This window comes from Thioclava dalianensis, assembly GCF_000715505.1.
Classification (GTDB): Bacteria; Pseudomonadota; Alphaproteobacteria; order Rhodobacterales; family Rhodobacteraceae; genus Thioclava; species Thioclava dalianensis.
Window position 1 is genome coordinate 170,246 of the sequence record NZ_JHEH01000005.1, and the last position, 55,781, is coordinate 226,026.

Sequence of the window (55,781 nt, forward strand, 5' to 3'; positions counted from 1 at the left end):
ATGGATGGCTCGTCCTGAAAATTGCGCCATCGCGTATGCAGGGCTCGTGGTCGGCGTGGGCTTTCTTGGCCAGGATATGAGCCACTAGGAGCGGAGGCAGGCCCTTGACCTGCAGCGGCCTCTGGACCTGGTCTGTCATCGGCTATGGGCCCAACGCTTAGGGCGCACAGGTTCTGTCAAAGTACCTCTCATCTTTTGGTTGACCCCCTCAGCAGGATGCCCTGCGTCCTCCGGCCGCCCCGCAGGCTGCCTTGGAGCCAGCATAGCGGATTGGGGACGATTGTCGTCGACACTGGAGGCGAATTTTTCAACGACGAAGTTCAGGCCGCTATTCTCGCGGCGGGTGGGTCGTTCGTCTATGGGCGTGCTGCTGTGCCGATGGACAAGCCGTTCCGTGAGCGCTTCTTCGGCGGGTTGCGAACGGCATTAGCCGACGAGTTGCCTGGAAAGGCAGGATTTTCGCCGAAATGCCTTTTCGCTTATGATCGGGAAGGCATGGCGGCTTTCGATCGTGACCAGTTCCGTTTGCTTCTGCTCCGTGACCTCGTGGACTACGATCCGTTATGTGAGCACGCAGGCCTTCTAGGGCGGCGTCCTATCGACGCTTAGCGCGATGCCACGCAATACGGCGTGGTGCGCCCCCCCAACCACGTGATCGACGAAACGCGACCGGCCTCGAACTCAAACCAATGCTGAGCAAAGAAGGCCTTCGGATTTTCGGGCTTCTCGTGGATATATTCCCCACCCTGCCTACAGGTGAGACGCGGGTAAGCCCTTCGCATCTTTCGGATCAGTACGAGCGAAATACCGGATGCACGATCGGGCAGAACGTCTTTCTTAGGGAAGACTACCAAGCTTGCAATGTCGGGGCACTGATGGCCTCCGATTAAGGGCTCAGGCCCCGCATTTTCTGAACCAAATTTAGAATGAATCGTTTTGCCTCTATTTAGGTGAGGGCTTTCACGGGGGGACGATCACGCGCGATGCGACCCCCCACCGCTCTGTCACGGGTCTGTCATGTTTGCGCCCTAAAGCTGCGAACAACAGGTGGGCACCGAATGAACCTTGGGGTGACGAGATTTGAGAACGTCGCGGTTGCGACAGCCGAGCCGGCGATTGCCGTGCGCGGCCTGCATCTGTCTTACGGCACGGCGAAAATCCTGCACGGGATCGATTTGGAACTGCGGCGCGGGCGCGCCTTGGCGTTGCTGGGGCCATCGGGCAGCGGCAAGACGACGCTGTTGCGCACCATCGCCGGGCTTGAAGCACCCGATCGCGGCGAAATTGCGCTCAACGGACAGATTGTTGCCAACCCGCAGCGCGCGATCAAGCTGGCTCCGGAAAAGCGCGGGCTGGGCATGGTGTTTCAGGATTACGCGCTCTGGCCACATATGAGCGTTGCGCGCAATGTCGGTTTTCCGCTCGAGATGGCAGGGATGGGGCGCGCAGCTCGCGAGCAGGCCGTGATGAGAGCGCTTGATCGCGTCGGTCTGGGCGCGATGGCGCAGCGCCGCCCCTCGGCGCTTTCGGGCGGGCAGCAACAGCGCGTGGGAATCGCACGCGCGGTTGCTTCGGGCGCGCAAACGATCTTATTTGACGAACCGCTGTCCAATCTTGATCGCGAGCTGCGTGAAAGCATGGTCGATGAGATCGCGCAGCTGGTGGCCGAGCTGGGCCTGTCGGCTTTATATGTCACGCATGACCAGTCCGAGGCATTCTCGCTCGCCCATGAGGTCGCGGTGCTGCGCGCGGGTCAAATCGCGCAGATTGCAACGCCCGAAGATCTGGTTGCCGCCCCCGCCAAGCCTTGGATCGCCGAGTTTCTGCGCCTTGGGGCGATCTTGCCGGTGACACGAGGACAGGCGCCGCTGCCCGGGATAGTCGCCCCGGCGGGCGCGACCCATGTGCTGCTGGCACGCCGCGCCCTGTCGATTTGCCAGCCCGAAGAAGGCCAATTGCGCGCGCGCGTGCTGCGCTGCCTGTTTCGTGGCGATGAGTTTCAACTCACCCTCACATTGCACGGCGGGGCCGAGATTCAGATCCCCAGCCCGCAGCGCGCCAGCCCCGGAAATGAATTGGGCCTGCATGTCGCGCAAGACGCGCTGCGATGGTTCCACGAGCCCACGACCTGAGCCCTTATTCCGCTGAACCCACTGAAATGTTTGGCCAACATGGAGATCGACAAATGAAACAGACCCTGCGCACCGGCTTGCTTGCCCTTTCCCTTGGCATTAGCGGCGCTGCAGCCCATGCCGACATCACTGTCTATACCGCAGGGCCCGCCGGGCTGGCCAAGGCGCTTGCAGCTGATTTCACCAAGGAAAGCGGCATCAAGGTAAACCTGTTTCAGGCGACGACCGGCAAGGTCATGGCGCGTCTGAAAGCCGAGCAAGCCAACCCGCAGGCCGATATCGTGATCTCGGCCTCTTGGGCGACCGCAACGAGCTTTGCCGATCAGGGCTTGCTGCTCCCCTACACTTCGCCCAATGCGGCCACCGTGCCCGACTTCCTGAAATCCGAGTCCTATGTGGCCGAGGGCGTCGCGGCGCTGGCCATCGCGTGGAACCCGAAATCCGGCACGAACAAACCGACGGATTGGGCGGATCTGGCCAAGCCCGAGTATAAGTCGCTCGTGACCATGCCCGACCCGGCGCAATCGGGCTCGGCGTTTGAGCTGGTCGCGGGGCTGGACGCTGCGGGGCATGACGATCTGTTCCCCGCGCTGGCGGCGAATGGGATGCTTGTGGCGGGGGCCAACAAAGCCGCGCTGACACCCGTGCTGCAAGGCGCCAAGGCGGCGGTGTTCGGTGCTGTCGATTACATCGCGATGGGTGCCAAAGCGAAAGGTGAGTCTATCGATGTGGCCTTCCCGACGTCTGGCACCGTTGTAGCCCCGCGCCCGATGATGATCCTGAAATCGACCAAACATGCCGATGACGCCAAGAAATTCATAGACTTCGTGCTGTCGGACAAGGGCCAGAAAGAAGTCGCCAAGGTCTATCTGATGCCCGCGCGCACCGATGTTGAGGCCCTGCGTCCTACCATCACCGAGCTGAAGCTTCTGCCGCAATCGGGCGATGCCTATGCCAAGCGTGGCGAGATCCTCGACAATTTCTCGAAGTCTTTCGGACACTAAGCGCATGGCGGGTGAAAGGACAGGCTCGCCGCTGCTCAGCGGAATGACCGCGGTGGCTCTCGTAGTCGTCGTGGCCCTACCTTTCACCTTCATCATGTTGCAGGCGATCTTTCCCGAGATCGGGGCGGGGTCTTTTGCCCGCCCTTTCTCGCATCTTGGCGCAGTCCTAAAATCCGAAGATTTCGGCATCGAAACGCGCAACACATTATTTCTAGGCACAGGGGTCGTGCTGGCCTCCAGCGTCATCGCGGTGCCCTTGGCGGGGCTACGCGCGCTCTATCGTCTGCCCGGAGCGTTGCTGTGGGATGTCGTGTTCCTCGTGCCCTTCATGATCCCGCCTTACATCGCGACGCTGGGCTGGATCCTGACGCTGCAACCCGCCGGCTATCTGCAACAATTGACCGGCGTCAATCTGGCGGAATTTCTGTTCTCGTTTCCCGGAATCGTCTTCGTGATGGCGATGCATTCTTTTCCGGTGGTCTATTTCGCAGCCTCGCGCAGTTTCGCCACAATCGGGGCCCGGTTTGCCGATGTGAGCCGGGTGTTTGGTGCCGGTCCGGGGCGCGCATTCTGGCGTATCACCCTGCCGCTTGCCACGCCCGCGCTGGCGGCAAGCCTGCTGCTGGTTTTTGCGATGTCGATCGAGGAATACGGCACGCCCGCCGTTCTTGGCGCGCGATTTGGCTTTGACGTGCTGGTGACGGGCATTGACGGCTCGCTTTCGGATTGGCCGATCGATCTGCCCAAGGCCGCGTTGCTGTCACTGGCGCTGATTGTGCTGTCGCTCCTGGCCTTTGCGCTGCAACGCCGGATTGCCACCGCACGCGATTTCGACGTCGTGGGGGGCAAAAGCCCGCGCGCGCCCGCTCGGAGCCTTGGCGTCTGGCAAGCGCCGGTTCTGGCGCTGTTTGGCCTTGTCGCCTTTGTCTCGACGGGACTGCCGCTGCTGGCGATCCTTGCCACCGCGCTGAGCCGCACGATCTCGGGCGGGTTGGCGCTCGACAATATCGGCCTGCTGCATTTCGAGGCGATCCTGAGCGACACGACCGGCGCGATGCAGGCCATGGCGAACAGCTTTTCTCTCGGGTTAATCGCGGCGCTGGTGGCGGGCGTGTTCGGCATCGCCGTCGCCTATGTCACGACCCGCGGACCGGGCCGGGGCCAGCGCGTGATCGACGCGCTGGCAATGCTGCCCAATGCCGCCCCCGGCGTGGTGGTGGCACTGGGGCTGATCTTGCTGTGGAACCAGCCCAGCCTGCCCATCACGCCTTACAACACGATGTGGATTCTGGTGTTGGCCTATGTCTGCATTCTGCTGCCCCAGCCGGTGCGCTACACGGTGGCGGCGTTTCAGCAGATCAACCCCAGCCTTGAAGCCGCTGCCCGCATCAGCGGCGCAAGTCCGATGCGCACCGCCCTGCGGATCTGGGTGCCGCTGATTGCGCCCTCGGTTCTGGCCGCGATGTTGCTGGTGTTTACGGTGGCTGCGCGCGAATTGGTGGCTTCCCTGCTGGTGGCCCCGGTGGGCACCGATACGATTGGCACCTATATTTGGCGGCAATTTGATCAGGGGTCGGTCGGGGATGGCATGGCGATGGCATTTCTGGCCATCATCGCAACGACTCTTATCCCGCTTGGGCTACTGGGCAGTCTCAGGCGCTTTGAGCGAAAAGCCTAGACGAGGGCGCTGGCTCCTCGACACGTCCCATCGCTTGGCCGACTGTCAGCGCCATCTTTGGGTCGAGGCGACCATCATCAGCATGCCCGCCTCCTTCGCCGCGAAGACAGTTCCGTGACGCACCCGCGCAATGCGAGATCTCATTTCTGCCAAGGCTGCTCCCGCAAGATTTCGGAAGAAATGCATTTTGCAATCACACTTAACAGAAGTGTCGCACGAACCCGTTAGAGAACCGTGGAAAAGGGTAACGCACCCTTTCGAATGCAAACCGACCTATCTGGAGATTGCTGATGTCCCGTTTCCTTTTGGCCACCTTCATCGCCGTGGCTCTGCCGTCGCTTGCGGGTGCCGAGACCCTGACGCTCTATACCTCGCAGCCCAATGCAGATGCGCAGCAAACCGTTGATGCCTTCACCGCGGCAAACCCCGGCATTGATGTCGAATGGGTGCGCGACGGCACGACGAAGCTGATGGCGCGCGTCGCCGCCGAGAGGGAGGCAGGCCAACCACAGGCAGATGTCTTGCTGATCGCTGATACGGTAACGCTGGAGGGCATGACGCAGGAAGGTCAGCTTGCGGCCTATGCGTCGCCCGAAGAAAGCGCTTATGACCCGGCGCTTTACAGTAAGGACGGCTATTATCATTCGACCAAGCTGATCACGACCGGGATCGTCTACAATACGGGCGCGCCAAGCGTGCCGACCTCTTGGGCGGATCTGGCCAAGCCGGAGATGAAGGGCCTCGTTGCCATGCCCTCACCGCTATATTCAGGAGCTGCGCTGATACATCTGGCAACCCTGACCAACACCAAGGGTCTGGGCTGGGAGTATTACGAGGCTCTGGCGGCGAACAAGACGCGCGCAGAGGGCGGCAATGGCGGCACGTTTAAGGCCGTAGCCTCGGGCGAAAAGCCCTACGGTGTTCTCGTCGATTTCATGGCGTTGCGCGCGAAAGCCCAAGGCTCGCCGGTCGAGTTCGTCTTTCCGAAAGAAGGGGTTTCCTACGTGACCGAGCCAGTGGCCATTATGGCTGGCACCAAGCACATGGACGCCGCTCAGAAATTCGTCGACTTCCTGCTGAGCGAAGATGGCCAGAAACTGGTTGCCAGAATGGGCTACATCCCCGCGCGCAACGGTGTGGCAAGCCCTGAGGGCTTCCCCGCCCGCAAGGACATCAAGCTGATGGATTTCGACCCCGCCAAGGCGCTTGCCGATAGCGATGCCAACAAGGCGCGGTTTGCTAAGATCTTCGACGTCCAATGAGCAAAGCCATAACGAAAAGTGGTGGCAGCCGGTCCTTAGACCGGCTGTTGCCTTTGTTGCTGCTGCCCGTCGCACTGATCGCGCTCGGGCCTGTTCTGCGTCTGCTGCTGGAGGGGATCGGGTTTGGCAGCGGACTAACCACGGATCACCTGACAGACGTGCTTGCACGCCCTTCCACTGCCACCGCGCTGCGCCATTCGCTGATCACTGCAGGCGGCGGCACGCTGCTTTCGGTGCTGATCGGGTCCGGATTCGCCTTTCTCGTGGCGCTGAGCGATATCCGTGGCAAGGCGGCACTGGTGTTCTGCCTAATGATCCCGATGATGATCCCCCCACAGATCACCGCACTGGCATGGATGCAGATGGCGGGGCCCTCCTCGACGATCCTGAAGATGCTGGGACTAGCGCCACCCTTGGGTAGCCCGCAGCCGCTGCATTCCGCAGGCGGCATCATCTTGCTGTTGGGGATTCAGCATGCCTCGCTGGTGTTTCTCACGCTGCGCGCGGGGCTGCGCATGATCCCGGCCGAGCTGGTCGAGGCGGCGCGGATGTCGGGCGCCGGGCCGGGGCGGGTTTGGGCGCAGACCGTTTTGCCGCTGTCGATGCCGTCGCTGATTGCAGGCGGTGCGATGGCCTTTGTCACCGCCTTGGGAAACTTCGGCATTCCCGCGATGCTGGGGATTCCGGCGGGCTACGCGACGCTGCCAACCCTGATCTATCAGCGCCTTGTCGGGATGGGGCCTTCGGTGCTGTCCGAAGTCGCCGTGCTTTCGCTTTTGATCGGTGCGGTGGCGATCTGTGGTGTTTTGCTAAGCCGCCTTGTGCTGAAGCGTCAGGGCTTCGGGCTGGTGGGCCTGTCGGGCGCGCCGCTTGCGTTGTCGCTTGGACGGGCGCGATTGCCGGTCGAAATCGCGATGTGGGTGTTTATTTTTGCGATCCTCGCGCTGCCGCTGCTTGCACTTTTGGCGACCTCGCTGATCCCAGCCTATGGCGTGCCTCTGACCGTCCATACCGCTACGTTCAACGCATGGATCGAGGTGTTGTTCGTGCAGCCCGTCACACGGCGTGCCTATGCCAATTCCCTGTTTCTCGCGATTACGGCGGCGGCAGTGCTGCTGGCGATCTGCCTGCCCCTCGCATGGCTGATGGAGCGCCGCGCCAATCGGGTCAGCAAACTTCTCGATGCGCTGATCGACCTGCCCTATGCCCTTCCCGGCGTCGTGCTGTCGATTGCCTGCATCCTGACCTTCATTAACCTGCCCTTCACCGATCTGACGCTTTACGGCACGATCTGGATCATCCTGATGGCCTATCTCGCGCGGTTCTTCGTCGTGATGTTGCGCCCTATCCAAGCCAGTATCGCCCAGCTTGATCCCGCGATGGAGGAGGCTGCGGCCAGTGTCGGCGCGCGTTTAGGGCGGAGGTTACGCGATATCGTCCTGCCGCTTGCCGCACCTTCGGCTGCGGCTGGCGCAATCCTTGTGTTCCTGACAGCGGTGAACGAACTGACCGTCTCGGCGCTTCTGTGGTCGTCAGGGACCGAAACACTGGGCGTGGTTATCTACAATCTCGAAGACAGCGGCGAAACGGTCATGGCCTCGGCCCTGGCGATGTCGATTGTCTGTCTAATCATTGCGCTTATGGGGCTTGTGCAAGCCGGGGCACGCCGTTTTCCGAAAGGAGTCATCCCATGGCAGAGTTAACATTCTCCGACCTGTCCAAGACGTTTGGCGGCGCGCCTGCGCTGGATGCAATCAACGCACAGATCGCCTCGGGCGAGTTCGTGGCGCTGCTTGGCCCCTCGGGATGTGGCAAGACGACCCTGCTGCGGCTGACCGCCGGGTTTGAACATCCCAGCGCGGGCAAGATCCGGATCGGGGGCGAAACAGTCGCAGGTGGCGGGCGCTTCGTGTCGCCCGAGGATCGCGAGATCGGGATCGTATTCCAATCCTACGCGCTTTGGCCGCATAAATCGGTGTTCGACAATGTCGCCTACCCGCTTGAGGTCCGGCGCATACCCCGTGCCGCACGTCAGGCTCGTGTGGCCGAGGCGCTGTCCCTCACCGGGCTTGGCGCGTTTGCCAACCGGATGCCGTCGCAATTGTCTGGCGGGCAGCGGCAACGGGTCGCGTTGGCACGCTGTCTTGTGTTCGAACCGCGCGCGGTTTTGCTCGATGAGCCGCTCGCCAATCTCGATCTGTCACTGCGCGCCTCGATGCAGGACGTATTCAGACTGTTTCACCGCCGCACTGGCGCGACCATGCTCTACGTGACCCATGATCAGAGCGAAGCACTGGCGCTGGCCGACCGGGTGGCGGTGATGAATGCCGGGAAAATCCGCCAATTCGCCGCGCCCGAGATTTTGTATCGCGAGCCCGCAGATTGTTTCGTGGCGGGATTTGTCGGCGATGGCGCGGTGGTCTCTGCCCGCATAACCGGACGCGCCGATCACGCGGGCCTTGTGCTGAACGTGCTGGGTCAGGATGTCGTGTCGCGCAGCGCAGCGCCCGAACCGAGCCATGTCAGCATCCGCCCCGAGTCGATCACATTGGCCGACGACGCCCCGCTGCGCGCCCGCGTGACGAGCTGCACCTATTTGGGCGGCCGCTTTCGGCTGGAGCTTGATGCAGCGAGCGAAACGCTGGTGGCGTTTTCTCGCCAGCGTGCTGCAATTGGTGAAACCGTTGGCGTCAGGCTGCACGATCTCTGGGCATTTCGTGATCCCGAGGGTGAAGTCGTTTTGCAAAAGGCGCTCGCCGATGCGTGATCTGATCTCGACTACCACCGCTTAGGTCGAAGTCCTCTCGGGGCTTGGCGAAAAAGGTCCCGCCTACATCCGGCTCTGGACCGGGCGGCATATTCTGTTCCCCGTGCCGCCATCAGGGCGGGCGGGCGAGTTGGCGCTGCATATCATGCGCCACGGCGAGGTTGCTTTCGATGACACCTCCCGCGAAGCGATCGCGGATGGGCTGCAACGCAGGAGCCTGTCACCGCAATCCGGAGCGCTCGCGCCGCTTTCGACACGCGCCTTTGACCAATCAACCCGTTTTTTGCTTTGCGATACGCCCAATGCGGATGGCGGCATGGGCATTGATCGGGGTCTTGCCGATCAGTGCATTTCGGCTCTGCGCAACGAGGGATTGCTTTTGGTCGAGAACAAGCGCGTCGACAAAGTGCGGCGCGCCGACCCAAGCCAGAAATCTGCACATTACGCAGCCGCCGTCGAGAAGCGCGCGGTCTTGCTATCAACACGATAGAGCGCCCGTTGATCGCTGGTGCTGCGGGCCACATCCCTGACAGCCTCGATGATCCGGTCGGCCTTGGCATCGCTCATCAGCGCCGAGAACCCAAGACGCGTCCACCCCGGTTTCTCGATCTCGTTGCCGTCCAGAATATCTGCACGCAGGGCCTCGGATCGCGTCTGATCGATCCCAAGGAGGCGGTGCGCATAGGGACCCGCGCAAGCACATCCGCCCCGCGCCTGAACGCCATGCAGATCCGAGAGCATGCGCGTCACCAATTGCTGGTGAATACGCGCGCCGTGCGGGTCGGTCACGGTGAAGGAATAGATCGGGATCCGGTGCGCACTCGGATGGCCGAGGATCTGCAAGCCGGGCAGCTCTGCCCAAGCCGCCTCTGCCCGCTGGCGCAGCTCTTGCAGGCGACGCGTCATATAGTCCTGACCGATGGCATCCTTGACAATGAAGCACAGCGCCGCCCGCAGATCCCCGACCACATTCGGGGTGCCGGCCTCTTCGCGGGCGATCACATCCTCGGAATAATCATGGGTCCAAGGAGATACGAACCGCACCGTCCCGCCACCGGGCGCAGTCGGCTTGGCGCATGCAACGGCCCCGCGCCGCAGGATCAGAATGCCCGACGCCCCCGGCCCGCCGATGAACTTATGTGGCGAGAGGACGACAGCATCGATCTCGGCCGCCGCATCGCCTGCCACGTCAATCGGAAGATAGGGCGCGCCGCCCGCATAGTCCCAGACGCTGATGGCGCCATGCGACTTGAGCAGGGCCGTGACCTTTTTGACGTCTGTGACGATGCCCGTCACATTCGACATGGCGGAAAAGGCCGCGACGATGCGGCGCCCTTTCTGCGCGCTCAGCAGCGCCTCGAGGATATCGAGATCCGGGCCACCGGCCTGAGCTTCGGGAATTTCGATGACCTCCGCGCCGCTCTCGCGCCATGGCAGAATATTGGAGTGGTGCTCATAGGGGCCGATCAAAACCAGAGGTTTCTGCGCCCCCTGCCCGCCTGCATCGACGCCCAGAAGACCGACAAGACGATTGAGACCCGCCGTCGCCCCCGATCCAGTGAAAATCACATCATATTGGTCATTGCCGCCACAGCTTTTGAGAGTGATCCGGCGGGCTTGCCGCCGCAGACGGGTCATCATCTGCCCGCAATAGGACGCCTCCGTGTGGCTGTTGGCATAGAGCGGCAAGATCTCCTCGAGCATGAAGTCCTCGATCTGGCGCAGCGCCCGGCCCGAAGCCACATAATCTGCGTAGATCAGCGGGTTGGACCCATGCGGGCCGGGCACCTGAACCCCCTCGCCGATCACCCCCTTGCGCAGGGTCTCGATCAGATCGCCCCGGCCCAGAGAAGCCTTGAAACGATCAAATTGGGTCATCTGCGCTATATCCATCGTCATATCCAGCCCTCACCTCGTGTTGGCTAGATTGATATCATTGCCGACACGTGGAATACTTCACCAAACTATGAGCAAACTCGGCAGTTATTCTATCAAATGACCACACGCACCCTTGATTCCATCGACAAATCCATCTTGCGCTGCCTTCAGCGCGACGCGTCGCTGTCGCAGCGCGACTTGGCCGAAAAGGTTGGGCTGTCGCAGAACTCTTGCTGGCGCAGATTGACCCGCCTGCGCGAAGAAGGGGTGATCAAAGGCCAGACCATCCGCGTTGACATGCAGGCGCTTGGCCTTGATCTGACGGTCTTTGCAATGGTCCGGACCCGGCAACACTCTGCCGACTGGCTGGAGCGTTTCCGCAAATCGGTGTTGGCGATCGACAATGTGGTCGATTTCTTCCGGATCGCCGGGGATTACGACTACATGATCAAGATCGTCGCTCGGGACATGAATGATTTTGACCGGGTCTACCAACAGCTCATCAGCAAGACCGAACTTGAAACCGTCACCTCCTATATCGCGATGGAGGCCATCGCGGATGGCAGAGATGTGCCAGCTTAACGTTTAGCGCGCCAACTGTCGCGGTCGCTCCCGCCCCTTTCATCACCGAGCGCCACTTGGGCGCAACGCGGATGTCAGACAGCGCGAGGGCACGCCCCCCATCTCACATGACAAAACAACCCCATGCCGCACAGGGTGACAGGCCGGGTGCAACCAAAATGCCGCAGAAGTTCTGAATTTTTGCCACAAAGAAAACACCGATTGCAGGCCTAACTGGCGGCATTATTAGGGATCCAAAAAATTCGGCTGAGCAGCCTTCAAAAATTTCATCCAGATCTTGGCCCACGACGTATCTCGTGAACCGAGACACTACATAGCAGCGTCGCGACGCTGCACGACCGCGCGCAGAAAAGGGCTTTCGCAGGCATGCCGACGACCTTCAATTGGATTTATCTGGACAAATCCAACAGCTTCATCGACCCCTATGAAGGCAACTCCAACATGGAGAATTACAATGCCTTCCGCGGGACCACCTTCGGGTCAAGCACGGATCCCCTGTATCAGCATGTCGTCTCGGCAACGACCGTGGATAATGGCGGCACAACCGGCGCTCTGGATACCAACAACAACGCTTCAAATGACCAGATCATCACCCGAACGACGCCCGGCTCGGCCACCCAGACGCTGACCTATGACGGCCTTGTGGTTTATGACGCCACGCTCACATACGCCGATGGCACCACCGCGACGGTCAGCGCGGTTTTGGTGCAGACGACCGATGGCAGCTTATTTCTTGCGCCAGAGATTTCGAACAATGACGACACGAAGGCCTATGAAGCAAAGCCGATCCGTTCGATCACGATGAACTCGGCCCAGAGCTACTCAAATACCAACCTCGCGGCGGATCGCTACCAGACGGGCTTCGATGATGGCTATGTCGATGGCACCGCAGGCAATGATATGATCGACGCGAACTATGTCGAGCCGATTGCGGGCGGCAGCGACAAGATCGACAATAACGATGCGGGCCTGCCCGGCTCGAGCGGCAATGACGATTACGTCCGCGCGGGTGCGGGCAATGACACGGTGCTCGCGGGGCTTGGCAATGACACGGTCGAGGGCGGCACCGGAAACGACTCGATTGATGGCGGCGCGGGAAACGACTCGCTGCTCGGTCAGGATGGCAACGACACACTGCTGGGCGGCGCAGGCAATGACACGCTCGTCGGGGGCGCGGGCAACGACTCGCTCTCAGGCGGCGCTGGCAATGATTCCCTGTCAGGCGGTGACGGGGCCGACACGCTCTCGGGCGGTGACGGCAGTGACACGCTTTCGGGCGGTGATGGCAATGACACGCTCGACGGCGGCGCTGGCAATGACATCCTTGAAGGCGGAACCGGAGCCGATGTCCTCAATGCTGGCGCCGGGATGGACTACGCCTCCTATGTCAACAGCGCCTCGGGGGTGAACGTCAACCTCGCAAGCGGTGTCGGCACGGGCGGTGATGCCGAGGGCGACAGGCTCACGGGCGTCGACGGGCTGTTCGGCTCGAATTTCAACGACACGCTGGTCGGCTATGACGGCTTTTCCGACGACCCCGACAACGGCTACACGAACGTCTTTTACGGCAATGGCGGCGATGACTATATCGACGGTGCGGGCGGCGATGACAGCCTCTATGGCGGGATCGGAAACGACACGGTGCTTGGCGGATCGGGCAACGACGTCGTCGATGGCGGGTCGGGCAATGACAGCCTGTCGGGCGGATCGGGCAATGACACGCTTACCGGCGGGAGCGGCAATGACACGCTCGATGGCGGGTCGGGCGCCGATCTGCTTCAGGGCGGCGACGATGCGGATGTCTTCGTCGATCTGACCGATGGCGACACGGTCGATGGCGGCGAGGGCGGGAATGACTATGACACGCTCGATCTGCGCAATTGGGGCAAGGCGCTCACCAATATCACCTTCGACGACCCCAACAATCGCGAGAACGGGACGGTCCAGTTTCTCGACACTGACGGCAATGTCGTGGGCTCGATGGGCTTCACAAATATCGAGAAGGTCATCCCCTGCTTCACCCCCGGCACCCGGATCGCGACCGATCAGGGCGAATGTCTGGTTGAGGATCTGCAGCCGGGCGACCGCGTGCTCACCCGCGACAACGGCTTTCAGGACATCCGCTGGATCGGCTCGCGCAGCCTCAACTGGGCGCAGTTGCAAGCCAACCCCGCCTATCGTCCGGTCATCATCCCCGCCGGAGCCTTCGGCCCCGATCAGCCAGAGCGCGAGATGCGCGTCTCGCCCCAGCATCGCATCTTGCTGACAGGCCATTTCACCGAGCTGCTCTGCGGCGAGACCGAAGCGCTGGCGGCGGCATCCCACTTTGACGGAATCGACGGCATCGCAATCGACCGCGGCGCGCATAAGGTGACCTATATCCACCTGATGTTCGACGCCCATCAGATCGTTTTGTCAGATGGCCTGTGGACCGAGAGCTTCCAACCCGGTGCGGCGACCCTCAAGGAACTCGAATCCGAGCAGCGGCGCGAATTGCTGGGCCTGTTCCCCGAACTGGCCCAAGGCACGGCGAGCTACCCCGCCGCCCGGCCCAGCCTCAAACGACACGAGTCGCGCCTCGCCATCGCGGCCTGAGGACACGGCCCCACGGCAGTCACGATCAAGCCCGCTCAAGGCCGCGCCCTCCAGCGCGGCTTCTGCACGGCCCAAAGGGGCGCGGCGCAAGCCCATGCTTGCCTCGCCCCTCTCTCTTTCGATAGGACAAAAGGCACAAGATCGATCCGCACCTCGGGGTATGACGCCTGCCTCTGCCCGGTGGCCCTATTGCATTCGCACGAGGAGACGCCCGACCATGAACCAGCCCAATATTCTCATCCTGATGGTGGATCAGCTCAACGGCACCCTGTTTCCCGATGGCCCGGCGGAGTGGCTGCATTTGCCGCATCTCAAGAAACTGGCCGAGAAATCCGTGCGCTTTGCGAATGCCTATACCGGCTCGCCTCTCTGTGCGCCGGGACGGGCCGCGTTCATGTCGGGCCAGCTTCCCTCGCGCAACGGGGTCTATGACAACGCCGCCGAGTTCCGCTCGGACATTCCGACCTATGCCCACCACCTGCGCCGCGCGGGCTACCAGACCTGCCTGTCGGGCAAGATGCATTTCGTAGGCCCCGATCAGCTTCATGGCTTCGAAGAGCGCCTGACCACCGATATCTACCCGGCCGATTTCGGCTGGACGCCGGATTACCGCAAGCCCGGTGAGCGGATCGACTGGTGGTATCATAATATGGGCTCGGTCACCGGCGCGGGCGTTGCCGAGATCTCGAACCAGATGGAATATGACGACAACGTCGCCCATGAAGCCAAGATGAAGCTCTACGATCTGGCGCGGGGCAATGATGCGCGCCCATGGATGCTCACCGTGTCCTTCACCCATCCGCATGACCCCTATGTCGCGCGCAAGAAATACTGGGATCTCTACGAGGAGTGCGCCCATCTCGAACCCGAATATGGCGCGATCCCCTACGAGGAGCAGGACGCCCATTCGAAGCGCATTTTCGATGCCAATGACTGGCGCGAATATGACATCACGCGCGAGGATGTGCGCCGCTCGCGCCGCGCCTATTTCGCCAATCTCAGCTATCTCGACGACAAGATCGGTGAACTGCTGCAGGTGGTCGAGGATACGCGGCAGGAAACGGTCATCGTGTTTTGCTCGGATCACGGCGACATGCTGGGCGAGCGCGGGCTCTGGTTCAAGATGAGCTTTTACGAGGGCTCGGCGCGGGTGCCGATGATGATCTGCGCGCCGGGGCTGGAACCGGGACGGGTGAGCGACCCGGTCTCGACCATCGATCTCACCCCGACGCTCTGCGATCTGGCGGGGATCTCGCTCGACGAGATCGCGCCGTGGATCGACGGGCAAAGCGTGCTGCCGCAGGCACGTGGCGCGGCTCGCGCGGAGGCTGTGCGGATCGAATATGCAGCCGAGGCTTCTTACGCGCCACTCGTGAGCCTGCGCAAAGGCCGCTACAAGCTCAACCTGTGCAGCCTCGATCCCGACCAGCTGTTCGATCTTGAGGCAGACCCGCATGAGCGCAAAAATCTGGCGGACGATCCTGAGCATGCCGAGCCGCTCGCCGCGCTGAAATCTGAAGCCGCCGAGCGCTGGGATCTGGCGCGCTTTGACGCGGAGGTCCGTGCCAGTCAGGCCCGGCGCTGGGTCGTCTATGACGCGCTACGCCAAGGCGGGCATTACCCGTGGGACTACCAGCCGCTCAAGAACGCGTCCGAGGCCTATATGCGCAACCACATGGATCTCAACGATCTCGAAGAGCGCAAACGCTTTCCGCGCGGCGAATGAGGGCGCGCCAGATCACACAGGACTGATCGCCTTTCCGGAACCACCCGTCGCCCTATCCTGTTGGCCAAGCAACGACACAAAGGAGACGGCAATGAGTGTTCCGATGATCACCCTCAACGATGGCACCAAGATCCCGCAGTTGGGCCTTGGCGTCTGGAAAATGCCCGAGGAGGAAACCCCGGGCCTGATCATGAGCGCGCTCAACAACGGGTATCGTCATATCGACACCGCCGCCGCCTATGGCAACGAAGCGGGCGTCGGACGCGGGATCTTGGAATCGGGCGTGCCGCGCGACGAGATCTTCATCACCACCAAGCTTTGGAATGACCGCCAAGGCTATGACGAGACCCTGCGTGCCTTTGACGAGAGCATGGGCAAGCTGGGCCTCGAAACGCTGGATCTTTACCTGATCCACTGGCCGATGCCCAACCGGGGCCACTATGTCGACACTTGGAAGGCCTTCGTGAAGCTGCAACAGGAGGGCCGCATTCGCGCCATCGGCGTGTCGAACTTCCTGCCCGAGCATCTTGAGCGCCTGATTGACGAAACCGGCATCACCCCGGCGCTGAACCAAGTGGAGCTGCATCCGCGCTTCCAGCAATCAGCGCAGCGCGCCGCGCACGCCAAGCTTGGCATCGCCACCGAATGCTGGTCGCCATTGGGCCAAGGCGAGGCGCTGTCGAACCCGGTTCTGACCGAGATCGCCTCGCGTCACGGCAAATCGGTGGCGCAGGTGATCCTGCGCTGGCAGGTGCAACTGGGCTGCATCACAATCCCCAAAAGTTCCAATCACGACCGGATGCGGGAAAACATCACGATCTTCGATTTCGAGCTTTCCGATGCGGAGATGGCCCGGATCAAGGATCTCGACGCCGCCGACGGGCGGATCGGGTCGGACCCGGCCACCGCCGATTTCTAAGCTTCGGATCTTTTGAAACAGACCCGCGTGGGCGCGCTAATGCCCGCCCACGCCTTTGCGGATACGCCGGACCATCAGCCACACAAGGCCGATCACCACCGGCGTCAGCCCCGCAATCATCAGCTCTTTGCTAAAGCCGAAATGCCGCGCGACCGGATAGGCCAGATAACCCGCAAGACTGACCGCGTAATAGCTGATCGCAACCACCGACAGCCCCTCGACCGTGTGCTGCAGGCGCAATTGCAGATCCGCGCGGCGATCCATGCTTTCCAGCACCTGCTGGTTATGCGCCGAGCGTTCCACATCCACACGCGTGCGCAGCAATTCCCCCGCGCGCGCGGCCCGCGCCGCCATCTGCTGCAGCCGGGTTTCGGCGGATTTCACGGTACGCACCGCCGGATCATAGCGCCGCGCCATGAACTCGCCGAGCATCTGCCGTCCCCCGAACCGCGTCTCACGCAGGCTCTCGACCCGGTCGCGCACGATGGCCTCATAAGCGCCCGTCGCGGAAAAGCGGAACGAGAACTGCACCGCTAGGCTCTCGAGATCGGCTGAGATCGACAAAAGCTGATGCAACGTCTGCTCGGCCGAGCGCGCATCATCGCCCATCCCCTCGACCAGCTCGCTCAGTTTTGGGTCCAGCGCGTTGAGCCGCTCCGAGAGGCTGCGCGCCCGCGACAGCCCAAGCATCGACATCGCCCGATAGGTCTCCAGCTCGCAGATCCGCTGGACCACGCGTCCGACACGGTCCTCCCCGGTGCCCGGTCGCACGAAAAGCGCAAATCGCATCTGGCCGTTCGGATCGATCCGGAAATCACCCGCGATCACCACCGCCTCTTCCAGCACCCAGGTGCAGACAAGGCTTTCATGAACGAACCAGTCGTCCAGCAGCGGCTCGATCAACGCGGGGTCGTCGGGCAAGGTCTCGATGCGGATCTGCACCGCAGCCAGCCGCCCGCCCGGCGCCGCCGTCGTCCAGCTTCTGGGAAAGACCTCCGTCTCGGCAGGATCGAAGGGCCGCGAGGCGCAGCCCGGCGCAAAGGCCAGGTAGGTCGTGAATTCGGTATGGCTTTCCCATTTCAGCGCATGCCGCCCGATCTCGCCCGCGTAATGGGTGATCCCCGGCTCGGGCAGGCCTGCGGCACTGCGGGTCAGCAGATCGACCAGATGCGCGTGATCTTTCGCACGGTCGCGATTGGCCGCATCATGCGGCTCTTTGAAGGCGAGATAGAGCGCACGTCCCGGCACCGGGATCCGCGGGAACGGTCTGGCATGCAGCTCATTGACCAGCGCATAGCGCTGAGGGTGATCGTCAAACGGGTCCATCGCAACAGTCCTGCAGCTATTCCAGGCAGCGTATCGAGCACGCCCCGCCATACCAGCTTGAAAACAAGCCCGTTCAGATATGCAAACGCAGGTCTTGCAATTGTGTCACAAGCGCCGCCCCCGGCCCTGTGCCAAAAGCCGCGCGCTATTGGCCGCTCAGATCCCGATCCGGTCGCGCATCGCGTACCAGCTCATGGCGAGTGCGAGCAGCGGGCTGCGCAGCATGCCGCCACCGGGGAAGCTGGGCACCTTGAGCGTACCCATCAGATCGAAGCGCTCGGCCTGACCGGCCACGGCCTCAGCCATGATCTTGCCCGCGAGCGTCGCCATGGCGACCCCGTGCCCCGAAAAACCGCTCGCCGAGAGCGCGTTTTTGAGGGGCCGCGCGAAATAGGGCATGCGCGAGCGGGTGATCGCGAGCGTGCCGCCCCAAGCATAATCGATCCGCGCATCGGCCAGCCCGGGATAGACCTCGAGCATTGGCTTGCGCACCGTCTTGAGAATATCGGGAAAGCGGTAGCCATAGCTTTCGCCGCCGCCGAACAGCAGCCGGTTATCTTCAGACAGACGCCAGTAATTGACCACGAACTTTGTATCGGCCACGGCGACATTCTCGCGCAAGACCTCGGAGACGCGCTCGCCCAGGGGCTCCGTTGCGACGATGAAATTGTTGATCGGCATCACATGCGAGGCCACGCGCGGGGCAAGCTGCCCCAGATAGCCATTGCCCGCGAAGATCAGGTGATCGGCCTCGACATGGCCGTGGCGCGTCTGGACCCGCAGCGGCGCACCGGGGCGGATGTGATGGACATGCGAGGTCTCGTGGATCGTGACCCCCGCCCGCTCGCAGGCCAGCGCGAGGCCCTGCGCATAGTTGAGCGGATGAAGATGCCCCGCCCCTCGGTCGATGTCCCCGCCCAGATAGGCGTCGGAGGGCAGAATGGCACGCAGCGCGTCGCGATCCAGCGGCGTCACCTGATCATAGCCGTAGTCGCGCGCCAGCCGCTCGGCCATCGCCTTTGAGTGATCCACCTCGGATTGCGTCCGGCAGGCGTGGACAATGCCGGGATGAAAAGTCACCGGGATCTCGTTCGTGGCGATCAGGTCGCGCACAAGCTGCTTGGCTTCCTCTCCGAAATCCCACAACCGCCGGGCCGTGGCGGGGCCGTATTCGGCCTCCAGATCGTCCTGCTCCAACCGCTGCCCCGAGCCCACCTGCCCGCCATTGCGCCCGCTGGCGCCAAAGCCCACGCGATGCGCCTCAAGCAGCGTCACGCCAAAGCCGCGCTGCGCGAGATGCAGCGCCGCCGACAGGCCGGTAAAGCCGCCGCCCACGACACAGACATCGCAGCGCTTCTGCCCGGTCAATTCGGGCCAGCGCCGGTCGCTCAGCGCGGTCGCGGCATAATAGCTCGGCGCGTGCTCGCCCTGTTTGTCATTGGCGAAAAGCAGATCCATAGGTCACACGTTCAGCAAGAGATGCTCGCGCTCCCACGGGCTGATGACTTGCAAGAACTCTTTGTATTCGTTGCGTTTCACCGCCTCATAGACTGCGCAGAACTCTGTGCCCAATGTCTCTTGAATGGCCTCGTTGCCCGCGAAAAGATCCAAGGCATCGCCCAAGTTTACCGGCACATCCTCGGCCGACATATAGGCATCGCCGATACATTCTGGCTTGGGCATCTGGCGCTGCTTGAGCCCGATATAGGCACAGGCCAGCGTCGCTGCGAGCCCCAGATAGGGGTTGCAATCCATCCCCGCCAGACGGTTCTCGATGCGGCGCGCGCCCGGCCCCGAGATCGGCACGCGCAGGCCCGTCGTGCGGTTATCGCGGCCCCATTCAAGATTGATGGGCGCTGCGAAATCAGGAACGTAGCGGCGATAGCTGTTCACATAGGGCGCAAGCAGCGCGATCACCGAGGGCAGATGCGTTTGCAGCCCTGCGATGCAATGCATGAAGGCTTCGGTTTCGCCGCCATCCTTTTGCGAAAAGATGTTATCGCCGGTCTTAATGTCGATCACCGACTGGTGGATATGCATCGCCGAGCCCGGTTCGCCCTCGATCGGCTTGGCCATGAACGTGGCAAAGCAATCATGGCGCAGCGCCGCCTCGCGGATCAGACGCTTGAAGTAGAAGATCTCATCGGCCAGCGTCACCGGATCGCCATGGGCAAGGTTGATCTCGATCTGGCCCGCGCCGCCTTCTTGCAAGATCCCGTCGATCTCAAGGCCCTGCGCCTCGGCAAAGTCATAGATATCGTCGATCACCTTGCCATATTCATCGACCGCCGACATCGAATAGGCCTGCTTGGCTGCCGCCCGGCGCCCCGAGCGCCCCATCGGCGGAATGATCGGCTGGTTCGGATCGACATTGCGCGCGACCAAGAAGAATTCCATCTCCGGCGCCACGACCGGCTTCCAACCCTCAGCCTCATAAAGCGCCACGACGCGTTTGAGCACGTTGCGCGGCGCGATTGGCACCGGATTGCCCTGCTGATCCTCGACATCATGGATGATCTGCAAGGTCCAATCCGCGGTCCAAGGCGCGGCCGTCGCGGTCGAGAAATCGGGCTTGAGGATCATATCCGGCTCGGTGAACGCCCCCGAAGGGTTGTCGGTCCACTCGCCGGTGATCGTTTGCAAAAAGATCGAATTGGGCAGGAAGAACTGGTCCTGAAACTGGAATTTCGAGGCCGGCATCGCCTTGCCCCGGGCAACGCCTGCAATATCGGCGACGATGCACTCCACCTCATCCAGCCTGCGCCCTTCGAGATACTCACGGGCGGCTTTCGGGATCTGCTTGGTCCAATCTTTCATCTGTCAGCTTTCCGGGTGCGCGCGCACCCTGTCTTGCAAGAAAAACTCGGCAATCATGGCGGCGATACGCTGCGCGCCGTTGGGCTTGCCGAGCCGTTGGGCTGCGGCCTGCATAACGGGTTCGGGCACGACACCACGCCCCCGCGCGGCCATCAGACCCTCGACAAATTCGTCGCGAAATTCAGGATGCGCCTGCACCGTGAAGGCGCGATCCGAATAGATCAGCGCCGGATAGGCACAAAACTCATTCTGCGCGAGCGGTCGGGCACCGGGGGGCAGCTCCGTCACCTGATCTTGGTGCCAAGCGTTGAGCGTGATCGCCTCGCCCCCGAAATCATAGACCTGCGGACCGACAGCCCAGCCGCCCTGATATTTCTCGACCTTACCGCCCAGCGCCTGCGCAATGATCTGATGCCCAAAGCAGATGCCGACAAGCGGCACGCCTTCGGCAACAGCCTTGCGGATGAACTCTTCAAGCGGCGCGATGAAGGGGTGATCTTCATAGGCGCCGTGGCGCGATCCGGTGATCAGCCAGCCCTCCGCGTCATGCACATCGGCGGGCAACTCCATATGTTCGACATCGTAGCGGATGAACCGCAACCCGCGCCCTTCGAGCAGGGTTTCGAACATATCCGGGTAATCCCCCGAGGCCTCGCGCAATACGTCGGGCGCTTGGCCGGTTTGAAGGATTCCGATTTTCATAACGTCTCCGCACGCTTGTCTGCGGGGAAACCCGCCACTGCGCGAGAGGCTAATGCGGCCCGCGAGCCGCCGCAAGGGGGACGCCGCGCGCCTGCACGCGAACGTGCTACAGAGCCACGCCGTGCCGCCCCGCGAGATCGGTGAAGAACTGCCACGCGACCCGGCCAGAGCGCGCCCCGCGCGTCGCCTGCCATTCGATCGCCTCGGCGCGCAACTGCTCGGGCGCGACAGAGACCCCATAGGCCTCGCAATAGCCCTTGATCATCGCAAGATAGGCATCCTGACCGCAGGCGTGGAAGCCCAGCCAAAGCCCGAACCGATCCGAGAGCGAGACTTTCTCTTCGACCGCCTCAGAGGGGTTGATCGCCGTCGAGCGCTCATTCTCGATCATGTCGCGCGGCATCAGGTGACGGCGGTTCGAGGTGGCATAGAGGATCACGTTGTCGGGCCGCCCCTCGATCCCGCCATCCAGCACCGCCTTGAGCGATTTGTAATGCTGATCGTCATTCGAAAAGCTCAGATCGTCGCAAAACAGGATGAACCGCATTCCCGGGGCCGCGCGCAGATGCGCCAAAAGCCGGCCGACCGAGGGCAGATCCTCGCGGGCCAGCTCCACCAGCTTGAGCGGCAGGCCCTCAGCAACCGCGGCCGCATGGGCCGCCTTCACCAGCGAGGATTTCCCCATGCCGCGCGCGCCCCAAAGCAGCGCGTTATTCGCAGCCGCTCCGCGCGCGAATTGCAGCGTGTTGGCCAGCAGCGTGTCGCGCGCCCGGTCAATGCCATGCAGCAGCCCCAGATCGACGCGCGACACCCGCGCCACGGGCTCCAAACGGTCGGGCGCGGTGTGCCAGATATAGGCCTCGGCGCTTGTGAAATCGGGCGCAGGCTGGGGGGCGGGTGCGAGGCGCTCAAGCGCCTCGGCGATCCGGGTCAATGTCGTGTCGTTCACAGCCGTCCCTCGTCTTCGCCTTCGCCCTCATCCTCGTCATCGAGGTCGATCCAAGTGCCCTCGGCGCGCATCCGGGCCTCGCGGGTCTTCTCGATCCGTTTCACCAGCTGGATCGAAATCTCATAAAGACCATAGACCACGGTGAACAGGATGACCTGACTGATCACATCGGGCGGAGTCGCAATGGCAGCCACGATCAGGATCGCCACGACCGCATATTTGCGCATCGCCCCCAGCCCCTGCGACGAGACCAGCCCTGCCTTACCCATCAGCGACAGAAGAACCGGAAGCTGGAAGCAGATCCCGAAAGCCATCACGAATTTGATGGTGAGCGAGAGATACTCCTGCACCGAGCCCTGAAACCCGATCGAGGCCATCTCGTTATGGCCCGTATGCGCCCCGATCTCACCTTGCTGGAAGCCAAGGAAGAAATTGAAGGCCAGCGGCAGGATCACGTAATAAGCAAAGGCCGCGCCCAGGAAGAACATGACCGGCGAGGCGATCAGGAACGGCAGAAAGGCCGATTTCTCATTCTTGTAGAGCCCCGGCGCCACGAAGCGCCACATCTGGAACGCGATCACCGGGAAGGACAGTGCAAAGCCCCCGAGGAAGGAGATATTGATCGCGACGAAGAAGCCTTCTTGCAGCTTGATCAGATACAACCCGCAGGCCTCGCCCCGGCTCTCAAGCGCGGTACAGACCGGATGGGTCAGGAAATTGAAGATCGGGTTCCAGACCGCGTAGCACACAACCATCGCGGCGATGAACGCAGCAAGCGAGTAAAGGATGCGCGTGCGCAGTTCAGCGAGATGCTCGATCAGCGGCGCGGCGCTGCCTTCCATCTCCATCTCATCCTGATCGCTCATGCTTGGTCCTTCTTGGGCGCGGCTTTCGCAGCCTTGGCCTTCTTGGCCGCCGGTTTCTTGGCCGTGGCAGATTTCGCGGCTGTCGTCTTAGCGGCTGCCGGTTTCGCTGCTGTTGTTTTACCCGTGGTCGATTTCGACGCGGCTTTGGCAGCGGGTTTCTTGGCGGCAGGCTTCTTCGCCGCCGCAGGTTTACGCGCCGTGCCGGTCTTGGCGGCAGGCTTTGCAGCCGGGGCGGCGGTGTCCTTCGCAACGGATTCCGTCGCGGTCTCGGCCAGCGCGGATGCCGGTTTGGGCGGCGCGGCCTCCGGGTCCGGAACCAGCCCTGCGGTCTTGGACCGGGCGCTCGGCGCCTTGGGGTCCCATTTCTCGAAACTATCCGCGGCCCGCTCCAGCGCATCAAGACCGAGCGCCTTTTTCGAGGTCAACGATTTCAGATCGCGCACCGAGCCCGCGGCTTCATCGAGACCGCTATCCTTCGCCGCATCCTCCATCGCGGAGGAGAACTCGCGCGCCATGGATTTGGCCTTGGCGGTGAACCGGCCAAGCTGATGAAACATCTTGGGCAGGTCTTTTGGCCCCACCACAATCAGCGCCACAACGCCGATCACAAGAAGCTCACTCCATCCGATATCGAACATGCGAATTCAGGCCCTCCGGCCACAGCTATCGAGAAAGCATCCCATCTGCGACGGGACGCACCTGCGGTCTCAGACCTTGTCTTTATCCGCTTTCGGCGTGACGTCACGAACCTGCGCATCGTCGTCATTCGAGGCGTTCTCGATCTCGTCGGTGCCGTCTTTCACGCCTTTCTTGAAGGACGTGATCCCCTTGCCGACTTCGCCCATCAGCGAGGAAATCTTGCCGCGCCCGAACAGCACCAGAACCACGACCGCGATCAGCAACAGGCCAGGAAGGCCGATATTGTTAAGCATTGTCTTCTCCCTCTGGCACGGGCCCGCCGCCCATACCCTACATTCAGGTTCATCATTTAGGCCCATGTTCTGCGCGATCCTAGACAAATTCGGCCCCCGCCACGGCCCAGGGCGCAGGTTACTGACAGTTCATTGTCAGTTGCCCTCGAAGCAGCTAGGGTCAACCGACAACAAACTGTCAGGAGCTCCCCCCGATGACCCGCGACGAGCGGCTGCAACAGATCATCGCAATTCTGCGCGACGGAAAAATGCACCGCGCCCGTGACCTTGCCGCAGAGCTGGGCGTCTCCGAGCGCACGATCTGGCGCGATATGGCCGAGATCTCGGCCTATGGCGTGCCCGTCGAGGGAGAGCGAGGTGTGGGTTATATCCTCCGGCGCGCCGTGGCCTTGCCCGCGCTGGTGCTGACGCGCGAAGAGATGGCCGCGCTCGATCATCTTCTGGTGCTGGCCGAGCAGGTCAGCGATCCGCAAATCGCGGCGGGCGCTGCAAGCCTTGCCGCCAAGATCCGCATCGCCCTGCCCCCCGCCCAAAGCGCCGCGCCACCCGAGACAGCCGACGCGCCCGATCCGGGGCTGGCGGACGACCCGCCAAGAGGCTAGGTTGCGAAAAACCCCGGAGGATCCGTGTCAGGCGCCGAATATATCACCGCTTTCGTGACCCTGTTCGTCATTGTCGACCCGATCGGGCTGACGCCGGTTTTCGTGGCGCTCACGCCGGGCTTCGATGCCCGCGCGCGCCTGCGCATCGCAATCCGCGCGATCGCGATCGGGGCGATCTTGCTGACACTGTTCGGGATCTTTGGCGACAATATCCTCGCCGGGATCGGGATCTCGATGCCCGCCTTCCGCATTGCGGGCGGTATCCTTCTGTTCCTGACCGCGCTCGACATGTTGTTCGAGCGGCGCACGAAGCGGCGCGAAAAGCAAGGCGAGGATTACGAGGACGAGCCCGAGCAAGACCCCTCCGTCTTCCCGCTGGCCACGCCCCTGATCGCAGGCCCCGGCGCAATGGCCACGATGATCCTGCTGGCCGGGCGCGATGGCGGCGATTGGGTCAATGTGCTCGCTGTGCTGCTGGTGATGGCGGCGGTGCTGGGCTGCGTGATGGTGATGTTCCTGCTGGCCTCACCGATCGAGCGCGCGCTGGGGCGCACCGGCACGATGGTGGTCACCCGACTGCTGGGGATGCTGCTGGCCGCTCTCGCGGTGCAGTTCATCCTCGACGGTCTGCGCGGTGCCGGATTGATGGGGCTGTCAGGATAGTCGCACCCTCTGGGAAACCCACTGCGACCTGCCTACATTCAAGATAGGTGCGGGGTGTCAGGGGATCCGATGTTGGACACGATTTTTAGCGAGTATGGCGGGCGGTTGCTCTATCTGGGTCTGCTTTTGGTGGCGGTGGGCGGCTACGTCGTGCTCGAGCTGTTCCGCCGTCCCGGCAAGACCTTGCAGCATGCTGCCGTCTGGGGGCTGATCTTCATGGGGGTTCTGGCAGGCGCAGGCCTGTGGTCCGACATTCAGCGTCAGGTCACGGTGCCCGATCAGGCGGTCATGCGCGATGGGCGCATCGTGGTGGATCAGGCGCCCGACGGGCATTACTACCTGACCGCGCAGGTCAATGGCACGCCTGTGCGCTTCGTGGTCGATACCGGGGCGAGCCGGATCGTGTTGACCCAGCGCGCCGCGCAACGCGCAGGCATCGACACCGAGGGGCTGGCCTATATCGGGCAGGCCTCGACCGCGAACGGGATCGTGGCCACGGCACCCATCCGCATCAAGAGCTTCGATCTCGGCCCGATCCACGACCAGAACCTGCGCGCGGTGGTCAATCGCGGCGAGATGAGCACGTCGCTTCTGGGCATGACCTATCTGACGAAATTCGCTAAGGTCGAGTTTTCGCGCGGCCAGTTGGTGCTGGAGCGGTAGCGGCCAAACCAAAGGCACGCGAGCCCTCGCCTTTCAGCAATTGGGCACGTTGACCGCCAGCCCGCCAAGGCTCGTTTCCTTGTAATGCTCATGCATGTCGCGGCCCGTCTGACGCATCGTCTCGATCGCGGAATCGAGGGGCACGAAATGCGTGCCATCGCCGCGCAGCGCAAGGCTCGCGGCCGAAATCGCCTTGATCGCGCCAAGCCCGTTGCGCTCGATACAGGGCACTTGCACCAGCCCTTTCACCGGATCGCAGGTCATGCCCAGATGATGCTCCAGCGCGATCTCGGCGGCGTTCTCGATCTGGGTCGGCGTGCCGCCCAGCACCGCCGCCATGCCCGCCGCCGCCATGGCCGCAGCCGAACCGACCTCGGCCTGACAGCCGCATTCCGCCCCCGAGATCGAGGCGTTCGTCTTGATCAGCCCGCCCACCGCCGCAGCGGTCAGCAAGAAATCGGGGATCTGCGAACTACTCGCCTGAGGCACGTGGTCCAGCCAGTAGCGGATCACCGCCGGGATCACCCCCGCCGCGCCGTTGGTGGGCGCTGTCACCACCTGCCCCCCGGCTGCGTTTTCCTCATTCACCGCCATCGCATAGGCCGAGATCCAGTCATTGATCTGATGCGGCGGGGTGAGGTTTCGGCCCCAATCGGCGCGCAGGCTCTCATGGATCGCCTTCGCGCGCCGCTTGACGCGCAGCCCGCCGGGCAACTCGCCCTCGGCGGTCAGCCCGCGCTCAATGCAATCGCGCATCGTGGCCCAGATCTTGGCGATCCCGGCCTCCAGCTCTTGCGCATCGCAAAAGCGCAGCTCGTTGCGCCGCTTCATCTGCGCAATGCTCAGCCCCGAGGCCTGCGCCATCGACAGCATCTCATCGGCGGTGCGAAACGGGAACGGCACCGGCGAGGGCGCATCGCGGGCCGCGTCGTCCACGGCTTCCAGCTCGCTCTGCGTGCGCACGAAGCCACCACCGATCGAGTAATAGGTTTCCTGAAACAGCACATCGCCCTGCCCGTCGAGCGCCGAGATCACCATGCCGTTGGCATGGCCCGATAAGGGCGGGCCATAGTCAAAGACCAGATCCGTTTCGGGATCGAACCCCATTGGCGACAGTCCCGGCGGGCAGAGCCGACCGTCGCGCGCATTGGCCGCCAAAGCGGCATCGGCGGTATCGCGGTCATAAGCCTCGGGCGTAAAGCCCGCGAGGCCCAGAATGCTTGCCCGATCCGTCGCATGACCCTTGCCGGTGAAGGCCAGCGAGCCGTGCAGCCGCACCCGCAGCCTTTGGGCCGTAAACGGAGAGCGGCGCAGCGTGTCGAGAAAGCGCGCGCCCGCCACCATCGGCCCCATCGTATGCGAGGACGACGGCCCCACTCCGATCTTGAACATATCGAACACGCTCAGAAACATCACGGCCTGCCTTTCGTCCACATTCGCCTCACCCTGTCACGTCTATGCGCAAAGGCAAATGCCGGGAAGCGGCATCCCGCGCTGCAATCCGACATCGCCCGAAGCAAAATCTCCCCAAGGCGGTCTCTTGTGCCGGTAGGAGCCGCCCTCGCCCGCCCAAGCCGGCCCAAAGGACCCTAGGGCACCGTGGCAGATTTGCCCGAATGCCCGTATTTCAGGGGCTATCACGCCCCCCTCTGGGGCGATTCACACTCGCTTGCGAGGGCTCGATTGCCTATAAGCGGCCTCAGATATGTCCAACGCTGCCTGGAGTCCCCCGATGCCTGCCGACCTCTCGCCCATCGACAAGGCGAAATTCGCCGCCGCCCACCGTGCCGTCGCCCTGATCGAAGACGGCATGCGCGTCGGGCTTGGAACCGGCTCGACCGCCGCATGGATGGTGCGCTGTCTGGGCGAGCGGGTGCGCGAGGAAGGGCTGAAGCTGCAAGGCGTCCCGACCTCGACGCGCACCGCCGATCTGGCCCGGCAGGTTGGCATCGAGGTGGTCTCGCTCGACGAGGCGAAATGGCTTGATATCACGATTGACGGCGCCGATGAATTCGATCCCGAGCTGAACCTGATCAAGGGCGGTGGCGGCGCGCTGCTGCAAGAAAAGATCGTGGCGACCGCAAGCGACCAGATGGTCGTGATCACCGATGCCTCCAAGGAAGTGAACCATCTGGGCGGCTTCCCCCTGCCCGTCGAGGTGATCCCCTTCGGCTGGCAGACCTCGCGCGCGCTGATCGAGGAATTGCTGGAATCGATGGATGTGCTGGGCCGGCAGACGACGCTGCGGCTCAACGGCTCGCAGCCCTATGTCACCGATGAGGGCAATTACATCGTCGATCTGCATCTCAACCGGATCGGCAATGCTCGCCAACTCGCACTGGTGCTCAACCAGATCCCAGGCGTGGTCGAGAATGGCCTCTTCATCGATATCTGCGACAAGGTCATCATCGGCGGCGCCGATGGCAAAGTACAGGTCCGCGATATCAACGAGGGCTCGGTATCCGAAGAACAGGTCACCTTCGCCGAGGATGACAATATCTTCGCCGACCTCGACTAACCCCCCCCCGCGAAACGGGCCGCTTACTTCCGGGGACATCGCACGTGCCCCCGCGACACGGCCCCGCGCCTTGCCCCCGTGGCGATGGGCAGCTAAGCCCTGTTGGCGCGGACCAAAAGAAGGACAGGGTTCATGAACTTCGATTACGATCTTTTTGTCATCGGCGGCGGCTCGGGTGGCGTGCGCGCGGCGCGCATCGCGGCCTCGGAACATGGCGCCAAGGTGGCTCTGGCCGAGGAATACCGCATGGGCGGCACCTGCGTGATCCGCGGCTGCGTCCCCAAAAAGCTGATGGTGTTCGCCTCCACGATGCCCGGAATGGTCGAAGAAGCGCGCGCCTATGGCTGGTCGGCCGATCAAGGCCAGTTCGACTGGACCGCTTTTCGCACCAAGCTCGACGCCGAGCTGGACCGGCTTGAGGCGATCTACCGGCGCGGCCAGACCAATGCGGGCGTGACGCTCTACGATCAGCGCGCAACGGTCAGCGGTGCGCATGAGGTGACGCTGGCGGATGGCTCCACTGTTTCGGCCAAACATATCCTCGTGGCCACCGGCGGACGCCCCTTCGTGCCCGATTTCCCGGGCTGCGAGCATGTCCTGACTTCCAACGACATCTTCAAGCTCGACGCGCTGCCCAAGCGTATCCTGATCGTCGGCGGCGGCTATATCGCCTGTGAATTCGCCTGCATCCTCAATGGATTGGGCGTTAAGGTCACGCAATATAACCGCTCCCCCCTGCTGCGTGAATTCGACACTGAGGCGCGCGATCTGATCGTCGATCAGATGCAGGCGGGCGGCATCGAGATCCACACTCACACCGTGATCACCGAAATCAAGAAGACCGAGGATGGCTTACAGGTCACCTGCGGCGAGGGTCGTGAAGAGGTCTTTGATACGGTGGTCTATGCCACGGGCCGCACGCCCTATACCGAGGGTCTTGGCCTTGAGCAGGCGGGGGTCTCGCTGGGTGAGCGCGGCGAAGTCTTGGTGGACGAATGGTCGCAAACCAACATCCCCTCGATCTATGCCGTGGGCGATGTGACAAACCGCGTCAACCTTACGCCGGTCGCGATCCGCGAGGGGCATGCCTTTGCCGACACCGTCTTTGGGGGCATGGCGCGCCAGATGGATCACGAGCTGATCGCCTCTGCGGTCTTCACCCAGCCGGAATTCGGCACCTGCGGCATCACCGAGGCCCAAGCCGAAGAGCGCGGCCAGACGGAGATCTACGTTTCGAGCTTCAAGCCGATGCGCTCGGCCTTTGCGGGTGCGGATGCGCGCGTGCTGATGAAGCTCATCGTGTGTCGCGACAGCCGTGCGGTCTTGGGCTGTCATATCGTCGCACCCGACGCGGGCGAGATGATCCAGATGGTTGCGATCGCCATGAAGATGGGCGCCACAAAGGAACAGTTTGACGCGACTTGCGCAGTTCATCCGACAATGGCGGAAGAGCTGGTAACCATGCGTAAGCCTGCAAGACAATATTGAATTCACGCGCGGAATGCCCAAGTGTTCCCAGAGATAACGGAAAGGTGAGGACCACATGAGCAACGGAGGCCCTTGGGGCGGAGGAAGCGGCGGCGATGGCGGGGATGACCGCAAAGAGCCGCGCGACAACAATCGCCCTGGTCAGCGGCGTCCCGGCGAAGGCGGCGGCCAAATCCCGGAAATCGAGGATTTCATGCGCAAGGGCTCCGAGCAGCTCAAGGTGCTGATGGGCGGTCGCGGCGGCAAGGGGGGCGGCAATCGTCCCACGGGCGGCGGCGGTGGCCCCTTCCCCACCAAGATGGTTGTTATTCTTGCGGTGATCGTGATCGCCGCGATCTGGGTCTTTTCGTCCTTCTACAAAGTCAATCAGGGCAGCCGCTCGGTCGAGCTGATGTTCGGGCGCTATGTGGCGACCAAAGGTCCGGGCCTGAACTTCGCGCCTTGGCCGGTCGTGACCTATACCAAGGTGCCGATCACCCGCGAACAAACGGTTGATATCGGTTCGGGCAGCGCTGGCACGAATGACAGTGGTCTGATGCTGACCGGCGATCAGAACATCGTCGATCTGGAGTTCCAGGTTGTCTGGAACATCAAGGACCCCGCCAAATATCTGTTCAACCTTGCCGATCCGCAGGGCACGATCCGTGCCGTCTCGGAATCCGCGATGCGCGACATCATCGCGCGCTCGGAATTGGCTCCGGTCCTGAACCGTGACCGCGGCGTGATCGCAGCCGATCTGCAAACGGCTGTGCAGCAGACGCTCGACAGCTACGGCGCGGGCATCAATATCGTCCGGGTCAACTTCAACCGCGCCGATCCGCCCTCCGAGGTGATCGACAGCTTCCGCGAAGTGCAGGCCGCCCAGCAAGAACGGGATCGTCTGGAAAAAGAGGCGGATAAATACGCAAACACCGTGACGGCAGGTGCGCGTGGTGAGGCCGCTCAGGTCAAGGAAGAGGCCGAAGGCTACCGCGCCAAGACGGTGAATGCCGCCGAAGGTGACGCCGCCCGCTTCAACTCGATCCTGACGGAATACGAGAAAGCCCCCGCTGTGACCAAACGCCGGATGTTCTACGAAACGATGGGACGCCTGCTTGCAGGTCTCGACAAGACCATCGTGGACAGCAAGGACGGCAGCAGTGGCGTCATTCCCTATCTGCCGCTCGATCAGCTACGCCCGCAAGGCGATAGCAGCACGACCAGCAGCAAAACCGCAACCAAAACCGGGGGGAGCAACTAATGCGTGGACCTTTTGCAATCGCAGTTCTTGTGATCCTCGTGGCACTCGGGCTGAACTCGTTCTTCGTCGTGGACGAGAAGCACAAGGCGCTGGTGCTGCGTTTCGGTCAGGTGAACCAAGTGCGCACCGAGCCGGGATTGGCTTTCAAGCTCCCGCTGATCGACACGGTCGTGCAATATGACGACCGGATCCTGAGCCTGACGACCCAGCCGCTCGAAGTCACGCCGCTCGACGATCGCCGTCTTGTGGTCGATGCCTTCGCGCGCTGGCGCATCACCGATCTGGTGCGCTTCCGTGAGGCCGTGGGCGCCTCGGGCGAAGAAGGGGCGCGTATGCGTCTTGATCGCCTGCTCACCGCGAAAATCCGCGAAGTTCTGGGCTCCGTGCCCTCGACGGCGGTGCTCTCGAAGGACCGGACGCCGCTGATGAACCAGATCCGCGATCTGGCGCGCAAAGAGGCCGCCTCGCTGGGTGTTGACGTCATCGATGTGCGCCTGACGCGGACCGATCTGCCTGACCAGAACCTCTCGGCAACCTATGCCCGGATGCGGGCCGAGCGGGAGCGCGAAGCGGCAGACGAGCGCGCACGTGGCGCAGAGGCCGCTCAGCGCGTGCGGGCCACCGCAGACCGGACCGTGGTCGAGGTGACCTCGCAGGCTCAGAAAGAGGCCGAGGTGATCCGCGGTGAGGCAGATGCGACGGCCAACAAGATCTATGCCGATGCCTATAGCAAAGATCCGAGCTTCTTCGCGTTCAGCCGCGCGCTGCAGTTCTACACGCAGTCGATGCAGAAACAGACCTCGTCGCTGGTGACCCAGCCCGACAGCCTGTATTTCGACTATGATCGGTTCCTGAAATCGATCGGTGAGCAGCCGATGTCGCCGCGCCAGATCTCCGCTGCGCAAGATGATGCAGCCGAGAAGGCCGCGGTCGATGCGGCCAATGCGGCTCTGCGCAAGGCGCAAAGCACCGAAGCCCCCTCGCCGCCCGCCGATCAACCGGCTGCGACGACGGCACCGGCCACCGGTGGCTCCAGCGCGACCGGCGCGGGATCCGCGAGCCAGTGATGGCAGAGCTACTGACCGGTCTGGGACTGGTCCTTGTGATCGAGGGGCTGGCGCTTGCGCTGGCCCCTTCGCGTATCGAGCAGGCGCTGGAATTCCTGCGCGCTCTGGGCCCGTCGGGGCGGCGCACGCTTGGACTGATAGCGCTTGCCGCGGGCACGGCATTGCTCTGGGCGCTGCGCGCAGCCTAAGGGCCCCTGCAAAGACCATCGACTGCAATTTCCTGCATCGAGAACTTCCCTTCGCGCCCGTGCCTCCCTACATTTCAAGAAGTCGAGAGCAATTCGCGCGCCAGCGAGAGCGCCAGACAACAGGGAGAGGCCAATGAAGATCGTCATCGGGACTGGAAATGCGCTGCGCGGGGGGCTGGGCGCGGCCATGCTGGCCCTGAGCCTCGCTCTCACCCCCATCGCAGGCCCCGCCTATGCGCGCGCCGCCCCCGAAAGCTTCGCCGATCTCGTCGATCAGGTCAGCAATTCGGTCGTTAACATCACCACGTCGACCACGGTGGCCGCCCCCACCAATGGCGTTCCGAACTTTCCGCCGGGCTCGCCTTTTGAGGACTTGTTCCGCGACTTCGGCCTGCCCGGTGAAAACGGCGGGGACGGGCCTGCGCGCCCGCGTCGCTCCAATGCGCTGGGATCGGGCTTCGTGATTTCGGAAGATGGCTATATCGTCACCAACAATCACGTCATTGAGGGCGCCGATGAGATCGAAATCGAGTTCTTCTCGGGCAAGCGCCTCGATGCAAAGCTGATCGGGACCGATCCGAAAACCGATATCGCGCTGCTCAAGGTGACCTCCGACACCCCCCTGCCCTTTGTCAAATTCGGCAATAGCGACAAGGTGCGCGTGGGCGATTGGGTCATGGCGATGGGCAACCCGCTGGGACAGGGTTTCTCGGCCAGTGCTGGGATCATCTCGGCGCGCAACCGCGAACTCTCCGGCAGCTATGACGACTATCTGCAGACCGACGCCGCGATCAACCGGGGCAACTCGGGCGGGCCGCTCTTTGACATGCAGGGCGAGGTCGTGGGCGTGAACACCGCGATCCTGTCGCCCAATGGCGGCTCGATCGGGATCGGCTTTTCGATGGCCTCCAACGTGGTTTCTAAAGTGGTCGACCAGCTCAAGGAATACGGCGAGACCCGGCGCGGCTGGCTTGGCGTCAAGATCCAGGACGTGACCCCGGATATGGCCGAGGCAATGGGCCTGCCCAAACCCGAAGGCGCGCTGATCTCGGAAGTGCCCGATGGCCCGGCCAAAGAGGCGGGCATCAAGGCAGGCGATGTCATCACCTCCTTTGACGGCGGCGAGGTCAACAGCACCCGCGATCTGGTCAAGCGCGTGGCCGATGCCCCTGTGGGCGAGAAAGTCCGCGTCACCGTCCTGCGCGACGGCGCGCCCGTGACCTTGCTGGTCACGCTGGGCCGGCGCGAACTGGCCGAAGGAGAGAAGCCGCCCAAAGCGGTCGAGGCGCCCCAAGAGGTCGAGCGCGACATGCTGGGCCTCACCGTCACCCCGCTCACCGACGCTCTGCGCAGCGAGATGGGTCTGACCAAAGAGACCGAAGGGTTGATCATCAAATCGCTCGACGAAAGCTCGGAGGCCTATGGCAAGGGCCTGCGCGCGGGCGACCTGATCACCGAGGCCGGTCAGACTCCGGTCTCAACCGTCGAAGGCTTCGAGGCACAGATCAAAGCGGCGAAGGATGGCGGGCGCAAATCCATCCTGCTGCTGATCCGCCGCGGCGGAGAGCCACGCTTCGTGGCGCTGCCCGTCGACTAAAGCCACGCGCGAATCATAGCGTGACAAAGGGCGCCCCTGGGGCGCCCTTCTGCATGTCGGACCAAGGGGCAAAGCGCCCGAAACCAGACCATCGGCCAAACCCTTTGCGCCATTGTCACCACCCCCGCCTTGCGCCAATCTGAGCCCGGACTTTCAGGAGGGCCCAAGGTGAGCAACGCGGTTATCCCCGAATTCGCCGTCTCGGACTGGCAGCGCTCCAAGGCGTTCTACTGCGATGTGCTGGGGTTTGAATCTGCCTATGAGCGCGCCGAGGAAGGCTTTTGCTTTCTACGTTTGGGGGAGGCGGAGCTGATGATTGATCAGATCGGGAAAGGCCGCACATTCGCGGATGAACATCTGCCGCAGAGCTATCCCTTCGGCAAAGGGCTGAATGTTCAGATCCGCGTGCCTGCGATTGCCCCACTCATCGAGGCGCTGCGCCAAAGCGGGCACCCTCTTTTTTTGCCCCCCGAAGAAAAATGGTATCGCGCAGGAGATCTGGAAACAGGCCATCGTCAGTTCGTCGTGGCCGATCCCGACGGCTATTTGCTCCGGTTCTTCGAAGACCTCGGCCAGCGCGCGTCGGGGCAATAGCAGAACTTCGTTCGCACCGCTTGAAACGACGGTTTTCTCTGCACGGGCCGCACGAAATGTCATGAAACTTTCACGCGCACCCGAGGCAGGTTTCACCTATTCGTGTGGCCATCATCTCTCGGCATCCTTGTCGCGCTAACCAATGAACGGAGATTTGCGGGTCATGACCACTTTCGCCCTCAATGGCCTTGGCCGGATCGGAAAACTCGCGCTCAAGCCGCTGCTGGAGCAAGGCGCGCGGATCGCGTGGATCAACGACGCCGTGGGGGATCCAGAAATGCACGCCCATCTGCTGGAGTTCGACACCGTGCACGGGCGCTGGAATGCCGAGTTCTCCCATGACGCCGATAGCGTGACGATCGACGGCACGCGGCTGCCGTTCATCGGGACGAAAGACCTCACAGCACTGCCACTTGGCGGGGTGGATGTGGTGATCGACTGCACCGGCAAATTCAAGACCGAGGCCGCCCTTGCCCCCTATTTCGCAGCCGGGGTGAAGAAGGTTGTTGTCTCGGCCCCCGTCAAGGACGGCCCGACCGCCAATATCGTGATGGGCGTGAACCATGACAGCTACGATCCCGCCGCGCATCAGATCGTGACGGCGGCGAGCTGCACGACGAACTGCCTCGCCCCGGTGGTCAAGGTGATCCACGAGGCTCTGGGCATCCATCATGGATCAATCACCACGATCCATGACGTGACCAACACCCAGACCATCGTGGACCGGCCCGCCAAGGATCTGCGCCGCGCGCGCTCCGCGCTCAATTCGCTGATCCCGACCACGACCGGATCGGCCAGCGCGATCACCCTGATCTACCCCGAGCTGGCGGGGCGGCTGAACGGTCACGCGGTGCGGGTGCCGCTGCTCAACGCCTCGCTGACCGATTGCGTCTTCGAGGTAGAGCGCGCAACCACGGCGGAAGAGGTCAACGCCCTGTTCAAGGCGGCAGCGAACGGCCCGCTCAAAGGCATCCTTGGCTATGAGACCCGCCCGCTTGTCTCGAGCGATTACACCAATGACATCCGCTCCTCGATCCTCGATGCACCCTCGACGATGGTGATCAATGGCACGCAGGTCAAACTCTATGCCTGGTACGACAATGAGATGGGCTATGCGCATCGGCTGGTCGATGTGGCGCAGATGGTCGGGGCCGCGTTATGAGCGCGCAGCGCCCGGAGGGGTTTGCCGCCTATATCGCGGTCACGGCGGCCTATTGGGCCTTCATGCTCACCGACGGCGCGCTGCGTATGCTGGTGCTGTTGCATTTCCACACGCTGGGGTTCTCGCCGGTGCAGTTGGCCTATCTCTTCGTGCTCTACGAGGTGGCGGGGATGGCGACCAACCTCTCGGCGGGCTGGATCGCGGCGCGGTTCGGGCTGGTCTCGACGCTTTATGCAGGGCTGGTGCTGCAGGTCGTGGCGCTGCTGGCGCTGTCGGAGCTTGATCCCGGCTGGAGCATTCCCGCCTCGGTCAGCTTCGTGATGCTGGTGCAGGGGCTGAGCGGGGTCGCCAAGGATCTCGCCAAGATGTCGTCGAAATCCGCCGTAAAGCTGCTTGCGCCCAGCACAGGCGGCGGAGTGTTTCGCTGGGTGGCCCTGCTCACAGGCTCCAAGAACGCAGTGAAGGGCTTGGGCTTTCTGCTCGGCGCCGCCCTTCTCGCAGCCTTCGGCTTTGTCCCGGCCCTGATCGTGATGGCAACCGTGCTTGCGATCATCCTCGCCGCGATTGTGGTGGCGATGCCGCAGGGCCTGCCCACGGGGCGCAAGGGCGCGAAGTTCTCCGAAGTCTTCTCGAAATCGGCCAATGTGAACTGGCTGTCAGCGGCGCGCGTCTTCCTGTTTGGCGCGCGCGATGTCTGGTTCGTGGTGGGCATCCCGATCTATTTCTACGCCGTGCTGTCAGACGGCTCTGAGGCGGGCAACCGCGCCGCCTTCTTCCTCATCGGTATTTTCATGGCGCTCTGGGTGATCCTTTACGGCGCGGTGCAGGCAGCCGCGCCAAATCTTCTGCGCGCCGCCAACCGCCCCGAGGCGAGCCTGATCCGCGCCGCGCGCGACTGGGCATTGGCGCTTCTGGTGGTGCCCGCAGCCCTCACCGCAGCCGCGCTGCTCTCGCCCGATCCCCAGCTGTGGTTCACCCTGACGCTGGTCGTGGGCCTGCTGATCTTCGGGGCGATCTTTGCGATCAACTCCTCGCTGCATTCCTACCTGATCCTTGCTTTCACACGGTCCGAGCGCGTAACCATGGATGTCGGGTTTTACTACATGGCCAATGCAACGGGACGGCTTGCAGGCACGCTTTTGTCGGGGCTGACCTATCAGATCGGTGGGTTGCCTATGGTGCTGGGCACCGCCACGGTGATGGTCGCGCTTGCAGCGCTCACCTCTGGCAAACTCTCGCAAGGCGCACCACATGTGGCCGCCTCCTGACCCACATCGAAAGCTAGGCCCGGTCCAGATCGCCGGGGCGGTCGATATCGATCGCGCGCGCGGGCGGCAGGTTCAGGCGCTGCGCGGGCGGCAAATCCGCGAGCAGTCCACGTGCGCCCCGATCCCCGGAAATCCCGCGCAGCTCCGCAAAATCCCGCGCGGCGAAAACGGCAGGCGGCATCGCGATGCCCCCGGTCTGCACACAGGCCCCCTCCGACCCCGCCAGCGCCAGCACAGCGGCCAGATCCTCGGCGCGGATCTCGGGCATATCGCCCAGTGCAAGCAGGATCTGCGTCGCTTCCATCTCCTGCGCGACAGCCACCCCGGCGGCCAGCGAACGCGATTGCGGCCCGGGCTCCACCCGGCAGATCGTGAAACCTGCCTCGGCCAGACATTCGGCCACAGGGGCGCTCGAGACCACGGCCACCCTTGCTGCCAGCGGCACCCCCATCATCGCCCGTGCCGCATGCAGCACCAGCGGCGCACCGCGATAGCTGGCCAGCAGCTTGTCCTGCGGGCCGAAGCGCCGAGACGCCCCTGCCGCAAGCAAAAGGCCAACGCGGCGCGCGGGCGGGAAAGAGGGGATATCCGGCATCATGCGCTTGGATATAGCATACGGGGACGCGCAGGCGAATGGCATCGATCTGCGCCGCACGTGAGGTCTGTCAAGCAGCCCACAGAGCCCGATAGAAAGACACCCCTTCGATGACGGACAGCTCTGAGCGCCCCGCCCCCAAAGCAAGCCCCGGCTCCCCGCGCGAGGTTTTCGGCGTCTTTCTCAAGCTCGGCCTGACCTCCTTTGGCGGCCCGATTGCCCATCTGGGATATTTCCGCGACGAGATCGTGACCCGACGGCGCTGGCTTTCTGATGCCGCCTATGGCGAGCTGGTCGCCCTGTGCCAATTCCTCCCCGGCCCAAGCTCCAGTCAGGTGGGGTTTGCGCTTGGGCTGATGCGAGCGGGTTGGCTCGGCGCGCTTGCGGCCTTCACAGCCTTCACCCTGCCCTCGGTGCTGATCCTGCTGATCTTCGCCGCGACCGCCGCGCAGGTGGCCGGACCTATCGGGACGGGCGCGCTGCACGGGCTCAAGATCGTCGCGGTTGCCGTCGTGGCGCAGGCGGTCTGGGGAATGGCCCGCACCCTGTGCCCGGATCGCGCCCGCGCCAGCATCGCAGTGGCGGCCCTTGCAATCCTTGCCTTCGTGCCCGGCGCGTTGGGCATGATCGCAGCGATCGTATTTGGCGCGCTGGCCGGGCTGGTGCTTGGACGCGGGACGCAGGCCCCGAGTGGCAACTCTGTCCCGATGCCCGTGCGGCGCGGACAGGGGCTCCTCTGCCTTGCGAGTTTCGCGCTGTTGCTGGCGCTCTTGCCGATGCTGTCAGGTCACTCGCAGAGCGCGGCGGTGTTCGAGAGCTTCTACGCCTCGGGCGCGCTGGTCTTTGGCGGCGGTCATGTCGTGCTCCCGCTGCTAGAGGCGCAGACGGTGGCGCCGGGATGGGTCACACAGGATGCGTTTCTTGCAGGCTACGGTGCGGCGCAGGCGCTGCCCGGCCCGCTTTTCAGCTTTGCCGCCTATCTGGGCGCGATCCTCGGCCCCGCCCCCAACGGGCTGATCGGAGCGGCGATTGCGCTGGTCGCGGTCTTTCTGCCCGGCTTCCTGATCCTGCTCGGTGTCTTGCCGTTTTGGGACCGGCTGCGCGCGACACGCGGGGCGCAATCGCTGATCCAAGGGGCGAATGCGGCGGTGGTGGGCGTGCTGGGAGCCGCGCTTTATTCGCCGCTATTCACCAGCGCGATTGCGGATATGCGGGATTTCACCCTCGCGGTTGCGGGATTCGTCCTGCTGGTTATCTGGAAACTGCCGCCTTGGATGGTGGTATGCGGCGTCGCCCTTGGCGGGGTCGCGCGCGCAATGAGCGCGTAAACCCCGACCAGACGCGCGCCGCCTAGCCCATGCGTTCGGAGGCGTAAGAGCCCGGCGAGGCCGGAAAGACCACCGTCTTGTTTTCGTTGATGAACACCCGGTGATGGATATGGGCATGGATCGCGCGCGAGAGCACCTGAGCCTCGACATCGCGGCCCAGCGAGACGTAATCCTCGGGCGATTGCGCATGGGTGATCCGCACAGTGTCTTGCTCGATGATCGGACCTTCGTCGAGATCGGCGGTCACGTAATGCGCCGTGGCCCCGATCAGCTTCACGCCACGCTCATAGGCCTGCTTGTAGGGGTTGGCCCCCTTGAAGCTCGGCAGGAAGGAGTGGTGGATGTTGATGATCCGCCCCGACATCTTCTGGCACAGCGCGTCGCTGAGAATCTGCATGTAGCGCGCCAGAACGACCAGTTCGGCCCCCGATTCCTCGACCACCGACAGCAACCGCGCCTCCGCCTCGGGCTTGTTTTCCTTGGTGACCTTGATGTGGTGGAAGGGGATGTCATGATTGACCACGACCTTCTGATAGGTCAGGTGGTTCGACACCACGCCCACAATCTCGATCGGCAATGCACCGATGCGCCAGCGATAGAGCAGATCGTTAAGGCAATGGCCGAAATTCGAGACCATCAGGATGACCTTCATCTTGGCTCCGGAATCATGGATCGCCCAATCCATCGAGAAGCTCTCAGCGACCGGCGTAAAGGCCTCGCGAATCGCCTCTTCCGCCACCCCGGTCTCGGACACGAAGTTCACCCGCATGAAGAACTGGCCCGTGCGCAGATCGTCATATTGATGCGAGTCGGTGATGTTGCAGCCCTGATCGGCGAGCACATTGGCAATCCCTGCGACGATCCCGCGCGTCGAGGGGCAAGCCACGGTGAGAACATAAGCGGTCTGGGTCATCGTCCGATCCTTTTCAACTGCGCGCCCTCGTCTCTAGCGCGCGGGGCTCACACGTACAATCGAGGTTTCACCTTGGCTTGGCTGGAGAAAATGCGACGACGCGGACGCGAAAAGCGGCAGCGCCGTCAGGCCGGGTTGGATGCGGGCTGCAACTCGAAAAGCGCCTCGACCGGTTGGCCAAGATAGCTGGCCAACCGGAGCGCAAGCAGCGTCGAAGGGATGAACACGCCATTCTCCACGGTGTTGATGGTCTTGCGCGACACGCCCACCGCCTCGGCAAGCTGGGCCTGCGTCAACCCGGCGGCTTTGCGATGATGGCCCAGATGAACGATCAGCCCCATCACCCGCCCCGCATGTCGCACCAGACGAAGCTCAGCAGAAACGCCGCCGCGCTCAACGTCCCCATGGCCGCAAAGGCCACGGGCCAGGCGATCAGATCGAGCGACAGCGGGATCGCGAAGATCGGATAAAGCGAAAGCGCCACCCAAAAGCCGACGCGCTGCGCGGTTTGTGCGTCGTGGCGAAACAGCTCATCCTTCGCCCGCCGCACCTGATCGGGACCTGCTAAGCGTGCCGCCGCGAAAATCACGAAAAGCCCGAGCGCGCCGCTCATCCATGGCAGCCAAGGCGATATCGGGGCGGGATTGCGCATGATCAGCGCAAGCACCGCGTAGAGCAGACAGACCAGCCCGCTCAGCCCAAGCACGATCCGACGTAACATCGAAAACTGAGAATAGCTCAACATGACACCCTCCTGCGTGTAACCCTTGCGTTACAAATGCGCCGCAAAAAATGTTACGTCAAGGTTACATTGCCTCACTTTGACGCGAGCCATGTCCGGCCCTACATTAAAGAAATCAGGAGGTACGTCATGGCCGGAGGATGGGCGCGCGACGGCGCGGTGAGCGAACAGATCGAAGCCTCGATCAGCGACGAGCTGGCGCGGCTCAAGGCACGGCGCGGGCCGCAGGGCGAGAGCCTGACCCATTGCGCCGAATGCGACGAGGAAATCCCGCAAGCCCGGCGCGAGGCGATCCCGGGCGTCAAGCTCTGCGTCGAATGTGCCGGCGCACGCGACAGCAAGCGCGGACAGGCAGGCGGCCTGAACCGCCGCGCCTCCAAAGACAGTTTGCTGAAATAGGCTCAGATCCGGCAAGCCAGCGCTGCATCAAACGCCGCCGGTGAAGTATCGCGCCCCAAGCTGCGCGCGGCGATCGCGCCCTCCGCACCAAACCGCAGCGCAAGCAATTCGGACCAATCGAACCGGGCCACGATCATTTCGGGGCTGGGCGAACAGCGCTGCACACCCCCCAGGATCTGATCCGCGCCAAATCGGTGATTGGTGACATGTTGACCGCGCAAGACTTCGCGCAGACCGCCATCCGCGTAGCGATAGATCACCAATTGACCAAGCCGGTGCGGCGCGTCGATCAGCGCAATCTCAGAGCGCCCATCGCCATCCAGATCGCCCGCCCCGATCACCGAGAGCCAATGGTTCGGCGCGCCGACAAAGGGGCTGGCCGCGCTCTGCACCGGACCGCCTCCCGCCAGTTGCAGCACAACCAAACGCGATCCAAACTGCCGATGCGACTGGATCACGAGGATCTCGGGCACACCATCCGCATCGAGATCGACCACACGCGGCGCAATGTCCTCAAAGACCATGTCGGGCGGCAGCGCGATCTTATAGGTCACGCGCGGGTCCGCCCCGCGCCTCACGGTGACAAACAGCGCGCCAAATTCATGCGCGCGCCCCAGAGCGAAATGTCCGTAGCGATCCGTCGGCGCGGCGTAGCGTGCCGTCACGCGGGTATCCGCGCAGGCAGTCTGGGCCGCAGCGACCAGCCAAAAGGCCAGATCTGCTGCCGCCCAGCGCATCAAATCTGTTTTTCGGGCAGGTTCACGATCAACCCGTCCAGCGCTTCGGTGACCTTGATCTGGCAGGTCAGGCGCGATTTCACCGGGTCGGGATTCCATGCGAAATCCAGCATGTCCTCTTCCATCGGGTCCTTCGCGGGCAATTTGTCGATCCAGTCCTGATCGACATAGACATGGCAGGTCGAGCAGGCACAGGCGCCGCCGCAATCAGCATCGATACCGGGAACGCCATTGTCGCGCGCACCCTCCATCACTGTCATGCCGGGCTTTACGTCGATCTCGTGCCGCGTGCCGGTATGTTCGATATAGGTGATCTTTGCCATGGCTGAAGGCCTCTTCATCTTGGATCAGGTCGCCCGAAAGCCTCGGACGCTTCCGATTTACGGGGCTTTGATGCGTTTTACCAGAGGCCCTTGGCGCGCCGCCCCCGCAGATCGGGGATTGCCGCGCGCGCCGGGTCTTGTAGTGTCACGCGCGAACAAGACGAGGCGAGCGCTTTGCACAGGCGAAAACTTTTGCACCCAGGATGCGCGGCTGCGGGGCCCTTGCTGGCGCTCGCGCTGCTGGCAGGCTGTCAAACCGGGGGGACAGACCTCCAGCGTCCGCCGCCCGGTCCGACACTGGCAAGCGAGGTCTCCACGCAGCGCCCGGCGACGGATGCAAAAGGTTGTTACGCCGAATTGAAGGCCCCCGCGCAGGTCGAGACCGTGACCCATCAGGTGCAGGTGATCCCCGAGCAGCGCGACGCCAAAACGGGCGCGATCACCCAACCCGCGATCTACCGCGAAATGAGCGCCCAGCGGATGATTGATGCCGGCAAGCCGCGCTATTTTCGCGCCATGTGCACCGCCGATTTGACGCCGTCCTTCGTGGCGATGCTGCAACGCGCCCTCGCGGCCCGGAACCTCTATCACGGGCGGGCCGATGGCACGCTTGATCCGGCCACCGGAACGGCGATCCGCGCCTATCAGGCACCGCGCGGGCTCGACAGCGCCACGCTCTCGCTGCGGGCGGCGCAAGAGATGGGCCTTTATATCTACACGCCCTAAATCTGGACGCCGTGAGCACCGCCTCATGAACTTCATGACGATTTCTCGGGCTGCCGGGTCGGTTGCGGGCTTTGCGCCGCGCAGCCAAAGGCCTAGAACGGGGACAAGAATGGCAGGAGCGCGACATGAGCGATGATGTGCAGGTGATCTTTACCCCCTCGGGCAAGCGGGGCCGTGTGGCACGCGGCACCAAGGTGCTCGCCGCGGCGCGCACACTGGGCGTGGATCTCGATTCGGTCTGCGGCGGGCGCGGCATTTGCTCGAAATGCCAATGCAGCCCCGGCTATGGCGATTTCTCCAAACACGGGCTGCATGTCGAGCCCGATGCGCTGAGCCCGATCAACTCCGTCGAGGAGCGCTACGACCGCGTGCGCGGGCTCAAGCCGGGACGCCGCTTGGGCTGTCAGGCGGAAATTCAGGGCGATATCGTGATCGACGTGCCGCCCGAAAGTCAGGTCCACAAGCAGGTCGTGCGCAAGGCCGCCTCCGAGCGGGTCATGGAAATGGATCCCGCCACCCGCGCTTGCTATATCGAGGTCCAAGAGCCCGACATGCATGCGCCCGAGGGCGATTTCCAACGCCTCGCCCATGCGCTTGAGGCACAATGGGACATCCCGGGCCTGCGCGCCGATCCCGATATGCTGCGCAAGCTGCAACCGGTGCTGCGCAAGGGCGCGTGGAAGGTCACCGCCGCTGTGCATGATCAAGGCGAGGGTCCGCGGCTCAGCGCGCTCTATCCCGGCCTGCGCGAGACGCCGCTTTACGGTCTGGCAATCGACCTTGGCTCGACCACCATCGCGGGCCATCTGGTCGCGCTTGATGATGGGCGGGTGCTGGCCAGTGCCGGGCTGATGAACCCGCAGATCCGCTTTGGCGAAGATCTCATGAGCCGGGTCTCCTACGTGATGATGAATCCCGGTGGCGATCTGGAGATGACCAAGGTCGTGCGCGATGCGATGGGCGATCTGGCGCGCGAGCTGGCGCAGGAGGCGCAGATCGAGACCGGCGAGATCGTAGAGGCCACCGTGGTGTGCAACCCGGTGATGCACCATTTGCTGCTGGGCATTGATCCGGTCGAGCTGGGTCAGGCGCCCTTTGCGCTGGCCACCTCGGACAGTATGGACCTGCCCGCCTCCGAGATCGGGCTGGAGGCCAGCCCGGGCGCGCGCGTCTATATCCTCCCGCTGATCGCGGGCCATGTCGGGGCCGATGCGGCCGCCGTAGCGCTTTCTGAGGCCCCCGAGCGGCGCGAGGACCTGTCGCTCATCGTCGATGTCGGAACCAATGCCGAGATCCTTCTGGGCAATTCCAGCCGCGTGCTGGCCTGCTCCTCACCCACCGGCCCGGCCTTCGAGGGCGCGCAGATCTCAAGCGGGCAGCGAGCCGCCCCGGGTGCCATCGAGCGGATCGAGATTGATCCCGCGACGAAAGAGCCGCGATTCAAGATCATCGGCAATGAGCATTGGTCGACCGAACCCGAGTTTGGCACGCCCCAGATCACCGGCATCTGCGGCTCTGGCATCATCGAGGCTGTGGCCGAGATGCGCATGGCGGGGATCGTCGATGCATCCGGGCTGATCGGATCGCCCGAACAGGTGGGTACCACGCGCTGCGTCGCCTCGGGCCGCACCCATGAATACCTGATCCATGACGCAACGCCCGAAGGCCCGCGCATCACCGTCACGCAGGGCGACATCCGCGCCATCCAGCTTGCGAAATCCGCGCTTTATGCCGGGGCGCGCCTGCTGATGGACGAGATGGGCGTCGATGAGGTCGACCGTGTCGTGCTCGCCGGAGCCTTTGGCGCGCATATCAGCCCGAAACACGCGATGGTGCTGGGGATGATCCCCGATGCGCCGCTTGATCACGTCACCTCGGCGGGCAATGCGGCAGGCACGGGCGCGCGCATGGCCCTGTGCTCGGTGCGGGCGCGCCGCGCGATCGAGACGCAGGTCAAGCGGATCACCAAGGTCGAAACCGCGATCGAGCCGCGCTTCCAAGAGCATTTCGTGGCCGCCAATGCCCTGCCCCATGCAACGGCCCCCTTCACGCGTCTGCGCGCGGTGGCACCGCTCCCCGATGTCAGCTTCAACACCGGCGGATCAGGCGATGAGGGCGGCGGGCGCCGCAGGCGGCGGCGCGGCTGAAAGCCCCCGGATCATCGTCATTTAGGGCGCTCACGATTTCGTGATCGACTTAAAGTGATCGGGTTCGTGCCATGCCCTCGTAACCTCTGCATCACGGCGGGAATAACCCTGCCGGTCGACAGGGAGAGACCTTATTATGACCAACACGTTCCGCAAGTTTGCAGCCCCGATGTTCGCCGCAGCCGCACTCGCATTCGCGGGCCCCGCGCTCGCTGAGAACCCGATGGTGGGCGGCGCCAAGATGTTCGAGAACAAGCCGATCGCCGCCAACGCTTCCGCAGCTCCGAACCTCACCACCCTGGTGGCTGCCGTGAAAGCCGCAGGCCTCGTGGACACGCTGGCAGGCCCCGGCCCGTTCACCGTCTTCGCGCCGACCAACGCCGCGTTCGACAAGCTGCCCGCAGGCACCGTCGACAATCTCGTGAAGCCCGAGAACAAGGAAATGCTCACGCATATCCTGACCTGCCACGTCGCTAAAGGTGTGATCTCGGCGGAAAACATCATGAAGACTGTCGAATCCTCGGCCAACGGTATGGCGACCATCCCGACGCTCGGCGGTTGTAACCTCACCGCGATGGTCAAAGACGGCAAAGTCATGATCAAGGACCCGCGCGGCGACGTTGCGACGGTTGAAACCGCTGACGTGAAACAGTCGAACGGCATGGTTCACGTGATCAACACTGTGATGCTGCCGAAAATGTAAGCCTTTCCAAGGCCTGCAAGACGCGCCCGGATGGCTCACGCCGTCCGGGCGTTTTGCATTGAGATCCCTCTTGACCGAAGCCGCGCGCTGGCATACCTCTTCGCGCGCACCATGCGGGTATGATGTAATGGTAGCCTGTCAGCTTCCCAAGCTGAACGCGCGGGTTCGATTCCCGCTACCCGCTCCAAACTCCCCAGACACAGCACGCGACCGGCGGATAAGCGTTTCTTACGCAGGATCGAGCCGATACAGTTTTGCTTCATCGGAATCTTCGATGATCCAGACCGCGCCTTGTGGCCCAACCGCGACATCGCGCACCCGCATCCCGAGATCCCAACGCGCCAGCTGGTCCGAGCCGTCACCGGCCACAAGAACCAGACCCTGCCCAGCCAACCCGCCGATCAGCATATGCCCCTGCCAGTCGGGAAAGGCCGCACCGTCGTAGAACGCAAGCCCCGCCGGTGCGATCACCGGGGTCCAATACAGGCTGGGAGCCGCGAATTGCGGGGCGGTGTCGTGATCGGGGATCGGCATCCCCGAATAGTGCCGCCCGTTGGAGACCGCGTTCCAGCCGTAATTCTGACCCGGCTCGATCCGGTTCAGCTCATCGCCGCCGCGCGGGCCCATCTCATGCTCCCACAGCGTGCCATCGGGGCCGAAGGCAAGGCCATAAGGGTTGCGGTGGCCCTCGCTCCATGTCTGAGCGCGCACGCCCCCGGCATCGGCCTGCGGATTGCCCGGCGCGGCGCGGCCCTCCATCGTCAACCGAAGGATCTTGCCGCGCGGATTGTCGGGCTCCTGCGCGGTATCGGGCTGCATCCGATCGCCCACGCTCAGATAGAGAGCGCCGTCGGGACCAAAGGCAATGATGCCGCCCGGCTGTCCGCGCCCACCCGGCGTCTGCTCCCAAAGCGTCTCGATGCCCTCGAGGCTGTCCGTGCCCAGCGTACCCCGGGCCAGCACAAGCGCATTTTCCGGCGAGACATAGGTAAAATAGACTGCCCGCGTGCGCTCAAAATCCGGGGCGACCGCGACATCGAGCATGCCGTTTTGGCCGCTATATTGCACATCCGGCACGCCCGAGAGCTCTTGCATCTGCTCCCCGCTCACATGCCACATCGTGCCCGCCTTGCCGCTGACCAGCACGGAGCCATCGGGCAGCGGGGCAATCGCCCAAGGGTTTTGCAATGTCGCCTGCGGGACAAGCGTGAAGGGCTGCGCCTCACTTATCGGTGCCTCGCCGACATTCTGGGCCAGCGCCGGGCCTGCAAGGCCAAGGCTCAGTAGGACGGGGATCAACGGGGTCTGTTTCATCAGGGGGTCTCCTTCCTTTTACTCAACATGGGGTCGCCCGTCGCGCGGGGAAGACCTGCGGTGCAATTCTTCGTGAGACCGGGCGCGCAGATGGGTTGCGAATCCGCGCGATGCCCCCTATATGCGCCCTTGAGAGGTTGGCGCGGGCGAGCGCCTCGCCAACCCGGTCAGGTCCGGAAGGAAGCAGCCGCAACGAGCCCCGCTTGGGTCGCTGTCCAGCCTCTCACCCTCCCCCACATTCCCGCCGCCGTGATTGCCAAGCGCGCTAAAGCCGTTTGCGCCGCATTGCATTCTTCTGCCGATTAAATGTAATGATATAACATTACGTAGGATCGCAGGAGCTCCCATGACCCGCAACCCCAATGACACCCGCCTGCCCGTCACCGTGCTGTCCGGCTTTCTCGGCGCTGGTAAAACCACGCTTCTCAACCATGTCCTGTCCAACCGTGAGGGTCTGCGGGTGGCGGTCATCGTCAATGACATGTCCGAGGTGAATATCGACGCCGATCTGATCCGCGCGGGCGCAAGCCTGACGCGCGGCGAGGAAAAGCTCGTCGAGATGACCAATGGCTGCATCTGCTGCACCCTGCGCGAGGATCTGCTGATCGAAGTGCGCAGGCTGGCTGAAGAGGGCCGCTTCGACCATCTGCTGATCGAATCCACCGGCGTCTCCGAGCCTCTGCCAGTGGCTGCAAGTTTCGAGTTCCGCGACGAGGCCGGGGCCGCGCTGGACGACATCGCCCGGCTCGACACGATGGTGACGGTCGTGGATGCGGTGAACCTGACGCGCGATTTCAGTGCGCCGGACTTCCTTGCCGATCGCGGCGTCGAGCTGGGACCGGAGGATGAGCGCTCGCTGGTGCAGCTCCTGACCGAGCAGATCGAGTTTGCCGATGTGATCGTGCTCAACAAGATCAGCGCGGCAAGCCCGCAGGCGCGCGAGACCGCCCGCACGATCCTGCGCGCGCTCAATGCGGACGCCAAGATCATCGAAACCGATTACGCAGAGCTTCCCGCGTCGGAAATCCTTGGGACGGGGCTGTTTTCCTTTGAGGCCGCGCATCGTCACCCGACATGGGCGCAAGAGCTTTACGGCTTTGCCGATCACACGCCCGAGACCGACGAATACGGCGTGACCTCATTCGTGTTTCGCGCCGAGCGGCCTTTCGACCCTGAAAAGCTTGCAGCCTTCCTTGACGCGCCGCTGCCCGGCGTGATCCGCGCCAAGGGGCATTTCTGGCTCGCCACACGACCCGAATGGGCGGGCGAGGTCTCCATCGCCGGGGCGATGGTCGAGGTGCGCGGCCTTGGCCTGTGGTGGGCCGCCGTCCCCGAGGCGCATTGGCCCGAAGAGGCCCGCGCCCGCATGGCCGCCCGCGTCGCGCAGGAATTTGGCGACCGGCGGCAGGAACTGGTCTTCATCGGCATGGTGGGCGAGATGGAGCGCGCGCGGATCGAAGCGCGGCTGACCGCCTGCCTCGTCCCCGAGACCCGCTTTGCGCCTGATCAGTGGAGCGGCCTTGCCGATCCGTTCCCGCGCTGGGGCGCCGCCGCATGAGGCGCAATCTGGATTGCTCGCTGCGGCGCACATGCCGCCGCAGCGACCCGATGGCAGAGTTCGACCGGCTCCCCGCCCCGGCGCGGGCATGGGCGCAGCGCGCAGTGCTGCCATGGTCGGCCCGCTCGATCCGCCGGATCTGGGCGCGCGCGCTGTCTGAGACCCGCAGCGAAGAGGCCGCTCTCGCCCGGCTTGCCCGCGCCGAGGCGCGCACTCTGGCCCGCGAGGCCGCGCCTAACCGGATCGGCGAGGTGAGATCGGTTTGACTCGCCCGCCCCCGTCACTAGACTGGCGCGCGCAAGATCAGGAGCAGCCCCCGCATGTCCGAAACGCCCCAATCCGGTTACCAGGTTCTCGCCCGGAAATACCGCCCCGAGACATTCGCCGATCTGGTGGGCCAGGAACCGATGGTGCGCACGCTGAAAAACGCGTTTGCCGCCGACCGGATCGCGCAGGCCTTCATCATGACGGGGATTCGCGGCACCGGGAAGACGACCACCGCGCGGATCATCGCAAAGGGGCTCAACTGCATCGGCCCCGATGGCAACGGCACCCCCACGACCGAGCCTTGCGGCGTGTGCGAGCATTGCCGCGCGATCATGGAAGGCCGTCATGTCGATGTGATGGAGATGGACGCCGCCTCGCGCACAGGCGTCGGCGATATCCGCGAGATCATCGAGAGCGTGCATTACCGGGCGGCCTCGGCGCGCTACAAAGTCTATATCATCGACGAGGTCCACATGCTCTCGACCAGCGCCTTCAACGCGCTGCTCAAGACGCTTGAGGAACCGCCCGCCCATGTGAAATTCATCTTCGCCACGACCGAGATCCGCAAGGTTCCGGTGACGGTGCTCTCGCGCTGCCAGCGCTTCGATCTGCGCCGGATCGAGCCTGAGGTGATGATCGCTTTGATCAACAAGATCGCTGCGGCGGAAAACGCCCAGATCGCGGAGGATGCGGTGGCGCTGATCACCCGGGCCGCCGAAGGCTCGGCGCGTGATGCGACCTCGCTGCTCGATCAGGCGATTGCCCATGGCGCGGGCGAGACCACCGCCGAGCAGGTCCGCGCGATGCTGGGGCTGGCCGATCGCGGGCGGGTGCTCGATCTCTTTGACATGATCTTGCACGGTCAGGCCGCAGAGGCGCTGACCGAGCTGGCCGCCCAATATGCCGATGGCGCCGATCCGATGGCGATCCTGCGCGATCTGGCCGAGATCACCCACTGGGTCTCGGTGATCAAGGTCACGCCCGAAGCCGCCGAAGATCCGACCGTGCCGCCGGATGAGCGCAGGCGCGGGCAGGAAATGGCGGGCGCGATCCCGATGCGGGTGCTCTCGCGGCTCTGGCAGATGCTGCTCAAATCCATCGAAGAGGTCTCGGGCGCACCCAATGCGATGATGGCCACTGAAATGGCGCTGATCCGCATGACGCATGTGTCGGACCTGCCCGATCCCGACACGCTGATCCGCAAGATCCAAGCCGGCCCCGAGGCCAACACGCAGGCCGCAGGGCGCGGCCCCGCCCCCTCGACCGGCCCGGTCCATGGCGCGACCCTGCGCGCGCGCCGACTTGCCGCCGGTGGTGGCACCGTTGCGACCGCCTCCGCCGCGCCCGCATATGAGCCCCAGCCCGACGCGCTGGCGCGCTTTGCGAGCTTTGACGATGTGGTCGAGCTGATCGCCCGGATGCGCGACATGACCCTGCTGCTTGAGGTCGAGTCCAATCTGCGCCTTGTGAGCTACCGCCCCGGCCGGATCGAATTTCAGCCCACGGAGCGCGCCTCTCGCGATCTCGCAGCCACGCTCTCAGCCCGGCTTCAGGGCTGGACGGGCGCGCGCTGGGGGGTGTCGGTCGTCTCCGAAGGCGGGGCCGCCACCATCGCCGAGGTGAAAGCCGCCGAGCTGGAAAAAGCCAAGGCCGCCGCGATGGAAAACCCGCTTGTCGCCGCGATCTTCGACGCCTTCCCGCAGGCCGAATTCGCCGAGATCACCGATGCCGCAGCTCTTGAGGCCGAGATCGCCACCGAAGCCCTGCCCGAGGTCGAGGACGAATGGGATCCCTTTGAGGACGGCTGAGCCGGTCCGCCAGCGCGATCTGCACCGAAGCGACGCGCCCCGCGATAGGCGCGTCACACGTCAAGACAATCGCCCGGCGGATCTGGCCAGAACCGTGAGCCGCCACTTGTCGGCCCGCGGTGCCATGCGTATGTCTGAGGGCAACACACAGCCACGGGAGAAAGTGATGTTCAAGGGTTTGGGCGGCATGGGCGATATGGCCAAGATGATGAAAGCCGCCAAGGATATGCAGGAAAAGATGGGCCAGCTTCAGGCCGAACTCGACTCCATCGTCGTGACCGGCGAGGCGGGCGCAGGGCTTGTGCAGGCGCGCGCCACGGCCAAGGGCGAGCTGACCGGCTTGTCGATTGACCCCTCGATCCTGCAAGCCTCGGAAAAGGAAGTCGTCGAGGATCTGATCCTCGCTGCGATCAAGGACACGCAGGCCAAGGCCAAGGATCGTCAGGCCGATGAGCAAAAGCGCCTGCTGCGCGAAATGGGCCTGCCCGAGAACATGGACCTTCCGGTCTGAGATGACGCAGGGCCGCGATGACATCGAGGGGCTGATCGCGCTGATGGCGCGGCTGCCGGGCTTGGGCCCGCGCTCTGCCCGGCGCGCGGTGCTGCATCTGATCTCCAAGCGCGGTCAGCTGATGGCACCGCTGGCCGAGGTGATGGCCGATGTCGCGCGCAACGCCCGCGAATGCGCCCGCTGCGGCAATATCTCGGGCCAGCCGGTCTGCGCGATCTGCGAAGACCCAAAGCGCGCCACGGGCGAGATCTGCGTGATCGAGGATGTGGCTGATCTCTGGGCGATGGAGCGCGGCCACGCCTTCAAGGGCCGCTACCATGTGCTCGGCGGCACGCTGAGCGCGCTGGATGCCATCGGCCCCGAGACGCTGCGCATCCCTGATCTGCTGACCCGGGTCGAAAGCGAAGGGATCGGCGAGGTGATCTTGGCGCTCAACGCGACCGTCGAGGGCCAGACCACAGCCCATTACATCGCCGAGGCGCTGGAGCCGATGGGTGTCTCTGTGACCTCGCTGGCCCAAGGCGTGCCAATTGGCGGTGAGCTGGACTATCTCGACGATGGCACGATCCAAGCCGCGCTGCGCGCCCGCAAGGCGTTCTAAGCGAAGCATCGCACGCATCGCGAGCCTGTCTCGGCGTCCCGCCCCCTCCTTCCCCTGATCTAAATATCCCCGCCGGAGGCACTCGCCATAGCGATCCGCGCGCGGCATCGTGTGGCGCGCGCCCGCTGAGCGGCCATGGCCCCCATTGAACCCGCGCGGCGGCCCCGTTATCACAGGGCCATTCCCAATTGAGATGTGAGCGCCCGACAGATGATCCGCCTCTACCATGTTGCCCTCTCCCCGTTTTGCCGCAAAGTGCGGCTGGTGCTGGCCGAGAAGAAGCTCGAGGTGGAGCTGGTCGAAGAGCGCTACTGGGAACAGCAGCCCGATTTCCTGCGCCGCAACCCCGCCGGGAAAGTGCCCGTGCTCAAGATGGACGGCATGATGATGGCCGAAAGTCAGGCGATCTGCGAATATATCGATGAGCGCTACCCGGACGCCCCGCTGATCCCGCGCGATGCCGCCGCCCGCTACGAGGTCCGCCGCCTCTGCGCCTGGTTCGACGACAAGTTCAACGCCGAGGTCACCGCGAAAGTGATGGGCGAGCGGGTCTGGAAGAAGGTCCGCAAGGAAGGCTATCCCGACAGCAAGACGATCAAGGCGGGTTTGGCTGCGACCAAGTTCCACCTCGATTATATGGGCGCTTTGCTTGAGCAGCGGCGCTGGCTTGCGGGCGATGTGATGACGCTGGCCGATTTCGCCGCCGCCGCCCATCTGAGCTGTCTCGATTACATCTCGGATGTGGACTGGAACCGCTCGGAGGCCGTGAAGGACTGGTATGCCAAGATCAAGTCGCGCCCGGCCTTCCGCTCGCTGCTGGCCGATCAGCTCTCGGGCATGCCGCCCGCGCCGCAATATGCCGAGCTGGATTTCTGAGCTCTAGCGGCGCCGGGGGCGCTGCCCCCGCCTGACAAACCCTTTCGAGTTTGTCAGACTCCCCCGGGATATTTTCGTCAAGAGGAAGCCCGGTGACGGATTTGAAATCACGACTGATCGCACAGGCGCTGGAGGAGGGGTTCTCCAAGGCGCGCGTGACGACCCCCGATGCGATCCCGCAGGCCGCCGGGCGGCTTGAGGCTTTCGTGGAGGCGGGCCTGCACGGGCAGATGGGCTGGATGGCCGAGCGGATGGGCTGGCGTGGTGCGCCCGATGCGCTTTGGCCCGAGGCGAAATCCGTGCTGATGCTGGCCGAAAGCTACAGCCCCGATTACGATCCGCTCGACCTTTTGCAGGAGCGCGATCGCGGCGTGGTGTCGGCCTATGCGCAGGGGCGCGATTATCATGATCTGGTCAAGAAGCGCCTCAAGCGGGTCGGGCGCTGGTTGCTCGAACAGGCGCCCGAAGGCGAGATCAAGGTCTTTGTCGACACGGCACCTGTGATGGAAAAGCCCCTCGCGCAGGCGGCGGGTCTCGGCTGGCAGGGCAAGCATACCAATCTTCTGGCGCGCGATTTGGGCAACTGGTTTTTCCTCGGCGCGATTTTCACAACGGTGGAGCTGGCCCCCGATGCGCCCGAGCGTGAGCATTGCGGGCGCTGCACCGCCTGCCTCGATATCTGCCCGACGCAGGCCTTCCCCGCGCCGTTTCAGCTCGATGCGCGGCGCTGTATCTCGTATCTCACGATTGAGCATAAGGGCCCGGTCCCCGAGGAATTGCGCGCCAAGATGGGCAACCGGATCTATGGCTGCGACGATTGTCTTGCGATCTGCCCGTGGAACAAATTCGCAGCCACCGCCCGCGAGGCGCGCTATCACGGCGGGGTTGGCGCGCCGCCTTTGGCGGAGCTGGCCGCACTGGATGATGCGGGGTTTCGGGCGCGGTTTGCAGGCTCTCCGATCAAGCGGATCGGGCGCGAGCGGTTCTTGCGCAACGTCCTTTATGCGATCGGCAATTCGCAGGATCGCGCGCTGGCGGAGGCCGCGCGCCCGCACCTGTCCGATCCCGATCCGGTGGTGGCCGAAGCCGCCCGCTGGGCATTGGCGCGGCTGGGGGCAGAGCCGGGCTGAGAAACAAGGCGCCCTATCTGGTATCCGGGCAGGCACGTGGTAAGACTTGCACATGACTTCTCCGGCCCCCTCCACATCCGCGCCGTTTCTCGCCATCGCATTGAAGCTTGGCACCGTGACAGGTTTCATCGTGATGCAAACGATGATCAAAGCGGTGTCCGACACGATCCCCGCCGGCGAGGCGGTGTTTTTCCGCTCGGCCTTCGGGATGCTTCCGATCCTCGTCTGGCTGCTCTGGCGCCATGAGCTGCGTGGCGGATTTCGGGTCGCCAACCCGCTCAACCATGTGCTGCGCGGAGGGATCGGCACCACCGCGATGGGGCTGAGCTTTGCCGCTTTGGCCTATCTGCCGCTGCCCGAAGCCACGGCCCTTGGCTATGCAGCACCGCTGCTCACCGTCGTCTTCGCGGCGTTTCTCTTGGGTGAGGTGGTCGGGCTGTTTCGCATCTCAGCGGTGGCGCTGGGGCTTTCCGGGGTGCTGATCGTGCTCTGGCCACGACTGGGCGGGGTCGGACCTGCGGCAGGCGCAGAGGCCTTTGGCGCGGCACTGGCGCTGGCGGGGGCCACCTGCGCGGCGCTGGCACAGGTGCAGATCCGGCGCATGGTCGCGACCGAGCGCACCGCGGCCATCGTGTTTTGGTTTTCGCTGACCGCGACCGTGCTGTCGCTCTTCACCCTGCCCTTTGGCTGGGTGATGCCCAGTCCGCGTGAGGCGAGCCTGCTGATTCTCGCAGGTCTGATCGGAGGGACCGGTCAGATCTTGATCACCTCGGCCTATCGCTTTGCCGATGCCTCTTTGATCGCGCCCTTCGACTACGCCTCGATGCTGATGGCGCTGGTGCTGGGCTATGCGGTGTTTGGGGAAATCCCGACCTCCGCCACGCTCGCCGGTGCCGCGCTGATCATCGTGGCGGGTATCACGATCATCCTGCGCGAGCGCCAACTGGGCCTGCGGCGCGCACGGGCCCGCAGAGCCAGTTCGCCGCAAAGCTGAGGCAGCGCTTGCCCGCAGCCCGGTGCGCGAGATTTGGCCCGGTAGCAGCGCGATACGATCTATGACAAGCCAAACGCCGCCCCATCTGCTATACTGATGTCATTCATTAGATGAGAGGAGGACATCCGATGTCACGTCACATCATCGACACGTCGAAGCAGGCCGCCGAAGGGCCGCGCGTGAAGCGCTTTGTCGAATTGCAGCGCCGCGAGGGGATTCACCCCAATCTGCGCGCGCTCAACAAGCGCTCGCATGGAGAATCGCTGAGCCGGGTCACGCAATATCTGCGCATCGAGCGCAACGAGACGGCCTGACCCCGGACCTCCCGGCGCGCACAGATGCCGGGCTGCACGGACCGCAAAAGGGCGCGCCAGTGGCGCGCCCTTCTTCATGTTCATGTCGAGATGTGCCGCGTTTAGCTGCGCACGAGCTTCTCATAGGTCTCCGCGATGTCACGGGCGAGCGCGCCGACCTCGAAGCGGAAGCCGCCGATCTCGGAGACCGGAGTCACTTCGGCCGCCGTTCCGGTCAGCCAGCATTGCTCGAAATCGGCAAGCTCCGTGGGCTCGATCCGGCGCTCATGCACGGTGATGCCCTTTTGCTGCAGCAGCTCGATCACGGTCTGGCGGGTGATCCCGTTGAGGAAGCAATCGGCCTTGGGCGTATGCACTTCACCGTCTTTGACAAAGAAGATGTTGGCCCCCGTGGCTTCGGCCACATAGCCGCGCCAATCGAGGAACAGCGCGTCGGAATAGCCTTTGTCCTCAGCGGCATGCTTGGACATGGTGCAGATCATGTAGAGCCCTGCCGCCTTGGCCTCGACCGGGATCGTACGCGGATCGGGGCGACGCCATTTCGCGATGTCGAGCTTGGCACCCTGCATCTTCGCATCGCCGTAATAATTGCCCCATTCCCAGCCAGCCA

Annotated in this window: 57 protein-coding genes, 1 tRNA gene and 1 other RNA gene (2 of these 59 running past the window's edge); 41 read left to right on the forward strand and 18 right to left on the reverse strand. The window is 63.6% G+C overall.

The genetic code is table 11. The features are described 5' to 3' along the window. From DL1_RS06280 to DL1_RS21510, 9 genes are all read left to right on the forward strand, one after another. Nucleotides 1-18, forward strand: the 3' portion of a protein-coding gene (locus DL1_RS06280; protein ID WP_038063911.1) for a pyridoxamine 5'-phosphate oxidase family protein. The gene continues 648 nt to the left of window position 1, outside the view; the window shows 18 of its 666 coding nt (coding positions 649-666); its start codon lies off the left edge, out of view; its stop codon occupies nucleotides 16-18. Between the two features lie 252 nt (nucleotides 19-270). Beyond that, a complete protein-coding gene (locus DL1_RS06285; protein ID WP_038063913.1) occupies nucleotides 271-609 on the forward strand; it encodes a hypothetical protein in 339 nt (112 codons plus the stop codon). Nucleotides 610-1,058: 449 nt separating this feature from the next. Continuing rightward, a complete protein-coding gene (locus DL1_RS06295; RefSeq protein WP_038063917.1) occupies nucleotides 1,059-2,132 on the forward strand; it encodes an ABC transporter ATP-binding protein in 1,074 nt (357 codons plus the stop codon). 53 nt (nucleotides 2,133-2,185) lie between these two features. Further along, on the forward strand, nucleotides 2,186-3,136 hold the full coding sequence (locus DL1_RS06300; RefSeq protein WP_038063919.1) for an ABC transporter substrate-binding protein: 951 nt from the start codon (nucleotides 2,186-2,188) through the stop codon (nucleotides 3,134-3,136). A 4-nt stretch (nucleotides 3,137-3,140) separates the two neighbouring features. Then, nucleotides 3,141-4,814 carry an ABC transporter permease gene (locus tag DL1_RS06305; RefSeq protein ID WP_038063921.1) on the forward strand — a complete coding sequence of 558 codons (1,674 nt, stop codon included), beginning with the start codon at nucleotides 3,141-3,143 and terminating at the stop codon, nucleotides 4,812-4,814. Between the two features lie 290 nt (nucleotides 4,815-5,104). Next, complete coding sequence (locus DL1_RS06310; RefSeq protein WP_038063922.1) at nucleotides 5,105-6,076, forward strand: ABC transporter substrate-binding protein; 972 nt, start codon at nucleotides 5,105-5,107, stop codon at nucleotides 6,074-6,076. After that, a complete protein-coding gene (locus DL1_RS06315; protein WP_038063924.1) occupies nucleotides 6,073-7,779 on the forward strand; it encodes an ABC transporter permease in 1,707 nt (568 codons plus the stop codon). The genes DL1_RS06310 and DL1_RS06315 overlap by 4 nt, the downstream gene beginning before the upstream one ends. Next, nucleotides 7,767-8,843, forward strand: coding sequence for an ABC transporter ATP-binding protein (locus DL1_RS06320; protein ID WP_038063926.1), 1,077 nt, complete (start codon nucleotides 7,767-7,769; stop codon nucleotides 8,841-8,843). Before DL1_RS06315 ends, DL1_RS06320 begins: the two co-directional genes overlap by 13 nt. A gap of 130 nt (nucleotides 8,844-8,973) precedes the next feature. Then, nucleotides 8,974-9,333, forward strand: coding sequence for a hypothetical protein (locus DL1_RS21510; RefSeq protein WP_038063927.1), 360 nt, complete (start codon nucleotides 8,974-8,976; stop codon nucleotides 9,331-9,333). Here DL1_RS21510 and DL1_RS06330 read toward each other — a convergent pair. Next, on the reverse strand, nucleotides 9,285-10,721 hold the full coding sequence (locus DL1_RS06330) for an aminotransferase class V-fold PLP-dependent enzyme (protein ID WP_038064106.1): 1,437 nt from the start codon (nucleotides 10,719-10,721) through the stop codon (nucleotides 9,285-9,287). The genes DL1_RS21510 and DL1_RS06330 overlap by 49 nt on opposite strands. 117 nt (nucleotides 10,722-10,838) lie before the next feature. Between DL1_RS06330 and DL1_RS06335 the strand changes: the two genes are divergently transcribed. The 4 genes from DL1_RS06335 (at nucleotide 10,839) to DL1_RS06350 (ending at nucleotide 16,543) form a co-directional block, all read left to right on the forward strand. After that, the gene (locus DL1_RS06335) at nucleotides 10,839-11,303 is read left to right on the forward strand and encodes an Lrp/AsnC family transcriptional regulator (RefSeq protein ID WP_038063928.1); all 465 of its coding nucleotides are present in this window, start codon (nucleotides 10,839-10,841) and stop codon (nucleotides 11,301-11,303) included. 366 nt (nucleotides 11,304-11,669) lie between these two features. Then, the gene (locus tag DL1_RS22220; RefSeq protein WP_038063930.1) at nucleotides 11,670-13,898 is read left to right on the forward strand and encodes a Hint domain-containing protein; all 2,229 of its coding nucleotides are present in this window, start codon (nucleotides 11,670-11,672) and stop codon (nucleotides 13,896-13,898) included. 217 nt (nucleotides 13,899-14,115) lie between these two features. Then, entirely contained in the window at nucleotides 14,116-15,624 is a 1,509-nt protein-coding gene (betC, locus tag DL1_RS06345; RefSeq protein WP_038063931.1) for a choline-sulfatase, read from the forward strand. Nucleotides 15,625-15,715: 91 nt separating this feature from the next. After that, the gene (locus DL1_RS06350; protein ID WP_038063934.1) at nucleotides 15,716-16,543 is read left to right on the forward strand and encodes an aldo/keto reductase; all 828 of its coding nucleotides are present in this window, start codon (nucleotides 15,716-15,718) and stop codon (nucleotides 16,541-16,543) included. 36 nt (nucleotides 16,544-16,579) lie between these two features. On the opposite strand, the gene DL1_RS06355 is transcribed toward DL1_RS06350, so the two are convergent. The 8 genes from DL1_RS06355 to tatA all read right to left on the reverse strand — a co-directional run bounded on the left by DL1_RS06355 (nucleotide 16,580) and on the right by tatA (nucleotide 24,135). Continuing rightward, complete coding sequence (locus DL1_RS06355) at nucleotides 16,580-17,869, reverse strand: DUF3422 family protein (RefSeq protein ID WP_038063936.1); 1,290 nt, start codon at nucleotides 17,867-17,869, stop codon at nucleotides 16,580-16,582. A gap of 156 nt (nucleotides 17,870-18,025) precedes the next feature. Then, nucleotides 18,026-19,327, reverse strand: coding sequence for an NAD(P)/FAD-dependent oxidoreductase (locus DL1_RS06360; RefSeq protein ID WP_038063937.1), 1,302 nt, complete (start codon nucleotides 19,325-19,327; stop codon nucleotides 18,026-18,028). 3 nt (nucleotides 19,328-19,330) lie between these two features. Then, nucleotides 19,331-20,686 (reverse strand): glutamine synthetase family protein, encoded by a 1,356-nt coding sequence (locus tag DL1_RS06365; RefSeq protein ID WP_038063939.1) that lies wholly within the window; start codon nucleotides 20,684-20,686, stop codon nucleotides 19,331-19,333. 3 nt (nucleotides 20,687-20,689) lie between these two features. Next, on the reverse strand, nucleotides 20,690-21,388 hold the full coding sequence (locus DL1_RS06370) for a type 1 glutamine amidotransferase (protein ID WP_038063941.1): 699 nt from the start codon (nucleotides 21,386-21,388) through the stop codon (nucleotides 20,690-20,692). Nucleotides 21,389-21,494: 106 nt separating this feature from the next. Beyond that, nucleotides 21,495-22,337, reverse strand: a complete 843-nt coding sequence (locus tag DL1_RS06375) for an ATP-binding protein (protein ID WP_038063942.1) — start codon at nucleotides 22,335-22,337, stop codon at nucleotides 21,495-21,497. Then, on the reverse strand, nucleotides 22,334-23,203 hold the full coding sequence (tatC, locus tag DL1_RS06380) for a twin-arginine translocase subunit TatC (RefSeq protein WP_038063944.1): 870 nt from the start codon (nucleotides 23,201-23,203) through the stop codon (nucleotides 22,334-22,336). The genes DL1_RS06375 and tatC overlap by 4 nt, the downstream gene beginning before the upstream one ends. Beyond that, entirely contained in the window at nucleotides 23,200-23,841 is a 642-nt protein-coding gene (gene tatB, locus DL1_RS06385; protein ID WP_038063947.1) for a Sec-independent protein translocase protein TatB, read from the reverse strand. Before tatB ends, tatC begins: the two co-directional genes overlap by 4 nt. Nucleotides 23,842-23,910: 69 nt before the next feature. Further along, nucleotides 23,911-24,135, reverse strand: a complete 225-nt coding sequence (gene tatA / locus DL1_RS06390; RefSeq protein WP_038063949.1) for a twin-arginine translocase TatA/TatE family subunit — start codon at nucleotides 24,133-24,135, stop codon at nucleotides 23,911-23,913. 194 nt (nucleotides 24,136-24,329) lie between these two features. Between tatA and DL1_RS06395 the strand changes: the two genes are divergently transcribed. The 3 genes from DL1_RS06395 to DL1_RS06405 all read left to right on the forward strand — a co-directional run bounded on the left by DL1_RS06395 (nucleotide 24,330) and on the right by DL1_RS06405 (nucleotide 26,063). Then, nucleotides 24,330-24,737: a helix-turn-helix transcriptional regulator gene (locus DL1_RS06395; RefSeq protein WP_051693370.1), complete on the forward strand. Its 408-nt coding sequence runs from the start codon at nucleotides 24,330-24,332 to the stop codon at nucleotides 24,735-24,737. A 24-nt stretch (nucleotides 24,738-24,761) separates the two neighbouring features. Continuing rightward, nucleotides 24,762-25,400 carry a MarC family protein gene (locus tag DL1_RS06400; protein ID WP_038063951.1) on the forward strand — a complete coding sequence of 213 codons (639 nt, stop codon included), beginning with the start codon at nucleotides 24,762-24,764 and terminating at the stop codon, nucleotides 25,398-25,400. Nucleotides 25,401-25,469: 69 nt separating this feature from the next. Further along, a complete protein-coding gene (locus DL1_RS06405; protein WP_038063953.1) occupies nucleotides 25,470-26,063 on the forward strand; it encodes a retropepsin-like aspartic protease family protein in 594 nt (197 codons plus the stop codon). A gap of 33 nt (nucleotides 26,064-26,096) precedes the next feature. Here the strand turns inward: DL1_RS06405 and DL1_RS06410 are convergent, their stop codons facing one another. Then, nucleotides 26,097-27,476: an L-serine ammonia-lyase gene (locus DL1_RS06410; RefSeq protein WP_038064110.1), complete on the reverse strand. Its 1,380-nt coding sequence runs from the start codon at nucleotides 27,474-27,476 to the stop codon at nucleotides 26,097-26,099. Between the two features lie 319 nt (nucleotides 27,477-27,795). Between DL1_RS06410 and rpiA the strand changes: the two genes are divergently transcribed. The 9 genes from rpiA (at nucleotide 27,796) to arsJ (ending at nucleotide 37,185) form a co-directional block, all read left to right on the forward strand. Further along, nucleotides 27,796-28,581, forward strand: a complete 786-nt coding sequence (gene rpiA, locus DL1_RS06415; RefSeq protein ID WP_038063955.1) for a ribose-5-phosphate isomerase RpiA — start codon at nucleotides 27,796-27,798, stop codon at nucleotides 28,579-28,581. A gap of 132 nt (nucleotides 28,582-28,713) precedes the next feature. Then, nucleotides 28,714-30,069 carry a glutathione-disulfide reductase gene (gene gor, locus DL1_RS06420; protein WP_038063958.1) on the forward strand — a complete coding sequence of 452 codons (1,356 nt, stop codon included), beginning with the start codon at nucleotides 28,714-28,716 and terminating at the stop codon, nucleotides 30,067-30,069. Between the two features lie 55 nt (nucleotides 30,070-30,124). Further along, the gene (gene hflK, locus DL1_RS06425) at nucleotides 30,125-31,309 is read left to right on the forward strand and encodes an FtsH protease activity modulator HflK (protein ID WP_038063960.1); all 1,185 of its coding nucleotides are present in this window, start codon (nucleotides 30,125-30,127) and stop codon (nucleotides 31,307-31,309) included. Then, nucleotides 31,309-32,376, forward strand: a complete 1,068-nt coding sequence (gene hflC, locus DL1_RS06430) for a protease modulator HflC (protein ID WP_051693372.1) — start codon at nucleotides 31,309-31,311, stop codon at nucleotides 32,374-32,376. Before hflK ends, hflC begins: the two co-directional genes overlap by 1 nt. Continuing rightward, nucleotides 32,376-32,564, forward strand: coding sequence for a DUF2065 family protein (locus tag DL1_RS06435; RefSeq protein ID WP_038063961.1), 189 nt, complete (start codon nucleotides 32,376-32,378; stop codon nucleotides 32,562-32,564). Before hflC ends, DL1_RS06435 begins: the two co-directional genes overlap by 1 nt. Before the next feature lie 133 nt (nucleotides 32,565-32,697). Beyond that, a complete protein-coding gene (locus DL1_RS06440; protein ID WP_051693373.1) occupies nucleotides 32,698-34,161 on the forward strand; it encodes a DegQ family serine endoprotease in 1,464 nt (487 codons plus the stop codon). A 168-nt stretch (nucleotides 34,162-34,329) separates the two neighbouring features. Further along, nucleotides 34,330-34,755 (forward strand): bleomycin resistance protein, encoded by a 426-nt coding sequence (locus DL1_RS06445; protein WP_038063963.1) that lies wholly within the window; start codon nucleotides 34,330-34,332, stop codon nucleotides 34,753-34,755. A 163-nt stretch (nucleotides 34,756-34,918) separates the two neighbouring features. Then, complete coding sequence (locus tag DL1_RS06450; RefSeq protein ID WP_038063965.1) at nucleotides 34,919-35,917, forward strand: ArsJ-associated glyceraldehyde-3-phosphate dehydrogenase; 999 nt, start codon at nucleotides 34,919-34,921, stop codon at nucleotides 35,915-35,917. After that, on the forward strand, nucleotides 35,914-37,185 hold the full coding sequence (gene arsJ, locus DL1_RS06455; protein ID WP_038063967.1) for an organoarsenical effux MFS transporter ArsJ: 1,272 nt from the start codon (nucleotides 35,914-35,916) through the stop codon (nucleotides 37,183-37,185). The genes DL1_RS06450 and arsJ overlap by 4 nt, the downstream gene beginning before the upstream one ends. A gap of 13 nt (nucleotides 37,186-37,198) precedes the next feature. Here the strand turns inward: arsJ and DL1_RS06460 are convergent, their stop codons facing one another. Next, complete coding sequence (locus tag DL1_RS06460) at nucleotides 37,199-37,783, reverse strand: nucleotidyltransferase family protein (protein WP_038063968.1); 585 nt, start codon at nucleotides 37,781-37,783, stop codon at nucleotides 37,199-37,201. Between the two features lie 107 nt (nucleotides 37,784-37,890). Here DL1_RS06460 and chrA point away from each other — a divergent pair, with 107 nt between their 5' ends. Further along, on the forward strand, nucleotides 37,891-39,108 hold the full coding sequence (gene chrA, locus DL1_RS06465) for a chromate efflux transporter (RefSeq protein WP_038063970.1): 1,218 nt from the start codon (nucleotides 37,891-37,893) through the stop codon (nucleotides 39,106-39,108). A gap of 22 nt (nucleotides 39,109-39,130) precedes the next feature. Here the strand turns inward: chrA and purU are convergent, their stop codons facing one another. The 3 genes from purU to DL1_RS06480 form a co-directional block, all read right to left on the reverse strand. After that, a complete protein-coding gene (gene purU, locus DL1_RS06470; protein WP_038063971.1) occupies nucleotides 39,131-40,021 on the reverse strand; it encodes a formyltetrahydrofolate deformylase in 891 nt (296 codons plus the stop codon). A 125-nt stretch (nucleotides 40,022-40,146) separates the two neighbouring features. Beyond that, the gene (locus tag DL1_RS06475) at nucleotides 40,147-40,362 is read right to left on the reverse strand and encodes a helix-turn-helix transcriptional regulator (protein ID WP_038063973.1); all 216 of its coding nucleotides are present in this window, start codon (nucleotides 40,360-40,362) and stop codon (nucleotides 40,147-40,149) included. Then, on the reverse strand, nucleotides 40,362-40,766 hold the full coding sequence (locus DL1_RS06480) for a hypothetical protein (protein ID WP_038063975.1): 405 nt from the start codon (nucleotides 40,764-40,766) through the stop codon (nucleotides 40,362-40,364). The genes DL1_RS06475 and DL1_RS06480 overlap by 1 nt, the downstream gene beginning before the upstream one ends. Before the next feature lie 126 nt (nucleotides 40,767-40,892). Between DL1_RS06480 and DL1_RS06485 the strand changes: the two genes are divergently transcribed. Further along, the gene (locus DL1_RS06485; protein WP_038063977.1) at nucleotides 40,893-41,162 is read left to right on the forward strand and encodes a DksA/TraR family C4-type zinc finger protein; all 270 of its coding nucleotides are present in this window, start codon (nucleotides 40,893-40,895) and stop codon (nucleotides 41,160-41,162) included. A gap of 2 nt (nucleotides 41,163-41,164) precedes the next feature. Here the strand turns inward: DL1_RS06485 and DL1_RS06490 are convergent, their stop codons facing one another. After that, nucleotides 41,165-41,899, reverse strand: a complete 735-nt coding sequence (locus DL1_RS06490; protein WP_038063978.1) for an FG-GAP repeat domain-containing protein — start codon at nucleotides 41,897-41,899, stop codon at nucleotides 41,165-41,167. Continuing rightward, nucleotides 41,899-42,222 carry a 2Fe-2S iron-sulfur cluster-binding protein gene (locus DL1_RS06495; RefSeq protein WP_038063980.1) on the reverse strand — a complete coding sequence of 108 codons (324 nt, stop codon included), beginning with the start codon at nucleotides 42,220-42,222 and terminating at the stop codon, nucleotides 41,899-41,901. Before DL1_RS06495 ends, DL1_RS06490 begins: the two co-directional genes overlap by 1 nt. A 192-nt stretch (nucleotides 42,223-42,414) precedes the next feature. Here DL1_RS06495 and DL1_RS06500 point away from each other — a divergent pair, with 192 nt between their 5' ends. From DL1_RS06500 to DL1_RS06515, 4 genes are all read left to right on the forward strand, one after another. Beyond that, complete coding sequence (locus DL1_RS06500) at nucleotides 42,415-42,948, forward strand: peptidoglycan-binding domain-containing protein (RefSeq protein WP_051693375.1); 534 nt, start codon at nucleotides 42,415-42,417, stop codon at nucleotides 42,946-42,948. A 125-nt stretch (nucleotides 42,949-43,073) separates the two neighbouring features. Next, nucleotides 43,074-45,095, forward strand: a complete 2,022-nt coding sequence (locus DL1_RS06505; protein WP_038063982.1) for an ASKHA domain-containing protein — start codon at nucleotides 43,074-43,076, stop codon at nucleotides 45,093-45,095. Nucleotides 45,096-45,231: 136 nt separating this feature from the next. After that, entirely contained in the window at nucleotides 45,232-45,798 is a 567-nt protein-coding gene (locus DL1_RS06510; RefSeq protein ID WP_038063983.1) for a fasciclin domain-containing protein, read from the forward strand. 113 nt (nucleotides 45,799-45,911) lie between these two features. Continuing rightward, a tRNA-Gly gene (locus DL1_RS06515) sits at nucleotides 45,912-45,985 on the forward strand. 41 nt (nucleotides 45,986-46,026) lie between these two features. Here the strand turns inward: DL1_RS06515 and DL1_RS06520 are convergent. Further along, entirely contained in the window at nucleotides 46,027-47,112 is a 1,086-nt protein-coding gene (locus DL1_RS06520) for a PQQ-dependent sugar dehydrogenase (RefSeq protein ID WP_038063986.1), read from the reverse strand. Nucleotides 47,113-47,243: 131 nt separating this feature from the next. Here DL1_RS06520 and ffs point away from each other — a divergent pair. The 10 genes from ffs (at nucleotide 47,244) to DL1_RS06565 (ending at nucleotide 55,171) form a co-directional block, all read left to right on the forward strand. Then, nucleotides 47,244-47,340, forward strand: an RNA gene (gene ffs / locus DL1_RS21165) — signal recognition particle sRNA small type. Between the two features lie 118 nt (nucleotides 47,341-47,458). Further along, nucleotides 47,459-48,670 carry a GTP-binding protein gene (locus DL1_RS06525; RefSeq protein ID WP_038063987.1) on the forward strand — a complete coding sequence of 404 codons (1,212 nt, stop codon included), beginning with the start codon at nucleotides 47,459-47,461 and terminating at the stop codon, nucleotides 48,668-48,670. Beyond that, nucleotides 48,667-48,936 (forward strand): DUF6525 family protein, encoded by a 270-nt coding sequence (locus DL1_RS06530; protein ID WP_038063989.1) that lies wholly within the window; start codon nucleotides 48,667-48,669, stop codon nucleotides 48,934-48,936. The genes DL1_RS06525 and DL1_RS06530 overlap by 4 nt, the downstream gene beginning before the upstream one ends. Before the next feature lie 54 nt (nucleotides 48,937-48,990). Beyond that, on the forward strand, nucleotides 48,991-50,745 hold the full coding sequence (locus tag DL1_RS06535) for a DNA polymerase III subunit gamma/tau (RefSeq protein ID WP_038063991.1): 1,755 nt from the start codon (nucleotides 48,991-48,993) through the stop codon (nucleotides 50,743-50,745). A 166-nt stretch (nucleotides 50,746-50,911) separates the two neighbouring features. Then, the gene (locus DL1_RS06540) at nucleotides 50,912-51,256 is read left to right on the forward strand and encodes a YbaB/EbfC family nucleoid-associated protein (protein ID WP_038063993.1); all 345 of its coding nucleotides are present in this window, start codon (nucleotides 50,912-50,914) and stop codon (nucleotides 51,254-51,256) included. 1 nt (nucleotide 51,257) lies between these two features. After that, nucleotides 51,258-51,857 carry a recombination mediator RecR gene (gene recR / locus DL1_RS06545; RefSeq protein WP_038063995.1) on the forward strand — a complete coding sequence of 200 codons (600 nt, stop codon included), beginning with the start codon at nucleotides 51,258-51,260 and terminating at the stop codon, nucleotides 51,855-51,857. Between the two features lie 210 nt (nucleotides 51,858-52,067). Beyond that, nucleotides 52,068-52,733 carry an FtsZ-binding protein FzlA gene (fzlA, locus tag DL1_RS06550; RefSeq protein ID WP_038063997.1) on the forward strand — a complete coding sequence of 222 codons (666 nt, stop codon included), beginning with the start codon at nucleotides 52,068-52,070 and terminating at the stop codon, nucleotides 52,731-52,733. Nucleotides 52,734-52,825: 92 nt separating this feature from the next. Beyond that, on the forward strand, nucleotides 52,826-53,863 hold the full coding sequence (gene queG / locus DL1_RS06555; RefSeq protein WP_038063998.1) for a tRNA epoxyqueuosine(34) reductase QueG: 1,038 nt from the start codon (nucleotides 52,826-52,828) through the stop codon (nucleotides 53,861-53,863). A 52-nt stretch (nucleotides 53,864-53,915) separates the two neighbouring features. Continuing rightward, a complete protein-coding gene (locus DL1_RS06560) occupies nucleotides 53,916-54,857 on the forward strand; it encodes a DMT family transporter (RefSeq protein ID WP_038064000.1) in 942 nt (313 codons plus the stop codon). Nucleotides 54,858-54,985: 128 nt separating this feature from the next. Continuing rightward, complete coding sequence (locus DL1_RS06565; RefSeq protein WP_038064001.1) at nucleotides 54,986-55,171, forward strand: hypothetical protein; 186 nt, start codon at nucleotides 54,986-54,988, stop codon at nucleotides 55,169-55,171. A 101-nt stretch (nucleotides 55,172-55,272) separates the two neighbouring features. On the opposite strand, the gene DL1_RS06570 is transcribed toward DL1_RS06565, so the two are convergent. After that, on the reverse strand, nucleotides 55,273-55,781 hold the 3' portion of the coding sequence (locus DL1_RS06570; protein WP_038064003.1) for a branched-chain amino acid aminotransferase. 361 nt of this gene lie beyond the right edge of the window; only the last 509 of its 870 coding nucleotides appear in the window; the start codon falls outside the window, past its right edge; its stop codon occupies nucleotides 55,273-55,275.

Coding starts and splice junctions, on each gene's coding strand:
- DL1_RS06295 (WP_038063917.1), top strand. CDS start 1,059: ATGAACCTTGGGGTGACGAGATTTGAGAACGTCGCGGTTGCGACAGCC.
- DL1_RS06300 (WP_038063919.1), top strand. CDS start 2,186: ATGAAACAGACCCTGCGCACCGGCTTGCTTGCCCTTTCCCTTGGCATT.
- DL1_RS06305 (WP_038063921.1), top strand. CDS start 3,141: ATGGCGGGTGAAAGGACAGGCTCGCCGCTGCTCAGCGGAATGACCGCG.
- DL1_RS06310 (WP_038063922.1), top strand. CDS start 5,105: ATGTCCCGTTTCCTTTTGGCCACCTTCATCGCCGTGGCTCTGCCGTCG.
- DL1_RS06315 (WP_038063924.1), top strand. CDS start 6,073: ATGAGCAAAGCCATAACGAAAAGTGGTGGCAGCCGGTCCTTAGACCGG.
- DL1_RS06320 (WP_038063926.1), top strand. CDS start 7,767: ATGGCAGAGTTAACATTCTCCGACCTGTCCAAGACGTTTGGCGGCGCG.
- DL1_RS06330 (WP_038064106.1), bottom strand. CDS start 10,721: ATGACCCAATTTGATCGTTTCAAGGCTTCTCTGGGCCGGGGCGATCTG.
- DL1_RS06335 (WP_038063928.1), top strand. CDS start 10,839: ATGACCACACGCACCCTTGATTCCATCGACAAATCCATCTTGCGCTGC.
- DL1_RS22220 (WP_038063930.1), top strand. CDS start 11,670: ATGCCGACGACCTTCAATTGGATTTATCTGGACAAATCCAACAGCTTC.
- betC (WP_038063931.1), top strand. CDS start 14,116: ATGAACCAGCCCAATATTCTCATCCTGATGGTGGATCAGCTCAACGGC.
- DL1_RS06350 (WP_038063934.1), top strand. CDS start 15,716: ATGAGTGTTCCGATGATCACCCTCAACGATGGCACCAAGATCCCGCAG.
- DL1_RS06355 (WP_038063936.1), bottom strand. CDS start 17,869: ATGGACCCGTTTGACGATCACCCTCAGCGCTATGCGCTGGTCAATGAG.
- DL1_RS06360 (WP_038063937.1), bottom strand. CDS start 19,327: ATGGATCTGCTTTTCGCCAATGACAAACAGGGCGAGCACGCGCCGAGC.
- DL1_RS06365 (WP_038063939.1), bottom strand. CDS start 20,686: ATGAAAGATTGGACCAAGCAGATCCCGAAAGCCGCCCGTGAGTATCTC.
- DL1_RS06370 (WP_038063941.1), bottom strand. CDS start 21,388: ATGAAAATCGGAATCCTTCAAACCGGCCAAGCGCCCGACGTATTGCGC.
- tatC (WP_038063944.1), bottom strand. CDS start 23,203: ATGAGCGATCAGGATGAGATGGAGATGGAAGGCAGCGCCGCGCCGCTG.
- tatB (WP_038063947.1), bottom strand. CDS start 23,841: ATGTTCGATATCGGATGGAGTGAGCTTCTTGTGATCGGCGTTGTGGCG.
- tatA (WP_038063949.1), bottom strand. CDS start 24,135: ATGCTTAACAATATCGGCCTTCCTGGCCTGTTGCTGATCGCGGTCGTG.
- DL1_RS06395 (WP_051693370.1), top strand. CDS start 24,330: ATGACCCGCGACGAGCGGCTGCAACAGATCATCGCAATTCTGCGCGAC.
- DL1_RS06405 (WP_038063953.1), top strand. CDS start 25,470: ATGTTGGACACGATTTTTAGCGAGTATGGCGGGCGGTTGCTCTATCTG.
- DL1_RS06410 (WP_038064110.1), bottom strand. CDS start 27,476: ATGTTTCTGAGCGTGTTCGATATGTTCAAGATCGGAGTGGGGCCGTCG.
- rpiA (WP_038063955.1), top strand. CDS start 27,796: ATGCCTGCCGACCTCTCGCCCATCGACAAGGCGAAATTCGCCGCCGCC.
- gor (WP_038063958.1), top strand. CDS start 28,714: ATGAACTTCGATTACGATCTTTTTGTCATCGGCGGCGGCTCGGGTGGC.
- hflK (WP_038063960.1), top strand. CDS start 30,125: ATGAGCAACGGAGGCCCTTGGGGCGGAGGAAGCGGCGGCGATGGCGGG.
- hflC (WP_051693372.1), top strand. CDS start 31,309: ATGCGTGGACCTTTTGCAATCGCAGTTCTTGTGATCCTCGTGGCACTC.
- DL1_RS06435 (WP_038063961.1), top strand. CDS start 32,376: ATGGCAGAGCTACTGACCGGTCTGGGACTGGTCCTTGTGATCGAGGGG.
- DL1_RS06440 (WP_051693373.1), top strand. CDS start 32,698: ATGAAGATCGTCATCGGGACTGGAAATGCGCTGCGCGGGGGGCTGGGC.
- DL1_RS06450 (WP_038063965.1), top strand. CDS start 34,919: ATGACCACTTTCGCCCTCAATGGCCTTGGCCGGATCGGAAAACTCGCG.
- arsJ (WP_038063967.1), top strand. CDS start 35,914: ATGAGCGCGCAGCGCCCGGAGGGGTTTGCCGCCTATATCGCGGTCACG.
- DL1_RS06460 (WP_038063968.1), bottom strand. CDS start 37,783: ATGATGCCGGATATCCCCTCTTTCCCGCCCGCGCGCCGCGTTGGCCTT.
- chrA (WP_038063970.1), top strand. CDS start 37,891: ATGACGGACAGCTCTGAGCGCCCCGCCCCCAAAGCAAGCCCCGGCTCC.
- purU (WP_038063971.1), bottom strand. CDS start 40,021: ATGACCCAGACCGCTTATGTTCTCACCGTGGCTTGCCCCTCGACGCGC.
- DL1_RS06475 (WP_038063973.1), bottom strand. CDS start 40,362: ATGGGGCTGATCGTTCATCTGGGCCATCATCGCAAAGCCGCCGGGTTG.
- DL1_RS06480 (WP_038063975.1), bottom strand. CDS start 40,766: ATGTTGAGCTATTCTCAGTTTTCGATGTTACGTCGGATCGTGCTTGGG.
- DL1_RS06485 (WP_038063977.1), top strand. CDS start 40,893: ATGGCCGGAGGATGGGCGCGCGACGGCGCGGTGAGCGAACAGATCGAA.
- DL1_RS06490 (WP_038063978.1), bottom strand. CDS start 41,899: ATGCGCTGGGCGGCAGCAGATCTGGCCTTTTGGCTGGTCGCTGCGGCC.
- DL1_RS06495 (WP_038063980.1), bottom strand. CDS start 42,222: ATGGCAAAGATCACCTATATCGAACATACCGGCACGCGGCACGAGATC.
- DL1_RS06505 (WP_038063982.1), top strand. CDS start 43,074: ATGAGCGATGATGTGCAGGTGATCTTTACCCCCTCGGGCAAGCGGGGC.
- DL1_RS06510 (WP_038063983.1), top strand. CDS start 45,232: ATGACCAACACGTTCCGCAAGTTTGCAGCCCCGATGTTCGCCGCAGCC.
- DL1_RS06520 (WP_038063986.1), bottom strand. CDS start 47,112: ATGAAACAGACCCCGTTGATCCCCGTCCTACTGAGCCTTGGCCTTGCA.
- DL1_RS06525 (WP_038063987.1), top strand. CDS start 47,459: ATGACCCGCAACCCCAATGACACCCGCCTGCCCGTCACCGTGCTGTCC.
- DL1_RS06530 (WP_038063989.1), top strand. CDS start 48,667: ATGAGGCGCAATCTGGATTGCTCGCTGCGGCGCACATGCCGCCGCAGC.
- DL1_RS06535 (WP_038063991.1), top strand. CDS start 48,991: ATGTCCGAAACGCCCCAATCCGGTTACCAGGTTCTCGCCCGGAAATAC.
- DL1_RS06540 (WP_038063993.1), top strand. CDS start 50,912: ATGTTCAAGGGTTTGGGCGGCATGGGCGATATGGCCAAGATGATGAAA.
- recR (WP_038063995.1), top strand. CDS start 51,258: ATGACGCAGGGCCGCGATGACATCGAGGGGCTGATCGCGCTGATGGCG.
- fzlA (WP_038063997.1), top strand. CDS start 52,068: ATGATCCGCCTCTACCATGTTGCCCTCTCCCCGTTTTGCCGCAAAGTG.
- DL1_RS06560 (WP_038064000.1), top strand. CDS start 53,916: ATGACTTCTCCGGCCCCCTCCACATCCGCGCCGTTTCTCGCCATCGCA.
- DL1_RS06565 (WP_038064001.1), top strand. CDS start 54,986: ATGTCACGTCACATCATCGACACGTCGAAGCAGGCCGCCGAAGGGCCG.